General features: G+C 44.0%; 49 protein-coding genes. 34 read left to right on the top strand and 15 right to left on the bottom strand.

Features of this window, described 5'->3' with window-relative positions; genetic code table 11:
- Positions 1-34: 34 nt before the first annotated feature.
- The gene (locus ABYB02_RS01005) at positions 35-1,414 is read right to left on the bottom strand and encodes an NAD-dependent succinate-semialdehyde dehydrogenase (RefSeq protein ID WP_372760152.1); all 1,380 of its coding nucleotides are present in this window, start codon (positions 1,412-1,414) and stop codon (positions 35-37) included.
- Positions 1,415-1,610: 196 nt separating this feature from the next.
- On the opposite strand from ABYB02_RS01005, the gene ABYB02_RS01000 reads away from it, so the two are divergent.
- From ABYB02_RS01000 to ABYB02_RS00990, 3 genes are read left to right on the top strand one after another with little or no spacing between them, the layout of a single operon-like run.
- Positions 1,611-2,651: an NAD(P)H-dependent flavin oxidoreductase gene (locus tag ABYB02_RS01000; RefSeq protein WP_372760150.1), complete on the top strand. Its 1,041-nt coding sequence runs from the start codon at positions 1,611-1,613 to the stop codon at positions 2,649-2,651.
- Between the two features lie 6 nt (positions 2,652-2,657).
- A complete protein-coding gene (locus tag ABYB02_RS00995; protein ID WP_372760148.1) occupies positions 2,658-3,224 on the top strand; it encodes a Crp/Fnr family transcriptional regulator in 567 nt (188 codons plus the stop codon).
- A 48-nt stretch (positions 3,225-3,272) separates the two neighbouring features.
- Positions 3,273-3,773: a YgjV family protein gene (locus ABYB02_RS00990; protein WP_372760146.1), complete on the top strand. Its 501-nt coding sequence runs from the start codon at positions 3,273-3,275 to the stop codon at positions 3,771-3,773.
- Between the two features lie 13 nt (positions 3,774-3,786).
- Here ABYB02_RS00990 and ABYB02_RS00985 read toward each other — a convergent pair whose 3' ends face one another.
- Positions 3,787-4,308, bottom strand: a complete 522-nt coding sequence (locus ABYB02_RS00985) for an NUDIX hydrolase (RefSeq protein WP_372760144.1) — start codon at positions 4,306-4,308, stop codon at positions 3,787-3,789.
- Between the two features lie 210 nt (positions 4,309-4,518).
- Here ABYB02_RS00985 and ABYB02_RS00980 point away from each other — a divergent pair, with 210 nt between their 5' ends.
- The 5 genes from ABYB02_RS00980 to ABYB02_RS00960 all read left to right on the top strand — a co-directional run bounded on the left by ABYB02_RS00980 (position 4,519) and on the right by ABYB02_RS00960 (position 10,118).
- Positions 4,519-5,856 (top strand): sigma-54-dependent transcriptional regulator, encoded by a 1,338-nt coding sequence (locus tag ABYB02_RS00980; protein WP_372760142.1) that lies wholly within the window; start codon positions 4,519-4,521, stop codon positions 5,854-5,856.
- 95 nt (positions 5,857-5,951) lie between these two features.
- Entirely contained in the window at positions 5,952-6,161 is a 210-nt protein-coding gene (locus ABYB02_RS00975; protein WP_372760140.1) for a histidine kinase, read from the top strand.
- Positions 6,162-6,189: 28 nt separating this feature from the next.
- Positions 6,190-7,674: an ATP-binding protein gene (locus ABYB02_RS00970; RefSeq protein ID WP_372760138.1), complete on the top strand. Its 1,485-nt coding sequence runs from the start codon at positions 6,190-6,192 to the stop codon at positions 7,672-7,674.
- A complete protein-coding gene (locus ABYB02_RS00965) occupies positions 7,674-8,135 on the top strand; it encodes a response regulator (RefSeq protein WP_372760136.1) in 462 nt (153 codons plus the stop codon). Before ABYB02_RS00970 ends, ABYB02_RS00965 begins: the two co-directional genes overlap by 1 nt.
- Before the next feature lie 24 nt (positions 8,136-8,159).
- On the top strand, positions 8,160-10,118 hold the full coding sequence (locus ABYB02_RS00960) for a response regulator (RefSeq protein WP_372760134.1): 1,959 nt from the start codon (positions 8,160-8,162) through the stop codon (positions 10,116-10,118).
- 53 nt (positions 10,119-10,171) lie between these two features.
- On the opposite strand, the gene ABYB02_RS00955 is transcribed toward ABYB02_RS00960, so the two are convergent.
- The 3 genes from ABYB02_RS00955 to ABYB02_RS00945 are packed head-to-tail and all read right to left on the bottom strand — an operon-like array spanning position 10,172 to position 13,868.
- A complete protein-coding gene (locus ABYB02_RS00955; protein WP_372760132.1) occupies positions 10,172-11,176 on the bottom strand; it encodes a LacI family DNA-binding transcriptional regulator in 1,005 nt (334 codons plus the stop codon).
- The gene (locus ABYB02_RS00950) at positions 11,160-12,518 is read right to left on the bottom strand and encodes a glycoside-pentoside-hexuronide (GPH):cation symporter (RefSeq protein WP_372760130.1); all 1,359 of its coding nucleotides are present in this window, start codon (positions 12,516-12,518) and stop codon (positions 11,160-11,162) included. Before ABYB02_RS00950 ends, ABYB02_RS00955 begins: the two co-directional genes overlap by 17 nt.
- A gap of 15 nt (positions 12,519-12,533) precedes the next feature.
- Positions 12,534-13,868, bottom strand: a complete 1,335-nt coding sequence (locus ABYB02_RS00945; protein ID WP_372760128.1) for a GH1 family beta-glucosidase — start codon at positions 13,866-13,868, stop codon at positions 12,534-12,536.
- 246 nt (positions 13,869-14,114) lie between these two features.
- On the opposite strand from ABYB02_RS00945, the gene ABYB02_RS00940 reads away from it, so the two are divergent.
- On the top strand, positions 14,115-15,380 hold the full coding sequence (locus ABYB02_RS00940; protein ID WP_372760126.1) for a sugar MFS transporter: 1,266 nt from the start codon (positions 14,115-14,117) through the stop codon (positions 15,378-15,380).
- 16 nt (positions 15,381-15,396) lie between these two features.
- Positions 15,397-17,913 (top strand): exo 1,3/1,4-beta-D-glucan glucohydrolase, encoded by a 2,517-nt coding sequence (locus tag ABYB02_RS00935; protein ID WP_372760124.1) that lies wholly within the window; start codon positions 15,397-15,399, stop codon positions 17,911-17,913.
- On the opposite strand, the gene ABYB02_RS00930 is transcribed toward ABYB02_RS00935, so the two are convergent.
- Positions 17,899-18,177 carry a hypothetical protein gene (locus tag ABYB02_RS00930; protein ID WP_372760122.1) on the bottom strand — a complete coding sequence of 93 codons (279 nt, stop codon included), beginning with the start codon at positions 18,175-18,177 and terminating at the stop codon, positions 17,899-17,901. The two genes, ABYB02_RS00935 and ABYB02_RS00930, sit on opposite strands and share 15 nt — an antisense overlap.
- A 229-nt stretch (positions 18,178-18,406) precedes the next feature.
- Between ABYB02_RS00930 and ABYB02_RS00925 the strand changes: the two genes are divergently transcribed.
- The gene (locus ABYB02_RS00925; RefSeq protein ID WP_372760120.1) at positions 18,407-19,021 is read left to right on the top strand and encodes a fumarylacetoacetate hydrolase family protein; all 615 of its coding nucleotides are present in this window, start codon (positions 18,407-18,409) and stop codon (positions 19,019-19,021) included.
- 74 nt (positions 19,022-19,095) lie between these two features.
- On the opposite strand, the gene ABYB02_RS00920 is transcribed toward ABYB02_RS00925, so the two are convergent.
- Both ABYB02_RS00920 and ABYB02_RS00915 read right to left on the bottom strand, forming a co-directional pair.
- Positions 19,096-20,148, bottom strand: coding sequence for an aldo/keto reductase (locus ABYB02_RS00920; protein WP_372760118.1), 1,053 nt, complete (start codon positions 20,146-20,148; stop codon positions 19,096-19,098).
- 25 nt (positions 20,149-20,173) lie between these two features.
- Positions 20,174-20,599 carry an acyl-CoA thioesterase gene (locus tag ABYB02_RS00915; protein WP_372760116.1) on the bottom strand — a complete coding sequence of 142 codons (426 nt, stop codon included), beginning with the start codon at positions 20,597-20,599 and terminating at the stop codon, positions 20,174-20,176.
- 184 nt (positions 20,600-20,783) lie between these two features.
- Between ABYB02_RS00915 and dinB the strand changes: the two genes are divergently transcribed.
- On the top strand, positions 20,784-21,839 hold the full coding sequence (dinB, locus tag ABYB02_RS00910; protein WP_372760114.1) for a DNA polymerase IV: 1,056 nt from the start codon (positions 20,784-20,786) through the stop codon (positions 21,837-21,839).
- Positions 21,840-21,961: 122 nt separating this feature from the next.
- Entirely contained in the window at positions 21,962-23,497 is a 1,536-nt protein-coding gene (locus ABYB02_RS00905; protein ID WP_372760112.1) for a leucyl aminopeptidase family protein, read from the top strand.
- A 59-nt stretch (positions 23,498-23,556) separates the two neighbouring features.
- Here the strand turns inward: ABYB02_RS00905 and ABYB02_RS00900 are convergent, their stop codons facing one another.
- Positions 23,557-25,782 carry a DPP IV N-terminal domain-containing protein gene (locus ABYB02_RS00900; protein ID WP_372760110.1) on the bottom strand — a complete coding sequence of 742 codons (2,226 nt, stop codon included), beginning with the start codon at positions 25,780-25,782 and terminating at the stop codon, positions 23,557-23,559.
- Positions 25,783-25,893: 111 nt separating this feature from the next.
- Here ABYB02_RS00900 and ABYB02_RS00895 point away from each other — a divergent pair, with 111 nt between their 5' ends.
- Together ABYB02_RS00895 and ABYB02_RS00890 are read left to right on the top strand one after the other, a co-directional pair.
- On the top strand, positions 25,894-26,292 hold the full coding sequence (locus ABYB02_RS00895) for an HIT domain-containing protein (RefSeq protein WP_372760108.1): 399 nt from the start codon (positions 25,894-25,896) through the stop codon (positions 26,290-26,292).
- Positions 26,293-26,316: 24 nt separating this feature from the next.
- On the top strand, positions 26,317-26,853 hold the full coding sequence (locus tag ABYB02_RS00890) for a hypothetical protein (protein ID WP_372760106.1): 537 nt from the start codon (positions 26,317-26,319) through the stop codon (positions 26,851-26,853).
- 79 nt (positions 26,854-26,932) lie between these two features.
- On the opposite strand, the gene ABYB02_RS00885 is transcribed toward ABYB02_RS00890, so the two are convergent.
- Positions 26,933-28,627, bottom strand: a complete 1,695-nt coding sequence (locus ABYB02_RS00885; RefSeq protein WP_372760104.1) for a Zn-dependent hydrolase — start codon at positions 28,625-28,627, stop codon at positions 26,933-26,935.
- Between the two features lie 282 nt (positions 28,628-28,909).
- Between ABYB02_RS00885 and ABYB02_RS00880 the strand changes: the two genes are divergently transcribed.
- Entirely contained in the window at positions 28,910-29,749 is an 840-nt protein-coding gene (locus tag ABYB02_RS00880; protein WP_372760102.1) for an HDOD domain-containing protein, read from the top strand.
- A gap of 65 nt (positions 29,750-29,814) precedes the next feature.
- Here ABYB02_RS00880 and rdgC read toward each other — a convergent pair whose 3' ends face one another.
- Positions 29,815-30,726, bottom strand: coding sequence for a recombination-associated protein RdgC (rdgC, locus tag ABYB02_RS00875; RefSeq protein ID WP_372760100.1), 912 nt, complete (start codon positions 30,724-30,726; stop codon positions 29,815-29,817).
- A gap of 347 nt (positions 30,727-31,073) precedes the next feature.
- Between rdgC and ABYB02_RS00870 the strand changes: the two genes are divergently transcribed.
- From ABYB02_RS00870 to ABYB02_RS00805, 14 genes are all read left to right on the top strand, one after another.
- A complete protein-coding gene (locus ABYB02_RS00870) occupies positions 31,074-31,442 on the top strand; it encodes a response regulator (RefSeq protein WP_372760098.1) in 369 nt (122 codons plus the stop codon).
- A gap of 229 nt (positions 31,443-31,671) precedes the next feature.
- On the top strand, positions 31,672-34,089 hold the full coding sequence (gene thrA / locus ABYB02_RS00865) for a bifunctional aspartate kinase/homoserine dehydrogenase I (protein ID WP_372760096.1): 2,418 nt from the start codon (positions 31,672-31,674) through the stop codon (positions 34,087-34,089).
- A 9-nt stretch (positions 34,090-34,098) separates the two neighbouring features.
- Positions 34,099-35,034: a homoserine kinase gene (thrB, locus tag ABYB02_RS00860; RefSeq protein ID WP_372760094.1), complete on the top strand. Its 936-nt coding sequence runs from the start codon at positions 34,099-34,101 to the stop codon at positions 35,032-35,034.
- Between the two features lie 11 nt (positions 35,035-35,045).
- A complete protein-coding gene (gene thrC, locus ABYB02_RS00855) occupies positions 35,046-36,329 on the top strand; it encodes a threonine synthase (protein ID WP_372760092.1) in 1,284 nt (427 codons plus the stop codon).
- A gap of 263 nt (positions 36,330-36,592) precedes the next feature.
- Entirely contained in the window at positions 36,593-37,849 is a 1,257-nt protein-coding gene (gene glyA, locus ABYB02_RS00850; protein WP_372760090.1) for a serine hydroxymethyltransferase, read from the top strand.
- A gap of 103 nt (positions 37,850-37,952) precedes the next feature.
- Positions 37,953-38,402 (top strand): transcriptional regulator NrdR, encoded by a 450-nt coding sequence (nrdR, locus tag ABYB02_RS00845; RefSeq protein WP_011329025.1) that lies wholly within the window; start codon positions 37,953-37,955, stop codon positions 38,400-38,402.
- A 2-nt stretch (positions 38,403-38,404) separates the two neighbouring features.
- The gene (gene ribD / locus ABYB02_RS00840; protein ID WP_372760088.1) at positions 38,405-39,553 is read left to right on the top strand and encodes a bifunctional diaminohydroxyphosphoribosylaminopyrimidine deaminase/5-amino-6-(5-phosphoribosylamino)uracil reductase RibD; all 1,149 of its coding nucleotides are present in this window, start codon (positions 38,405-38,407) and stop codon (positions 39,551-39,553) included.
- Positions 39,554-39,557: 4 nt separating this feature from the next.
- A complete protein-coding gene (locus ABYB02_RS00835; protein ID WP_372760086.1) occupies positions 39,558-40,211 on the top strand; it encodes a riboflavin synthase in 654 nt (217 codons plus the stop codon).
- 28 nt (positions 40,212-40,239) lie between these two features.
- Positions 40,240-41,352: a bifunctional 3,4-dihydroxy-2-butanone-4-phosphate synthase/GTP cyclohydrolase II gene (gene ribBA, locus ABYB02_RS00830; protein ID WP_372760084.1), complete on the top strand. Its 1,113-nt coding sequence runs from the start codon at positions 40,240-40,242 to the stop codon at positions 41,350-41,352.
- 88 nt (positions 41,353-41,440) lie between these two features.
- Entirely contained in the window at positions 41,441-41,905 is a 465-nt protein-coding gene (ribE, locus tag ABYB02_RS00825) for a 6,7-dimethyl-8-ribityllumazine synthase (protein ID WP_008110216.1), read from the top strand.
- 18 nt (positions 41,906-41,923) lie between these two features.
- On the top strand, positions 41,924-42,334 hold the full coding sequence (gene nusB, locus ABYB02_RS00820) for a transcription antitermination factor NusB (RefSeq protein ID WP_372760081.1): 411 nt from the start codon (positions 41,924-41,926) through the stop codon (positions 42,332-42,334).
- Positions 42,335-42,410: 76 nt separating this feature from the next.
- Positions 42,411-43,385, top strand: a complete 975-nt coding sequence (thiL, locus tag ABYB02_RS00815) for a thiamine-phosphate kinase (protein WP_372760080.1) — start codon at positions 42,411-42,413, stop codon at positions 43,383-43,385.
- Positions 43,382-43,867 (top strand): phosphatidylglycerophosphatase A, encoded by a 486-nt coding sequence (locus tag ABYB02_RS00810; RefSeq protein ID WP_372760078.1) that lies wholly within the window; start codon positions 43,382-43,384, stop codon positions 43,865-43,867. The genes thiL and ABYB02_RS00810 overlap by 4 nt, the downstream gene beginning before the upstream one ends.
- 32 nt (positions 43,868-43,899) lie before the next feature.
- Positions 43,900-46,986, top strand: coding sequence for a diguanylate cyclase domain-containing protein (locus ABYB02_RS00805; RefSeq protein WP_372760076.1), 3,087 nt, complete (start codon positions 43,900-43,902; stop codon positions 46,984-46,986).
- A gap of 75 nt (positions 46,987-47,061) precedes the next feature.
- On the opposite strand, the gene dxs is transcribed toward ABYB02_RS00805, so the two are convergent.
- The 3 genes from dxs to xseB all read right to left on the bottom strand — a co-directional run bounded on the left by dxs (position 47,062) and on the right by xseB (position 50,161).
- Positions 47,062-48,924, bottom strand: coding sequence for a 1-deoxy-D-xylulose-5-phosphate synthase (gene dxs, locus ABYB02_RS00800; RefSeq protein WP_372760074.1), 1,863 nt, complete (start codon positions 48,922-48,924; stop codon positions 47,062-47,064).
- 104 nt (positions 48,925-49,028) lie between these two features.
- Positions 49,029-49,916, bottom strand: a complete 888-nt coding sequence (ispA, locus tag ABYB02_RS00795; RefSeq protein WP_372760072.1) for a (2E,6E)-farnesyl diphosphate synthase — start codon at positions 49,914-49,916, stop codon at positions 49,029-49,031.
- Positions 49,917-49,918: 2 nt separating this feature from the next.
- The gene (gene xseB, locus ABYB02_RS00790) at positions 49,919-50,161 is read right to left on the bottom strand and encodes an exodeoxyribonuclease VII small subunit (protein ID WP_372760070.1); all 243 of its coding nucleotides are present in this window, start codon (positions 50,159-50,161) and stop codon (positions 49,919-49,921) included.
- Between the two features lie 298 nt (positions 50,162-50,459).
- Between xseB and pomA the strand changes: the two genes are divergently transcribed.
- From pomA to ABYB02_RS00775, 3 genes are all read left to right on the top strand, one after another.
- Positions 50,460-51,227: a flagellar motor protein PomA gene (gene pomA / locus ABYB02_RS00785; protein ID WP_372760068.1), complete on the top strand. Its 768-nt coding sequence runs from the start codon at positions 50,460-50,462 to the stop codon at positions 51,225-51,227.
- A gap of 2 nt (positions 51,228-51,229) precedes the next feature.
- Positions 51,230-52,150 carry a flagellar motor protein MotB gene (locus ABYB02_RS00780; RefSeq protein ID WP_372760066.1) on the top strand — a complete coding sequence of 307 codons (921 nt, stop codon included), beginning with the start codon at positions 51,230-51,232 and terminating at the stop codon, positions 52,148-52,150.
- A 150-nt stretch (positions 52,151-52,300) separates the two neighbouring features.
- The gene (locus tag ABYB02_RS00775) at positions 52,301-54,241 is read left to right on the top strand and encodes a DNA topoisomerase III (protein ID WP_372760064.1); all 1,941 of its coding nucleotides are present in this window, start codon (positions 52,301-52,303) and stop codon (positions 54,239-54,241) included.
- Positions 54,242-54,268: 27 nt separating this feature from the next.
- Here ABYB02_RS00775 and ABYB02_RS00770 read toward each other — a convergent pair whose 3' ends face one another.
- Complete coding sequence (locus ABYB02_RS00770) at positions 54,269-55,579, bottom strand: M20 family metallopeptidase (protein WP_372760062.1); 1,311 nt, start codon at positions 55,577-55,579, stop codon at positions 54,269-54,271.
- A gap of 113 nt (positions 55,580-55,692) precedes the next feature.
- On the opposite strand from ABYB02_RS00770, the gene ABYB02_RS00765 reads away from it, so the two are divergent.
- Complete coding sequence (locus ABYB02_RS00765) at positions 55,693-56,550, top strand: tetratricopeptide repeat protein (protein ID WP_372760060.1); 858 nt, start codon at positions 55,693-55,695, stop codon at positions 56,548-56,550.
- The last annotated feature ends 347 nt before the right edge of the window (positions 56,551-56,897 follow it).

Genomic DNA, 56,897 nt, shown 5'->3' with positions numbered 1-56,897 from the left:
TACCTGATACCTGATACCTGATACCTGATACCTGTTATGAGTTATGGATCATAATGCATTTAACATTGACAAATTCTCGCATGCCAAAGCCACCGTGCTCTCGGCCATAGCCACTGTCTTTAACGCCCCCAAATGGCAGGTTGGGGGTGGCTAAACCGTAGCCGTTAATATTAACCATGCCAGTATTAAAATGTTTTTTAGCCAGCTCAATGGCTTTGTTTTCATTTTTAGAAAAGATCCCCCCGCCTAATCCGTAACGCGAAGCGTTGGCGATGTTCATGGCATCGTCGTTGTCTTTGGCTTTGATCAGTGAAGCGACTGGACCAAATAGTTCGTCGTCGTAAGCAGGCATGCCCGGGGCTAAGTTATCAAGTAGCGTCGGAGGGTAGTAAAATCCGGTTTGCTTAGGTATTTCACCGCCAGTCACTATGTTTGCTCCGGCTTTAACAGACTGGGTTACTTGCTGGTGTATGCCATCGCGCAAGTCTTCGCGAGCCATGGGCCCTAAATCGGTATCATCCGCGAGTGGGTCGCCCATTTTCATTGCTTCGAAATGCTGTTTAATGCCGGCTTTAAATTCGTCATACAGTGACTCCACCACAATAAAGCGTTTTGCCGACACACATGTTTCGCCATTGTTGACCATACGACCTTGCACACAAGTTTTAATTGCCAGCTCTAAATCAGCATCGTCAAGCACTAAGTAAGCGTCGTTGCTACCCAGCTCAAGGACGGTTTTTTTCACATACTTACCCGCCTGTTCAGCCACTTTTTTACCCGTAGCATCGCTACCAGTAAAGGTGACACCGCTAATCGCTTTGTGTGCTATCAGCGCACTGGCGGTTTTTCCATCAATCAGTAAATTACTAAAGCAATATTCAGGAAAGCCTGCCTGTATAAATAACGTCTCTATTTTTTCGGCCATGCCAAATACATTACCCGCGTGTTTTAATACCGTGGTATTACCGGCCATAATATTGGCTGCACTGTAACGAATGACTTGATACAGCGGGAAGTTCCAAGGCTGAATACCGAGTAATACTCCGGTGGGCTGATAACTGACAATAGCGCGTCCGCCGTCCATTTCCCGCTCTTCATCACCCAGAATGTCAGCACCATGCTCTGCGCTATAGCGACAAATTGCGGCGCACAGCGCGACTTCTTGTAACCCTTGCGAGTAGAGCTTGCCCATTTCCTCGCTCATCAGCTTAGCGATGGCTTCTTTTTGCTGTTCAAATAATGCGGCTAATTTATTCAAGTGTTTGGCGCGCTCGGTAAATGAGGTTAAGCGCCAATCTAAGTACGTTTGATGAGATTTTTCGATGATTTGCTCAGCTTGCTGTTGCGATAGCAAGGTGTAAGATTGAATGACTTGCTCAGTTGCGGGGTTAATGGTATTCACTGTATTACTCATTACGCTCTCCTTTAAATTGGTCTGCGCAGAAGGGTGCAAAGCTAACGCCAGTTATTACTCATCGCGTTTTTTTTATAACTTAATGTAATTAATGTGGTTTTTAATTGTTTATTATTTAAGGTTAATATTTTTATAGTGATTTATCTGCTATGTTCGGTAAATAATACATTGCGTCGTAAAAGTTACAGGCACTAAAATGATACAGTCATTGTTTGGTACAAGGTTAGCGCTTATTCAAGCCCCTATGGCAGGCGTACAAGATGCCAAGTTAGCAGCAAGCGTGAGTGAAGCCGGCGGGTTAGGCTCATTACCGTGTGCCATGTTATCGGCACAGCAATTACGTGAACAACTTGAGCTTTTAACCACGATCACAAACAAACCTTATAACCTTAACTTTTTCTGCCATACGGCAGGGCACTATACTCGCGTGCAACAACAAGCTTGGCAGCAATTACTGCAACCGTACTTTAATGAGTTTAATATTGACGCCGCTGCACTTACACAAAGCGCATCTCGCCAGCCTATTACTCAGCAAGTTGTTGATATTATTGCGCCGTATGCACCACCGGTAGTAAGTTTTCATTTTGGTTTACCGCACAACAGATTGCTGCAACAAATTAAAAACTGGGGAGCCACGGTGATTTCCACAGCGACCACAGTAAATGAAGCTAAATGGCTTGAGGCCCATGGCGCTGATGCCATTATTGCCCAAGGTTTAGAAGCGGGTGGCCACCGCGGGCATTTTTTATCAATGGATTTAACGCTGCACAGTAATACCGCCGAGCTTGTTAAAAACTGTGTCACGGCGGTGTCAGTTCCTGTGATTGCCGCAGGCGGTATTAACAGTGCCGATGCTGTAAGCCAAATGCAACGCTTAGGTGCCGCTGGGGTACAGGTCGGCAGCGCGTATTTATTATGTAACGAAGCGCAAACCTCGCCCTTACATCGTGAAGCAATATTAGCGCAGCCAAGCGGCAGCGATGCTACGGCGATCACTAATTTACTATCGGGGCGTGCAGCCCGAGGGATCCGCAACCGGATTATGACTGAATTAAATTATAACAGTGAACTAGCGGCGCCATTTCCGTACGCTAATATAGCGATTACGGCATTAAGGGCTAATGCAGAAGCACAAGGTAGAGATGATTTTACACCTTTATGGTGCGGACAAAATTATATTCCCAGAGCGGATGTGAGTGCGGCGTCGATAACGCAAAACTTAATGAGTAAATGGTGACAATAAATGAGTGAACTTTCAATTTTGCCATTAGGTGACAGCTATAAAGAGCTTGCCATTACCCTCAAAGAAAAACTGGCAGAGCAATATGCAATTAAGCATCTGGCGCGCGACACTGTGGTATTGCAACAAGGAGAATTCCAACGTTATGGCTACCTCATTTTAGACGGCGTGCTTGGTGCTATCCATGACGATGTAGCAGGCGGGCAAAAGTGCAAGGAGTTTTATTTTAAAGATGAATTTGCACTGCTTTATGGTAATTGGCTCACCAATACGGCGGCGTTTTATCAGTTAAAAGTGATCAATCGCGCAACCGTTATTAGCGTGCCACTCACGGTGTTTGCAACCCCCGAATGGCAAACAGTAAAGCAGCAGCTGATTGCTCAGCAGTTAATATTTAAAGAAGCCAAAGAAGCATTTTTGTTACTCAATACACCAGAGCAACGCTATCGTTATTTATTAGCTGAGAAACCCCACTGGCTGGCGCAGTTAAGTTTAACGCAAGTTGCAATGTATATAGGTATTTCAGCGATTTCGTTATCAAGAATTCGCAAACGACTTAACTTAAGTTAAGGGTAAAAATTATAAAGCTAGTTAGACTTCGTTTTTTAAGGAGTCACTATGTTTTTACTTGCTCAATCACTCGTTGCTATAGCGACATTACTGGATCTCGCGTCGTTTCAGTTTAAGTCGCGCGGGCTTATTTTAAGCTGTTTATTTATTTCAGTATTACTGACCGCAGTACACTTTTTTATGCTGGGCTATAATAGTGCGGGCTGTTTAATGTTTATTGCCGCACTGCGTTATTTATACTGTATTTATGCACGTAAAACCTGGGCAATGTACGGTTTTATGTTGCTTAGCTGTGCTGCGGTATATGTTACCTGGCAAGACTGGTTTAGCGTGCTGGCATTGATTGCCACGCTTATTCAAACATTTGCCTCGTTTCAAAAGCACGACCTGCACTTACGTTTGTGTATGGTGGTTGGTACTTCATTTTGGATAAGCCACAATGTTTTTGCCGGCTCACCGGTTGCCATCTTAATGGAAAGCCTGTTTTTAAACAGTAATCTGGTAGGCTTATACCGTTTTTATCGCGGTAAAAACGTGGCGTTGAGCTAAAGTAGCGGGCTATTTAGTTTAACTGTAATTGCTTAGCGATTTCTTTCAGCAAGTAGGTTTCACGAATAATAGATAGCCCTTGTTTATCACTGCTGGCAAGGGTGCGCTCATTATGTGCAATCGCGTCATGAATATTAACCCATTTAGCTACCATACCATTTTGTTGCTCATAGCGCTCTAATTGCGCTTGGCCCAATGTGACATCAATGCTGCAAATATAGCAATACGACTTAATATGAATAATATCAAAATCATCTTTATACCAAGGGCGATATTCTTGGTATAAACCAAATTCTTTTTTGAGCTTAATATTTTGCGCGCCAGTTTCTTCTTGCAGCTCTCGTATTAACCCTTGTTCAATCGTTTCACCTGCATCAACGCCACCACCGGGTAAGCTGTAATCATCATAACGGGCTGTGTACATTAGCAAAATTTGCTGCTGGTGTATGGCAATAGCACGGGCGGTAATACGGGTAAATTGACTGCCTTGATTAATGTTAATACTGGGATGAATAAGGGTTTTTAGTGGGCGCATTGACTCTCCTTGATTAAAGTTAAATTATATCAGTTGTTTATTTAAATTTAACGTTTAATGCTCACTTTTCTTCAGTGTGCCTATTAACAGCTTGTTTAGAATATTGTATTAGTAATATACTAAAAACTAATGATTTTACACGTAAAATTGCTTGTCTTTCATTTCGCAGCTAGGCCAAGTAGAATAATAAAAAATGCATAGGGATCAATCATGTTAAATATACTATTAGTGGACGACGATGTTGAATTTAGTGATGTGGTATGTCATATAGTCGAGTTTCTCGGTCATAATATTAGTACCGCAACGAGTTTAAAAGAAGCGCACCAGTGGTTGGAAAATAATAGCTTTGATCATGTGCTGCTTGATTTTATGCTCCCCGACGGCAGCGGATTACATTTACTCGATCATTTAAAATTGATTGGCCACTCCCCTAAAGTAACGCTTATTTCGGGGCATCCTTCGGTGAAAGGTATTTTAGCCGACATGTGCCAGCCCAACGTCGGTCACTTGTTAAAACCATTACAACGCGAAGATCTTGAGCGGGTACTAAATGGCTCACAAAAAGCAGTAAAAAAAGCTAAAAACACCACTACGCGTCACTTCGATACGCTCATCGGCGAGTCCGCCGCCATGCAAAAACTATATACTATGATAGAGCGGGTGGCGAAAACCTCTGCCAATGTCATGTTAATGGGCGAAAGCGGGGTAGGTAAAGAAGTGGTCGCGCAAGCGATTCATAACGCCAGCCAATGTGAAGGGCCGCTGGTGGCGAGTAACTGCGGTGGGTTTTCCAAAGAGCTGATTAGTAGTGAACTGTTTGGCCACGAAAAAGGCGCCTTTACCGGCGCCATTGCCCGTAAAGAAGGGGTGTTTGAGCAGGCTAATAACGGCACATTATTTTTAGACGAAGTAACCGAAATGCCAATTAGTATGCAACCTAACTTATTGCGGGTACTCGAAACTAAGCGGGTTACACGGGTTGGTGGGAATCGGGAGGTTCCCACCAATTGCCGGGTTATTTCAGCCACTAACCGTTCGCTTACCGAATTAGCGCAAAATAATGTGATCCGCGAAGATATTTATTTTAGGCTGGCGGTGTTTCCTATTGATATTCCTGCACTACGTGAACGCAAAGAGGATATACCGTTATTAGCGAATGCGTTTTTAGCGCAATTAAATGACGACAATGGGACCGATTTTAGCTGGCAAACAGAGCAACTCAAACAGCTGCAACGCTACGACTGGCCAGGTAATGTTCGCGAGCTACGTCATGCTATTCACCGCGCGTTTATTATGAGCGACCCACAAAGTAATGAGGTTTCCTTACCCGACAACTTAGAATCGCCATTTTCAAAAGTAAATAATCAAGCCAATGAAAAACAAGTAGTGGCAGGGCAAACCATTGAAGCTGTGGAAAAAGAGTTGATCCATGCCACGCTTGATAAAGTACAAGGCAATAAGACCCTGGCGGCACAAATGCTGGGTATTAGTACTAAAACGCTTTATAACCGTTTGAACGCCTATGGCGGTATCGGTGAATATAAATAAACGACATTTAACGGCAATAATGCAAGTGTTAAGCTTTAGCGCATTTTATTTATTGTTTTTTAACGCTACATTTAATAAAAAATAACAGGAAGGCTATGACAGTAAACAAATCGAGTAAGCCACTTAACCAATTAGTGCATGATGCGCGAGCCCCACTTAACCGTATTTCCATGAATGCTGAGCTAATAAAGTTGGTGTTAGAAAACGATCTGCCAAAAGAAAAAGCGCTTGAGGCGCTAAATAAAATTATTGCTAACTGTCAGCAATGCAGTGACAGCTTACAAATAATTACTGATTCGCAATAATTTAGACCTTTTATAAGTAGGATGCTTAATGAGCGCGCAAAAAAAATCCAGTAAAGCGAATGTAATGTGGGCCACCTTTATTGTTGTGCTACTGGTAATTATCGTTGGCAATGCCTTTTTAGCCGTTAACACCATTCAAGGGCTCACGAAAACGCAAAAAAGTTTAGACAACACCAATATGCTAACAACGGCTATTGAAAAGTTGCATTTGTCGGTGGTGCAAGCAGAATCGGGGCAGCGAGGTTATTTACTTACCGAGCAAAGTGGCTATTTAGCGCCTTACTACGATGCACTCGAGCAGCTTGAATCACAAACTGAGCATGTTAAATCGTTAAGCTCAGAAATAAATGGTCAAGCGGAGCGTATTGCCGAATTACTGCTATTAGTTGATAAAAAAATAGCCGAACTAAAAAAGACCGTTCACCTAGCGCTCAACAATAAAGAACGCCGTGCGCTTTATTTGGTGAATACCCATATGGGGCGCGAGCTGTATAAGGAAATTCTGCTTGCGGTAAACGAAATTCAACACCGTGAGCAGCTGTTTAAAGTGAGCCATTTTGCGAAATTAGCAAAAATAAAAAATGAAGCAAAAATTACTTTTGCGCTTACCGCCGTTACCAGTGGGCTGCTTATTTTAGGTATGTTTATCCTAGCGCGGTTAAACTTACGCAATGCGGAAATGTACCGCGCGGAGCTGGAAAAACAAAATGAAACGTTAGCCAATAAAGTGACTGAGCGCACGCAAGAGTTGACCTTATATTCAGATGAGTTGAGTCGCAGTAACCGTGAACTTGAAGAGTTTGCTTTTGTTGCAAGCCATGACTTACAAGAGCCACTGCGTAAAATTCAAGCGTTTAGTGATCGCCTTGAAACTATGTATAAAGATGAACTGGGTGACAAGGGGATCGACTACATTGCGCGGATGAAAAACGCAGCACAGCGTATGTCTAATTTAATTAACGATTTATTGGAATTTTCGCGGGTGACCACCCGCGGTAGAGATTTTGTCGATACCGATTTAAATAATGTATTGGCTGAGGTGTTAGGTGATTTAGAAATTGCCATAAAAGAGTCACATGCTCAAGTTAACCTAGCTGATATGCCAGTTATACAGGCCGATCCGAGTCAGATGCAGCAGCTATTTTTGAACTTGATATCTAATGCGGTTAAATTTAGACAAGCCGATCAAGCTCCGATAATCAACATAGATTTTTTTACCACCAACGAATTTAGTGAAGATCATAATACTGAGCTGCCTTGGCAAGTGATTACCATTAAAGATAATGGCATTGGCTTTTCGAGCGAATATGCAGATAAAATTTTTGTTCCCTTTCAGCGCTTACATGGGCGCTCACAATACAAAGGCACCGGCATTGGCTTGTCGGTTTGTCGACGTATTGTCGAGCGCCATGGCGGTACCATAACCGCACAGAGTCAACCCGGTGAAGGTGCAAGCTTCGTGATAAAACTACCCGTGGAAAGTGAGCTTTTCACATTACAAGGAGAGGCTTAATGCCACTGAGTAAAGTAAAACCGATTACCATTTTGATGGCAGACGACGATGAAGATGATCGCTTATTAACCCAAGATGCACTCGCAGAAAGTCGTGTACTTAACGAGTTGCACTTTGTCGAAGACGGGGTAGAGCTGCTAGAGTACTTGGAACGTAAAGGTAAATTTGCGCAAAAAGAGGCATCCCCGCGACCGGGTTTGATCTTGCTTGATTTAAATATGCCACGCATGGATGGGCGCGAAGCGTTGCAGGCGATTAAAGCCAATCCAAACTTAAAAGGTATCCCGGTGGTTATTTTAACCACCTCACAACAAGAAGAAGACATGGTTAAAGGCTATGACTTAGGGGCCGCGTCGTATATCACTAAACCTGTTACCTTTGATGGCTTAGTGGAGTTAATGAAAGCGCTGGGTAAATACTGGGTAGAGTTTGTAGAGTTACCTAGCAGCTATAACGATTAAACAGTGTCACACAGAGGAGACGGTATGTTAGCGAAGGCAACCAGACTGCTACTTGTTGAAGACGATGAAGATGATTACATTCTTACCCGTGATTACCTGGAGCAGCTGAGTTCGCATACTTTTGACGTAGAGTGGGTGAGTGATCCGAAGCGCGCAATTGACCTACTAAGTAACAACCAGCATGACATTTGCCTGCTCGATTACCGCTTAGGCGCCTCCGATGGCTTGAGCGTATTAAAACAAGCAATAGAAAAAGGCTTTAATGGCCCAATTATCATGCTCACTGGCCAGTCTAATGCCGCATTAGATTCTGCCGCGCTTGATGCCGGAGCGGTGGACTATTTAGTCAAAAGCGAAATGAATAGCAGCCGCTTTGCGCGAGCTATACGCTATGCATTAGCGCGACGCGATGTTGAAGACGAACGCCTAGAACGGTTAAAAGCCGAGGCTGAAAATCGCTCAAAAGATCGCTTTTTAGCACACTTAAGCCATGAGTTACGTACGCCGTTATCCTCTGTTTTAGGCTACACAGAACTGCTGATGCAAAGCGACTTTAGTAAGCATGCTGAGAATGAGCTGGGCGTGATTTATCGTAATGGTAAACACTTATTGAGCTTATTGAATGACGTGTTAGATTTATCAAAAATTGCCGCCGATAAGCTGGAACTCAATTGCAGTGATATCAACCTTGATAGCTTAATGGCCGACGTATTTACTTTAATGCGGGTGTCGGCGCTTGATAAAGGACTGTCATTACGGTTTGAGTCGCTGCAACCGCTGCCATTAATTGTGCATGTTGATGCCACTCGGCTGCGACAAATTTTAATCAACATCATTAACAACGCAATTAAATTTACCGAGCAAGGTGAAATAACCGTTGCTGCCTGGACCGAATTTGTTGATCAAGATGAGATGCTATTTTTTAGTATTCAAGATTCAGGCGTGGGCATTGCTCCCGATAAGCAAGCACTGATATTTCAGCCGTTTGAGCAAGTAGCCGAAGTAGAGTCGCGCGCTGTGGGTGGTGCGGGGCTAGGGTTGGCTATTTGTACCGAGCTGCTTAATAGAATGCAGGGCTCCATTAGTTTGGATTCAAAAGTGGGCCAGGGCTCTAAATTCACTATCTCGCTGCACCCTGGTAATATTAAACACGTAGCACGCAACGTGTTAAAGCTTGATTTAACCCCCAATATGCAACAAAAAAATGCCCCTTGTAAAGTAACTGGGCGGGTACTGGTGGTTGATGATTTACGTGATTTACGCATTTTAGTGGGCCATATGATCACCTCCGCGGGCGCGACAGTTGATTATGCCGAGCATGGTAAGCAAGCGCTCGAAAAAGTGCGCCTTGCTGAGCAGCAAAATGAGCAATACGACGCGATTTTTATGGATATACATATGCCAGTGATGGGCGGGAAAGAGGCCACCATCGAGCTGCGAAAATTTGGTTTTAGCGGCGCTATCATTGCCCTAACGGCCGCCACTATGAAAGGAATTCGTAATGAATTATCGGCGCTCGGCTTTAATAATATGATTGCTAAGCCGGTAAATTCAAACTTACTTTATCAGTGCTTACAACAAACTCTCAATAAAACTAATAAAGCCACAGATGAGCAACCTCACCAAGAAGTTGCGCAAAGTAATCGCCGTTTTTTACTGGTCGAAGATGATGCCGATGCGGCGCAAATTACGCAGTTACTGTTAGAGAGCTTAGGCGTAGAAACACAGTTGGCCTGTAGTTTTGAACACTGCGTTAGCGTACTTAAAAACGACAGTCATTACGACAAAGTCTTGTTAGATATGCATTTGCCTGACGGCTGTGGGTTAGAGTTGGCCCGTCACATTCAGCAGCATTATCCGCAAGTAAAGCGTGTTATAGTTAGCGGTATGGAGCCTGATCCCTGCAAAATTAAACAGCTCGACATTGAACAGGTACTGCTTAAACCGATTAACTTAGCGATATTGACTCAGCTGCTCGATTAGCCGCGTGTGTAACTTATTTCAGTTATGCGGCTCAATTGACTGTCGTGTCAGCGTTAGCTGCTGCGCTTAGTAATGGATTGACGTACCACGAGCTGTGGCTCAAATAATGTGTGCGTTGGTTGTTCACCCTTATTGTATACCTTACTCAAGATCCAATTTGCCGCCATTTGTCCCATTTCGTTGATGGGGTAATTGATGGTGGTTAGAGGTGGGTAAACATGACGAGTAAAAAAGACATTATCGTAGCCCATAATAGACAGTTGCTCGGGTAATTGTAAACCACACTCTCTGGCCGCTATCATAGCACCGGTGGCCATTTCGTCATTAGCACAAATCAATGCACTAAACTGCGTTGTAGAACGATGTAATTGTAAAAAGCCCTGATAACCACTGTCTTCCATAAAGTCACCTTGATATAACAGCGATTCATCAAAACGGCTCCCATACTCACTTAGCGCTAGTTTATGGCCGGCAAGGCGATCTTTGGCATCTGCTTTCCATAATGGTCCGCTAATATAAGCGATATCACGATGGCCTTGCTCAAGTACATGCTGAGTAGCTAAGTAGCCGCCTTTGCGGTTATTTAATATTATACAACGGTCTGCTAGTGCTGGGATCAGCCGATTGAGCAATACAAACGGGGTCGGGCCCTTACTCAGTGCAATCAGGTAGTCATCAGAAACGGCTTCAACATGCAAAATTAAGCCGTCACAGTTGCGACTAATTAAAAACTCGATGCCCTGTTGTTCACGCTCTGCATTACTGTGGCCAGCTGCAATAATGACGTGCTTACCTTGATTACGAAATGAGTTTTCGATGCCACTCATCATCGGGCCATAAAATGGACCATGCAGTTCAGACACTAATAGCCCTACACTGTTAGAGCAATTAGTGGCCAGCGACTGCGCAATGGAATTAGGACGATAACCGAGTTCTGTCATCGCTAAAGTGACTTTCTCACGGGTCGCATCACTGACATTTTTGTTGTTATTCATTACTCTTGACACGGTTGCCAGTGAAACCCCTGCAAGTTTTGACACCTCATAAATGGTGGCCATACTGTTCCTTTTTAATATTACTTCTGTTCGCTAAGTCAGAGGTGATTTGTTGCACCGCGTTATTATCGAGCAGATAGTGCCTCATGATCAAGGCGACTATTACGCTACCTATGGCGGGGTAAAGGGTAAACGAGGTTAAAATGCCATGTTGAGTAGCTTCGCTAAGCTCGGTATTGGCTTGATAACCGTAATAGGCGAGTAACCATCCCGCTATTGCGCCGCCTAATGCTAAGCCCATTTTAATGAAAAATACCACACTTGCGTAAACCAGTCCTGTTAAACGTTGACCATTTTGCCATTGCCCGTAATCAATTGCATCGGCCATTTTCGCCCACAGCAGTGGGGTGGCCATTTGCGTAAAGAAACACCATAAAAAATACACCATAAACGCCATTATCAGTTGCTCGCCAGTCAGCCAAAAGGCAATACAGCTAATAGCGGCAGAAATGTACTGTAAATAGATATAAGCGGTTTTTTTATCTATGCGTTTGCTTAGAGGTTGCGCGCAGGCGCAGCCTAAAATATTGCCTATCATGCCAAGCGTTATAAACTCAGTGACTAAGTGACCCACGCCAAGTACATCTTTTACGTAATAAATGGCTAATGTGGTCCGCAGTACCATGCTGGTTAGCAGCATTAGCGCGGCAGCACAGAGAATGCGAAACGGACCATTTTGCCATAAGGTAGCCATTTGTGCTTTCATATTGAGTGTGTGTTGCTGTGGGGCCACGACGCGCTCTTTGGTAAAACGAAAGCAGACTAAAAATAACCCTACGCCTAAACAGCTCATAGCAACCATAGTGAGCTGATAACCCAAGGCGTTATTACCGCCCCCTAACCACGCCACCAGTGGTAAAGTACAGCTAGTTACTAGTAGCCCACCCAGCATGCCAAATACAAAGCGGTAAGATTGAATTGATACACGTTCGTTAGGATCGCGGCTTAACACTCCCCCCAGTGCAGAGTAAGGAATATTTATCGCGGTATAAACCAGCATTAACAGTGTGTAAGTTGCAAACGCGTAAATAATTTTACCGTTGGGGCTTAAATCGGGAGTGGTAAAAGTAATCACACTAATGATGCCAAATGGTAAGGCTAACCACAGCAGATAGGGACGGTAACTGCCATATTGAGTGCGTGTAGCATCGGTGAGGGCCCCCATTAACGGATCGGTGATCGCGTCGATAATGCGTACCACTAAAAACAGCGTGCCAACCACTGCCGGCGATATCCCAAAAATATCGGTATAAAAAAACGTTAAAAACAACATCACAGTTTGAAAAATAATATTGCTGGCCGTATCGCCTAAGCCATAGGCTATTTTTTCTTTTTTAGTTAGCATGGTTGGCACTCATTATTATTTTTTACGTTGTTTGAGTAGCGCGCGATACTGCTTTGCGCTTTGCTTTAATATACGTTTTTGCGTTGCATACTCTACATAAACTAAACCAAAGCGTTTGTTATAGCCATAAGCCCACTCAAAGTTATCCATTAAACTCCATGCAAAATATCCCTGTACATTAACACCTTGCTCAACGGCTGCGTGCACGGCATTAAGGTGAGTATGGAAGTAATCTACCCGCTCGATATCTTCTACGCAGCCCTCTGTTAAGGTATCGGCCATCGCTGCGCCATTTTCAGTGATATACACCTTAGGCAATTGATACTGCCGATGCAGCGACAGCAACAACTCCGTTAGGCCCTGGGGGTAAACTTCCCAGCCCATATCGGTTACTGGCACATTTTTTAGCTCAGCTTCAGCAAACCAATTATCAGCAGTGCGGCTATAGTGAATTCGGGTGTAGTAATTGACGCCAATAAAATCAACTTTTTCACTGATGATTGCCATATCATTATCGCCAATAACAGGTTTTACGGTATCACTGAGTTGATTGAGCAGCGCGGGATAGGCACCGGTTAATATGGCCTTGATATACCATTGATTATGGTATTGCTCAGCCAACATAGCAGCGTGCTCATCCGCCTTCGTTAATGGATAGCTTGGGCTAAAGTTAAGTACAATACCGGCTTCTACGTCGGGGCAATTTTTGCGTAATACTTGCATGGCAAGACCATGAGCAAGTAATAAATGATGCGCTGCTTGACGGCCCGCTTGCTGGCTTTTTATGCCCGGCGCATGCACGCCAATTTCATAACCTAAATAGGCACTGCAAAAGGGTTCGTTGAGGGTGGCATAAGAATCGACTAGCCCATCGAGCTCACGGCTAACTACATCGGTGTAGTCAGCAAACGCCTGCGCTGTATCGCGGTTTAACCAGCCACCTTGATCTTCTAAATGCTGGGGCAAATCCCAATGGTATAAAGTAACAAAGGTTTTTATGTTTCGTGCCTTTAACGCCTTGAGTAAATTACGGTAAAAGTCGACTCCCTGCTGATTTATACTGCCATCTTGATGCAGCACCCGCGACCAAGCAATAGAAAGCCGATACGCGTCCACCGCTAGGTCGGCAATCATAGCTACATCCTGCTGCCAGTATTTCACGTGTTCACAGGCGTTATCGCCGTTAGAGTTATCTGCAATGCTATGCGGTTGCTGGCAAAAGGTATCCCAAATACAGGGTAGTCGAGTATCGCGCGCCCCTTCAATTTGAAAAGAGGCCGTTGCCACACCAAAAATAAACGGTTGTGCTAATAACGGTGAGGAGGCTGGAAGCGAAATGGTTTTAAACACAATGATTTCCTTAAGCTATTAGCAGTTATGCCGTTTACTGCAAAATGCAGGGTAGCAAAGAGTGAACCTGCCATTAATGTAAGCGGCTGCAATTATTATGTAAATAAATTGCTAATTTTTGTTTGTATGCTATAAATGTAAGCGCTTACATTTAATGTTGCAACTAATATTTAAATTTAACACCAGCAAAAAGCAGTTTAATAGCAGTATCAAAACTGAACATCAGCAAAAATTAGAGATTATATTATGGCAAATATTACAGAACCTTTAGCGGTAAACGAAAATGGCCAACAACCGATAGCGCGCAATACCTTTGCGCTCACTTCATTAACGACACTCTTTTTTATGTGGGGGTTTATTACCTGCTTAAACGATATTTTGATCCCCTATTTAAAGGGCATGTTTTCATTAAATTACACGCAAGCGATGTTAGTGCAGTTTTGTTTCTTTGGTGCGTATTTTGTGATGTCGATTCCGGCAGGCAAGCTGGTCAGTAAAATCGGTTATCAATTTGGTATTGTGGTGGGGCTGGTTGTGGCCGCGCTGGGTTGTGCGCTTTTTTATCCTGCCGCAGAAGCCCACCTGTATGAATTGTTTTTGCTCGCCTTATTTGTACTGGCTTCGGGTATTACTATTTTACAAGTGTCGGCGAACCCTTATGTGAGTGTGTTGGGGCCGGCTAAAACCGCTTCTTCACGATTAACCATGACCCAAGCATTTAACTCATTAGGCACCACAGTAGCGCCGCTGCTAGGGGGCTGGCTTATTCTCAGTGAAGTGAGCCAAGCAACCGCCGAGCAAGTTAAATTTCCATACTTAATGTTAAGCCTCAGCTTACTAGTATTAGCGGTTGTTTTTTCATTTTTAAAACTGCCAAAGCTGGGTAAAACCAGCGATACACCGGTTGAAAACCAACCGCTGGATGGCTTTGTTGACTTAGGCAGTGTATGGCAATACCGCCACCTTATTTTGGGCGCGGTGGGTATTTTTGTTTACGTCGGCGCTGAAGTGGCGATTGGCAGTTTCTTGGTAGGTTTCTTAACGCTAGATGATATCGCCGGCTTAAGTGAACAGCAAGCCGCGCATTATATTAGTTATTACTTTGCCGGCGCGATGATTGGTCGTTTTGCTGGAGCGGCGATAATGCAAAAGCTAAACGCTGCTAAAGTATTAGCCTGCCATGGCATATTAGCTATGGTACTGGTTTTTACCGCCATGACAGGGCAAGGCGCGTTGGCTATGTGGGCTATTTTATTGGTGGGGTTATGTAACTCAATTATGTTCCCGACCATTTTTAGTTTAGCGCTACAAGGCCTCGGCAAGTACACCTCACAAGGTTCAGGTATTTTATGTTTAGCCATTGTCGGTGGCGCGATTATTCCATTATTACAAGGCGTATTAGCCGATAATGTCGGTGTGCAGCTGGCACTCGTGTTGCCTATTGGCTGCTATTTATATATTACCTATTTTGCGCTTTTTGGTGCAAAAGCAACAACCCAAACTCGTCCATAAAATTAAGGTAGACATAATGAAAATTAACACCCCCTTCAGCGTTTCTGCATTATTACTCGCCGTCATGGCGAGTGTGGGTTGCTCACAGCAACCAGCAGACACCACGGTGAATACAGCGACAAAAAGCGCAATTTGGCCAACCATAACTACGGGCATTAAAGACGACGCTGAGATGGAGCAAAAAATTGCTACTATGCTCAGCGAAATGACCTTAGAGCAAAAAATTGCGCAAATGATCCAGCCAGAAATTCGTAATATTACGGTTGAAGATATGCGTAAATATGGCTTTGGCTCCTATCTTAATGGCGGCGGTGCGTTTCCTAATAATAATAAGCATGCGAGCGCCGCAGATTGGATTGATTTAGCCGAAAAGCTCTATCAGGCCTCGATAGATGACTCGCTTGATGGCAGCACCATTCCTACTATGTGGGGCACTGATGCGGTACACGGCCATAATAATGTGATTGGCGCGACGTTATTTCCGCATAACATTGGCTTAGGGGCGGCAAATAACCCGGCATTAATTGAAAAAATAGCGGCAGCGACTGCTAAAGAAGTCATGGTAACCGGTATTGATTGGGTATTTGCCCCTACGGTTGCGGTGGTGCGCGATGATCGCTGGGGACGCACCTATGAAGGCTACTCAGAAGATCCAGAAATAGTAAAAGCATACTCAGTAGCCATCGTGAAGGGCTTGCAAGGCGCAGTAGATAAAGACTTTTTATCGCAACAGCGAGTGATCAGCACCGTAAAACACTTTTTAGGTGATGGCGGTACGCAAGGTGGTGATGATCAAGGTAATAACATTGATACCGAGCAGCAGTTATTTGAGCTTCACGCGCAAGGTTATGTTGGCGGCTTAAGCGCCGGTGCACAAACCGTCATGGCGTCATTTAATAGCTGGCATGGTGAAAAAATTCATGGCAGCAAATATTTATTAACGGATGTATTAAAAGGCAAAATGGGCTTTGACGGTTTTGTTGTCGGTGATTGGAACGGTCACGGGCAGGTTGCAGGGTGCGACAATGGTAACTGTGCACACGCTGCAAACGCGGGCTTAGATGTATATATGGCGCCCGATGAATGGCAGCCGCTGTATTATAATTTAATTGCTCAAGTGAATAGCGGTGCAATCCCACAAAGCCGCATTGATGATGCGGTTACCCGTATTCTCAGAGTAAAAATGCGTGCCGGCTTGTTTGATAAGCCGAGCCCTGCAAATCGTCCTTTGTCGGGTAAAACCGAGGTGATAGGCAGTGCCGAGCATCGCGCGATTGCAAAACAAGCGGTGCGTGAGTCGTTAGTACTACTAAAAAACAAACAGCAACTACTGCCATTGTCAGCAAATACTAAGGTATTAGTGGCAGGGCAAGGTGCCGATAACATTGGTATGCAGTCGGGTGGTTGGAGTGTGACTTGGCAGGGCACGGGAAATAAAAACAGCGACTTTCCGGGAGCCACTTCAATTTATGCTGGTATTAAACACACCGTAGAGCAAGCGGGTGGACAGGTAAGCTATGATTTAAACGGTGAATTTACCAACCGCCCCGATGTCGCTATTGTGGTGTTTGGCGAGCAGCCTTATGCCGAAGGCAATGGCGATGTTGATAATCTTGAATACCAACGCGGTAATAAAACCGACTTGGCGTTATTACGTAAATTTAAAGACGCCGGTATTCCGGTGGTATCGTTATTTATTAGTGGTCGTCCGATGTGGGTCAATGCTGAGCTCAATGCCAGTGATGCCTTTGTTGCGGTGTGGTTACCGGGCACCGAAGGCGATGCGATTAGCGACGTATTATTTAAACAGCCCGATGGCTCTATCAACTATGACTTTAGTGGTAAGTTGTCATTTTCTTGGCCAAATAACCCGATTGATAACGAAAATCGCGGCGACGAAAACTACGCGCCATTACTCCCTTATGGCTTTGGTTTAAGTTACGGGCAAAGCAACGTGCTGGGTGATGACCTAACCGAAACAACGCAGCATAGCCAGCAGCTTGATGATTTAGTGTTATTTGAACGGGCTATAAAAGCCCCCTGGTCGCTGCTACTACAAAGTGGTGAACAGCAAAAAAACATGGATAGTAGCCGCGTAAATGTTGGGGCGATTAGCGTACATACGTTTGATAAAAATGTGCAAGAAGATGCCCGCGCGATTCGCTTTAGCGGGGCTGAATTAGCCGCACTGAATTTACAAGCTGCGTTTCCTGCTGATCTACGTGCGTATGTTGAGCAAGGTGGACAATTGCAAATGCAAATCAAAGTAGATAAAGCCGCCAGCGCTCCATTATGGCTCGCTATGCAATGTGGTGATAGCTGCCAAGGTCAGCTTGATATCACTGAGCAGCTACTACAAGGCGGTGAGTGGCACATGTTATCAGTTGATTTAAACTGTTTTGCACAGCAAGGTGTTGATTTAGCTAAGGTGTTTATACCGTGGCAGTTAAGCACACAAGGCGCTTGGCAGCTATCAATTGCAAAACTAGCAATTACCACAGAGCCCGCAGAAAACGCTTTAACCTGTCAGTAACGGTGTAATTAACTGGGTGCCAACGCCATGTTGCCACCCAGTTAATTTCCGCTTAATGAGTGGCAGGCAGGGGGGGGGGTAATAAGTAATGATTTTGCGCCATAAGCCAGAGCTTGCTTTGCCGCCGTGCTCTAAAAATACCGCTTCACCCTGTTGTTGCTTTACTCGTGGGTGATTCAAATCAATATGCTCTAGCAAGGATAGTGTGGGGATACCTTGATTGTATTGGCTTTGCAGGCCGCTTAAAAACGGTTGGCGCTGCATGCTTAATTTAACCGCTTACAAGGCAGTGCTATCAAGTTAATTTATGGTCAAGGTTAATAGAGTTTGGTCATTATTAACTTGGCCGAGGGCATACTAATAGGGGGAGTATATCACTGCTTTTTATTCTATATTGTTGTTTAATTGTCATATTATTAGGTAACAATCAATGTATGAAATGGCTACAATTAATAGTGTGTTGTCACCATGTAAAAGCGAAGGAGTAGGCTAAATGAATAGTATTAAGGTAGCAGCTGAGCAAATGGCTCCGTCAAAAGTGGTGTGTGTAGGGCGTAACTACACCGCGCATATTGCAGAGTTAAATAATGAGTTGCCAGAGCAAATGGTGCTATTTAATAAGCCTAACAGTGCAATAGGCACACAGCTGTTAGCAACGCATAACAATGATGTGCTGCATTACGAAACCGAACTATGCTTTGTAGTAAAAAACAAGCGCTTGGTCGGTATTGGGTTGGGGCTCGATTTAACGAAACGCGAAGTGCAGGCTAAGTTAAAAAACAAAGGCTTGCCGTGGGAGCGAGCAAAAGCGTTTGATGGTTCGGTGTTATTTACGCCGTTTGTTGAGCTTAGTGATGACATGCAGCACTTTAGCTTTGAGCTAACAATAAATCAGCAGCTTATACAGCAAGGCAATAGCGATTTTATGTTGCACACACCAGCACAGATACTAGCGGAAATAACTGACTTTATGCACTTAGAAGATGGTGATGTGATTATGACCGGCACCCCCGCCGGGGTTGGCGAAGTAACAGCGGGCAGTGTGTTTAGTGTGACGCTTTACGCCAATGAACAATGCATATTAACTCATCAGTGGCGAGCACAATAATCTGGCCAATAAAAGTGCAGCTAGGCAATAGCTGCACTGTAACTTTAAAGTTTTTTTAGCTAACGCGTAGTTGCTTAATATGGCATGGGGTGATCGCGAAAAATACTATTTATAGCAGCAAGGATTTCAGCGCTTAGGGTAATATTAAACGCGCCAATGTCTTCTTTTAGCTGCGCCATAGAGGTGGCACCAATAATGGTAGAGGTGACGCCATCGACTTGATTACACCACGCTAGGGCAAGCTCTGCGGGAGTTAAATTGTGGGCGTGAGCGAGCGCTACGTATTGCTTAATGGCTTGTTGCGCATGAGGAGTGTCGCGAAAAATACCGTTACGCTGCATAAAGGTCCAACGCGTTCCTGCAGGGCGTGCACCGTTTAAATACTTACCGGTTAATGAGCCTGCCGCCAGCGGTGACCAAGGTAAATAGGCGACGTCTTCATGCACACATTGCTCGACTAAATACGGCCAATCTTTGGCGTGCACTAGGCTAAACTCGTTTTGAACTGACACCATGCGCGGTAGATTATGCTGTTTCGCTAACGTTAAAAACTGGCTAATTCCCCAAGGCGTGTCGTCTGACAGGCCACAGTGTTTTATTTTTCCCGCATTTACACAGTCGTTTAAGCCTTCAAGAATGTCGAGCATATTGGCCGTTTGCTGTTGCGTATCTACCTCGGTAAATTTAAGCATGCCGGGCCATTGCTTGGCAAAGTGGGGAGTAGCGCGGTTAGGCCAATGTAACTGATACAAATCAATGTAGTCAGTTTGCAGCCGCTTTAGTGACTCATCCACAGCAGCAATCACGGTTTGTCGAGTGATATCACTGCCATCGCGGATCCACTCTAAACCATTGCCGGCAATTTTAGTGGCCAGCACAATATCGCTGCGTTTATCTTGATTACGGGCTAACCAGTTGCCAATAATTTGCTCGGTTTTACCATAGGTGTCGGGTGAGGGAGGCACCGCGTACATTTCAGCGGTATCAATAAAGTTTACACCGTGATCAAGTGCATAGGCTATTTGCTCATCGGCGTCACGTTGCGTATTTTGTAAACCCCATGTCATACTACCTAAGCAGACTCGAGAAACGTTTACACCACTGCTACCTAGTGGGTTGTATTGCATGAAAGCTCCTTAGTTTACTGGCTTATTATTGGGCGTATTGTTGTATCGCAGATAACAGCGGTTCGCTAATGGGCGCTTTTTTACCGCTTTGAAAATCAAACATCACGACTTGCGAGCTGCCGGTGGTGGTAATGGTATTTTGTGCGTGGCTAAACACGCTGTAGTTCATCATAAAGCGATCCGTTTTAATATCGCTGATGGTCACGCCTACCGTCAAGGTGTCGGGAAACGTTACTGGACGCTTATAGCGAATCGTATTTTCGCTGATCACCGGACCCACACCGTTACTGCTAATGGTATCAAACAAATTTATTTTAGTTAAAAAGTCGATGCGCGCTACTTCAAAGTAGCGTAAATAAACCACATTATTGACGTGCTGTAGGGCATCCATATCCCCCCACGCAACGGTAATATCGGTATGAATAGGGTGTTGATCTTTAAACGTTTGCATACACTTATCGTCCTTTGCTTTAAAGTCGTTAGGTTAGCAATATGCGCCAGCCACCTCAAGATAATTAAAATGCTTCAACCGCGCTGCACTAGGCGCTCAACGCTATTATTAACTTATATTAGGGTTGCTAATTAATAGCGATGCCATAATAATGGCTGTATAAATAAACAGTTGTTATGCGGTGATGAAAAAGTTTATTCATATAGACATGGACTGCTTTTATGCGGCGGTAGAAATGCGCGACAACCCTGCGTTGGCGAACGTACCCTTGGCGATAGGGGGCAATAGCCGTCGTGGGGTGCTGTCTACAGCCAATTACCTTGCCAGAGAATATGGTGTGCGCTCGGCGATGTCGAATTATCGGGCTAAACAACTGTGCCCGCATTTAGTAATAGTGCCGGGGCGCATGGCGGTTTATAAGCAGATATCACAGCAAATTCGCGCGGTATTTAGCCGTTATACCGATTTAATTGAGCCGTTATCCTTGGATGAAGCTTACCTTGATGTTACTCAAAGTACTGCTTGCAAGGGGAGCGCTACGCTTATTGCTGAGCAAATTCGTGCCGACATTTTTAATACCACCGGATTGACTGCTTCGGCGGGCATTGCGCCGATTAAATTTATTGCCAAAATTGCCAGCGATGAAAATAAACCCAATGGCCAGTTTGTGGTATTGCCCGAACAAGTAGATGCCTTTTTAGCGCAGTTACCGCTGGGTAAAATTCCCGGGGTGGGTAAAGTCACGCTTGAAAAGCTGAACTTAAAGGGATTGTATACCGGCCAAGATGTACGCGAAAAAGGCGTGACTTGGATGCAGCAGCATGTAGGTAATTTTGGCGTGTCGTTATATCAAAAGTGCGCGGGTGAACATATAGGCCGAGTGTCTACTGAGCGGGTGCGTAAATCGCTCAGCGTTGAGCATACCTACGAGTACAATAAAACCAGTTTACACGAGTGCCTCGCGCAATTGCCTTCGTTACTTGAAGAATTAACCACGCGGCTGCATAAGCAACAACTACAACAGCAAATCAATAAACTGAGTGTTAAAGTGAAGTTTGCCAATTTTGTGGTGACCTCGGCTGATCAGGCTTACCACCAACTAGACGCCGCAGTCTTTAGCCAATTACTCACTAAAGCGTATCAACGTGGGCTGCAACAACCGGTACGGTTGTTGGGCATTGGCGTGGGCATAAAAAATCAACCAGAGCATAATTTACAACTCAGCATACTGGATGTGTAAACGCTGTAGCCCCATGTTGCCAGTACCGGTAAGCAAAAGCGCCTCGCTTATCGCAGCTTGCTGGTTTTCAATAGGCAAATAATTGATAATAAGCACTGATGTTTTTAATAGGACCTTTATTTATGGCATACCCCAAAGCAGTAGTGGCTCAGCCAGTGAGCGCTAGCCTTGCATGCACCGCACATGACGCACTCATTATCATCAGTGATGACTTTTCGCAATTAGCTAATAACCCATTACGCGATGCGATTACAGCACACGCAAAAGTAGATTCTCGTATTGGTAACCAAGTAACATTATTAGTGATTGAAAATAAGCGGGTAATTTTGGCGCCAACCGGGCCATTAAATAGAGATTACGACGACGTACGCCGTTATTTTGATGCTGCAAAGCTTGCCATAAATGAAGCGAAAGCATCGGGCAGTGTTAACCCTGCAATTTACTTACCGAATATAAATGCCGACAGCCGGTATCAGCATGCGCTTGAAGTGGCTTTTTTAGGTGCCTGCCAAGCCTTGTGGCAACCACTTGAAGCGCGCGAGCACCACGGCGTAGCGATTGAGCCTATTACTCAAATTGGGGTAGTGGGAGCTACAGAGCAAACAGTGAAAGCCGTGAATGCATTGGCTGCAGGGCAATATGCCGCGCGTGACTTATGTGGTACTGAGCCTGAGCGTATGGCGCCCCCGCGTTTTGCTGACTACTGTGTTGATTTATTTAACGGCTCAAGCGTCGCGGTTGAAGTGATTGACGACTTAGCGGCGATTGATAAAAACTACCCAATGTTAAGCACGGTAGCGCGCGCCTCGTACGCGGTTGAGCGTCATCACCCACGGGTTGTAAAGCTGGAATATGTGCCACAAGGCGAGGTTACTCGTACCCTAATGTTTGTGGGTAAAGGTTTGGTTTACGATACCGGCGGTGCAGATTTAAAAGTGGGCGGCTATATGGCGGGCATGAGCCGCGATAAAGGCGGCGCGGCGTCGGTGGCAGGCTTTATGAAAGCGGTGGCTGACTATCAACCGAAAGGCGTTAAAGTGATTGCGTATTTAGCGGTAGTGCGTAACTCGATTGGCTCAGACTGTTTTGTTCCCGATGAAATTATTACTAGCCGCGAAGGTGTGCGAGTGCGCATTGGTAATACCGATGCCGAAGGGCGTTTAGCAATGGGCGACTTACTTAGCGAAATGAAAGACTTAGCTAAAAACGAAATAAACCCCACGCTGTTTACCGTGGCTACTTTAACCGGCCATGCCGCCCGTGCAATGGGGCCTTATGGAGCCTACGTTGAAAATGGCCCGGCACGCAGTGCGAATATATCGCGCCAGCTTGCCGATTGTGGTGATTTATGGGCCGATGGCGCCGAAGTGTCGCGCTCTCGCCGTGAAGATTACGACTTTGTAAAACCGCGCACCTTAGCCGACGATGTACTGTCAAGTAACAATGCTGCTTCAGCAGTAACGGCGCGCGGGCATCAATTCCCGATGGCGTTTTTAGCGATTGTGGGTGGCTTAGATAAACACGGCAACGATTCAAGCCTGCCGTTACCGTATGTGCATATGGATATTGCCGGCAGTGGCGTTGAAGGGGGCGATTGGCAACATGGTAAACCAACCGCCGCGTCAGTTAGCAGTTTATTCGCGCATTACTGTTTGTAAGTAATCGTAACTAATAAAAAAGCCCTGAATTATCAGGGCTTTTTTGTATTTATAGATTATTATTTAACTGCAAAATGACGGTTAAAGAAGTTAGTAATGGTTTGGTGTAAGTGCGTTTGCACTTGCTTACCGCGCAGACTGTGCTTAGAGCCTGGGTAGGTCATCATTTCAAACTCTTTATTGGTATCTTGTAATTGTTTAAATAACTTAGTGGCGTGGGTAAACAACACGTTATCGTCGGCCATACCATGGTAAATCATCAGCGGGCCTTTTAAGCCGTCACTATACGGGAATACCGCACTGTCGTGATAGCCTTTAGCATTGCTTGCCGGATGACCTAAATAACGCTCAGTATAATGGGTGTCGTACAATGCCCAATCGGTTACCGGAGCGCCCGACACACCCGCTTTAAAGTAGTCACCAGCTTTAAACATGGTCATTAATGCCATATAGCCGCCATAGCTGTGACCATAAATACCAATCCGTTCGGGATCAACATACTCTAAGGTGCGTAAAAACTCGACGCCCGTTATTTGGTCGGCCACTTCAACTACACCTAAGTGTTTGTAAATGGCATCTTCAAACTGTTTACCACGATTGTACGAGCCACGGTTATCGAGTTGAAAAATGACGTAGCCTTGTTGCGCCATGTACTGAAAGTATAGGTTTTTACTGCGCCAGCTGTTGGTTACGCGCTGTGCGTGTGGTCCGCCATACACGTTCACAATAACCGGGTGCTTTTTCCCATTAGCCATATTGCTTGGCTTAAATAAGCGGTAATGCATTACTTGGCCATCGTCAGCTTTTAGCGTGCCGTATTCAGGCTCGGCCAAATCGCTTAAATAAGGCGTTAATGGGTGGCTGTTATCGAGCTTGTTTTCTTCTAGCCAAGTAATAAACTCGCCGTTAATTTTACGCAGCGCCGCAGCATTAGGCTTATTCACCGCTGAGCTATTATCAATAAAGGTTTTATTATCTTTGGCAAGTACCACATCATGGTACTGGCCTAACTTGGTAATACGCTTTAGCTCGCCTTTTTTATAAAGGGGCGCACTGTATAAATGGCTTTCTAGTGGCGTGTCTTTGCGAGCAGAAAAATAAACCAGGCCTTTTTTCTCGTCTATCCCTTGTAACTCGTCAACCACCCAGTCGCCTTGGGTAATTTGCCGTACCAGTTGGCCGTTAGTGCGGTACAAGTATAAATGTTTAAAGCCATCGCGTTCAGAGGCCCACACAAAGTGCTTGTTGTCTTTTAAAAATTCCAGATCAAAATGCAGATTGATCCAGGTATCGCTGTTTTCAGTGAGTGCTACTTTTTGTGTTTTAGTTGCGCTGTTATAAAAGCGCAGCTCTAACGTTTGCTGTGAGCGATTTTGCCATTGATACGACAGCGTTTTGCTGTCTTTTAACCACTTAGCGCGCGCCAGGTAAATATCGTCATCGCTGCCTAAATCAACCCAATCAAGCTGTTGATCATTTAATGACACCACACCGAGTTGTATTTTCACGTTGTTCGTACCGGTAAACGGGTAGCGTTGGTTAAATAGTTTAACTTCGTCGGCGTAAATTTCGTTACGAATAGCTTCTTTTACTGGGCTTTCATCAACCCGTGTAAAGGCAATTTTTGACTCATCGTCAGCCCACCAGTAACCGGTCATGCGGCTCATTTCTTCTTGCGCGACAAATTCGGCCATGCCGTTTTTAATCACTCCGCCGCCATCCTTACTCAGCTGAAGCTCTTTCCCAGAATCAAGCGCTAACGCATATAAATTTTGTTCGCGAATAAACGAGACAAAATTTCCCTTAGGTGAAAAGCGGGCATCGGTTTCAAAGGCGTCGGTATTGGTGAGTTTTTTACTGCTATTGGTGGCTAACTCATAGTAGTAAAGGTCGCCATTGAGTGGAAATAACAACGCTTTACCGTCTTTAGACCATTTGTACTCAAGGATGCCTTTACCAAAAATACGTTGGCGCTCACGGCGCGCTTTTTCTTCATCAGAGAGGTTTTCTGGGCCCGAAAATAGCTTAGCCGAGTCGACTAACAAGCGGTTAGTATTATCTTTTAAGTTGTATTCCCACAGATCGTAGCGGTTGTAGTCATCGGTTTTACCTTGGAGGTAAGTAACGCGACTGCCGTCGGGTGAAAACTTTAATTGTATCGGAGACTTACCCGATAAACTGGGATCGTCAAAAATACGCTCTAAGGTTAAGGGTTTTGCTTGTACACTAACCGCACTGGCTACAAGTGGAATGGCCAACGACAGGTGTTTTATTGTTTTTAGCATAGTGGTGTCTTAGCTTGAATAAAATTGCTTTGATGGTAAAACACAAGCGTGTGCAACTGCAACTAAATGCTATAAAGTAACTTATATTATAGACTAATGAGGTGATGAGTAATGAGCACTCCCGGTTTTGAATTAGCCCCCGAGCTACAGCGCGATTGTATAGAGCTTGCAGATTGGCCACTGTGTAAAGTGCTGCTAATGAATGACAGCCAGTATCCATGGTTTATACTGGTGCCAAGGCAAGCTAATTTAACAGAAATTATCGACCTGTCTGATGAGCAACAAATTGTTTATTTAACAGAGTCTGCTAAGTTAAGTAAGCTGTTAATGAGTGTCTTTACTCCAGATAAACTCAATGTGGCGGCGTTGGGGAATATGGTGCCACAACTACATATTCATCATATTGTGCGCTACAAAACCGATGCAGCGTGGCCGGCGCCGGTATGGGGTAAATTCCCCGCAATCGCTTATACGGATGAACAAATAGCACAGCTAAAAAGTCACTTTTAAGTTAAAAAAGATAAGAGGCATATTATGAAATTAAAATTATCGAGCGTGTACTCTGCACTGTTATGTGTAGCCCTTGTTGCTACTAGTCGTGTTAGCACAGCAACTGAAATTAATGCCGACGCTGTATCACAAATGGCGATTAAAAATATCAGTCAACAGCCTAATCAGGTGTTTACCGGTGGCCAGCCAAGCGCTGAGCAGTTAGCGGTGCTCGCTAAGCTTGGCATTAAGCATGTGATTAATTTACGCCCCGCATCAGAGCAAAGTTTTGATGAGTCGGCAACAGTGCAGCAGTTGGAAATGCAATACCATAGCATACCCGTGGCCGGTGCTAATGATGTGAGCTACGAAAATGCCCAGCAGCTTGCTGAGTTACTTGCTAAATATAATAATGAACCGGTGTTTTTACATTGCGCCAGTAGCAATAGAGTGGGCGCGTTAATTGCTTTAGATGCGCATAAACAAGGCTTGAGCGCAGAGGCCGCAATAGAAAAAGGCCGTCGCTTTGGTTTAACCAGTTTAGCGCCTGTGGTGACACAGTTAATGGCCAGCGAGCAATAATAACTTAGCCAATAACAAAAACGCCGTGATCTAGCATCACGGCGTTTTTTTTCAGTTAACTTTAACTCACTAAGTGACGTTATTTAAGACCTAGTACCGCTTTACCTTGTTTAAAGGTGACATCAACCGGAATATTCGCTTGGCTTAGCTTTGCTAAGTCTTTAGCAAGTTCAGCTTTAATATCGCCGTGAGTGCGAATTAGCGCATCGACTTGTTGATAATCGCCATCACCTTGAATGGTTAAAATTAAGCGTGATAGTTTTTCCATTGCCGCGCTCATCTTTTCCATATTGACCCGGTATAAGCCCGCTTCATTTTTAGAAAACGCGCCTTGTTCAGCAAAGAAGTTAAAGCGGATCATATTGGCTTTGCCGTGAGCACTTGATGCGCCAAACCGCACCGAGCGGAAGATACCCGCCATAAAGGTGGTGTAGTAATCTTCAAGTGTTCCTTCGCTAATTTCGCCTTTTTTAAGCAGTTGCTCAATCATGTACAAGCCTAAAATGTCGGCTTTGCCTTCTTCAAGCGCACTGGCATGCTCTTGCAGTGACTGACGCACAGTGCCTTTACCGGTTAAGGTGTTTTTAATACCTAAGCCGTGCGCCACTTCATGAAACATGGTGTTGGCAAAAAACGCATCAAAGGTAATATGCTTACGTTGCTCAGGAACAATTAGCTGCTCGGCAATCGGCACTAAAATCTTATCAAACTTGGCACGCATGGCATTTTTTAGCTGTAAACGGCGGGTGCCTTTTTCAAGCTGCACTTGCTCGTCATTGGGTAAGTTAATTGCAATGGTTTTACTGCCCGCATTTGAATGACCAGCATAGTAAACAACGTCGTAGGCATTTAAGTCGGCGTCGGACCCCGGGACTTCTTGTTTGTATTTATCATCAACCGGTAGGCCTTTTTGTAGCTCAGGTAAAAAGGCAGCAAATTTAGCGAGGCGCTCGCTCCATGCTAAATCTTTAATTAATACATAAGACTCATAAGCAGCACGGTAGCCAAATAGTTGGTCTTCATAGGTTTCAATAGGACCAATAACCACATCAATAGGGTTATTTTTCATATCCATCCAAGCAAAGTCAGATGCTTGGAAATCATCGTTTTGTAGCGCGTCTGCGCGTAAATTTAAGTAGTTAGCAAACTCTTTATCTTCGGCAAGCTGACTGGCTTCACGTAGTAAATCGGCAGCAGCGGCAAGCTCAGTAGCATATTCTGTGGCATAAGGGACACTGTAAAGCTTGCCTTGCTCGTCACGTTTTATAATAGAATAAAGCCCCGTTTTGTCTGCTATATCGGCTTGGTTTAGCTCTTCTTTAGTGATGTCGGCGGGGTAAAATTGTGCGCCTAAGGCTTTTTCTTTGTAACCCGATAAAAACAGCTGATCACCGTTTAAACGATCCCATGGGCCATAGTTAATATCCGCAAATTTACGTACTTGGTCGTCAGTTAAGTTAGCTAAAAACTGCTGTTTACTGTCACCAAACGCTTGTTGCCAAAATAACTCATCCATAATTTTAGAAGCATCAATTAATTTCGCAACCATGGCCTTTTGATTGTCGGATAAATGCGATAAATCAGTTTCTAAGCTAAAGTCAGTGTAAATATCTAAACGCTGTCTATCGATATTCACTAGGGTAGGGCTTGCGGATTGCGCTGGCTCTGTTTTAACTTGCGGCGCGGCTGTTGATGAAGGAGCTTGCTCTGAGCAAGCGCTAAGGAAAACCACACCTGAGAGTAAAATAGCTTGGCTAATTTTATTTAAATTCATTATTTTGCCTATTAAAAGTAAGTTTTATAATTAAGCGAAGGCACTTATTATTATGACCGTGCTGCCTTTTTGTTGACTGCATTAAAGCAAAACACAGTAGTAAATAGCAAGCGTTAGCCGTTAGTGTGGTAATTTACAGTGAATAACTGGCAAATAAAAAAATAAATTTATATCGTTATGTTAACTTTAGCGATAAATTAGTTAATACTAAATAATTATAGTATTTAACGATTTAAGCTTGGTGTACATATATTTACAGGCCACAAATCAAAGGGATGTTTTATGTCTACAGAAAATGCTTTGCTAACCATCTTAGTTGATAGAATTAATAACGACACATTGGTGCTGCCTACCTTACCGGAAGTGGCCATTAAAGTGCGCCAAGCAGCCGACAGTGATGATGTAAATTTGATACAAATGTCGGATGTGATCTCGCAAGATACAGCGCTTTCAGCGCGCATGATTAAAGTTGCTAATAGCGCGCTAATTGGCCGCAGCGTCAAAGCCTCTAATTTACATCAAGCGGTAACGCGGATTGGTTTGCACCGCATAAAGATGATTGCCACCGCGATGGCAATGGAGCAATTATTTGTATCGAACAATGAGTTAATTAAAAGCTACATGGATAAAGCGTGGAAAAAAACTTTGATAGTTGCCAGCCACTCTATGGCGGTGATGGAGCTGTATTTAAAAAATAATAAGCAAAACTCGTTAAATCGTGATTCAAATATTTTGGCGTCACTAATTTATAATATTGGCGTGTTACCGATTTTAACTGAAGCTGAGCGTCATCATGAAGTATTTGCAAACCCAAGCTTTTTAGCCCATGCAATTCAAAAGCTCAGTGGTAAAGTTGGTGGGTCGATATTAGAAGCGTGGGAATTTCCCGATGAATTTGTTGAGGTGGCAAAAAACTGGGCTAACCCAAGCTACCGGCCAAAAGAAATTAGCTACATTGATTTTATTCGTATTGGCGCTATTTTAGAGGGCACGCTGCAAGTGTCTGATAAATCGGCCGCGCTACAGGTGTATATAAATAAAGGTATTATTCCGTCGCTGGAGCTATTTGGCAGCGATGAATACAACAATTTGGTTGATGACGTTAAAACCATGTTTGATTAGTTTATCGGTTAAATAACAAAAGCACGCTGTTAGCGTGCTTTTTTGTGACTAAACTAATGGCGCACTTACGCTAAATCGTCGGCGTCGCCTAAGCCTTGGGTTAACTCTTCAAGTAATTGCTTAATTTCTTCTGATGCTAAAATAAAGTCGGCATCGAGTTTAACTGCCATATCTTCTTTAGGGATATCGGCATTTTCTTCTTTAAGCGTGTCGGCATAGCTTAACCGTTTAATTGAGCCATCGTTTTGTAGCATAAACTTAACGCGCTCTTGCCAATCAAGGGCTAGTTTCGTGACACGCTTACCGCTTTCAAGGTGCGATTTAACTTCGTCACACGACAAGTCATGGCCTTTGAGTTTAACTTGCGCACCGCTATCATCAGCTTCTTCAAGTTCTGCATCTGAACCAATGGCAAAACCTTCAGGGGTAGTGAAGTTAGTTAGCCAATCAGTTAAAAATACGTCTAAATCGTAGTTTGCAAATGCAGGGACAACCGGTAGCGTACCTAATGATTTACGCAGCAATGCCAGTAATTCTTCGGCTTTATTAAAGCTGCCACTATTAACCACCACCCAGCCATTTTCTTGGTCGATAAACGCAAACTGTAAGCTCGATTTTTTAAATGCTTGCGGCAATAGGGTATGTAAAATATTTTCTTTTAATTCGTCTTTTTCTTTTTTCTTAACCGGGCGATTTTCTTCGGCTTCAATCTGCTCGACTTTTTCCGCAACAAGCTCATTAACAACCGCAGCAGGCAGTACTTTTTCTTCACGTTTTGCGCACACTAAAATACTTTTTTGTGAAAAGTGCGACATGGTTTCACCGTGCTTTCCAAACGCTTTAGTCCAGCCAAATGTAGCCAGTTCTTGGCCCGTACATGGGCGAAATACGTCTTGCTCTAATGCTTTATCGAAATCCTCTTGGGTGTACAAAACATCTTGTTTAAAGCGATAACAAATAAGGTTACTAAACCACATAGCAATACAGATCCATTTAAAAAATTTGCCCAATCATAGCAATAAAATCGTTATCTCGAAACGGCTGATTTAGCTGTGTATAGTTTTAAAGCAACGTGCTTATTGACTGTGGCTCATAACTAGCTATATCGCCGCTACAGATAAAAAGTAAGGCTGTTTCGTCGTGAGGTGAGTTACTTGGTATAGCCCATTGGTACGCAAGGTGATTGCTACCTTAGCATAATGAAATTTATTAATAGTGAGTGACTGTCATGGTGCGGCTATTTTTTCTGTCTGGCTGTGCTAAGGTGACTAGCAAACCTTATTTGACACACTGTAAATTAGCTTAACTAAACATGGCAAACTAGATGACAAAATTTTCTGTTTTAGTATGTGATGATTCCGCCGTAGCCCGTAAACAAGTGATTCGCTGTTTAAATGATTGCATTGCAGCCGATATCCGCCAAGCAGCGACGGGCGTAGAGGCGCTCGCGTTATTAGCTCAGCAGCATTTTGATTTAGTGTGCCTTGATTTAACCATGCCCGAACTAGATGGGGTGCAGGTGCTGGAGCATATCAAGGCAACAAAAAAAGAGTGCTTTGTGTTGATTATTTCGGCAGATGTTCAGCAGCAAATGCAGCAACGTGTGCTGCAATTAGGGGCCATTAACTTTATTGAAAAACCACTGAGCAAAATGAGTTTGCGTCATACATTGCATAAATTTGGCATTTATTAGGGTGTAAGATGAAAAAAAAGACTGTTTTATCTGCTGAGTGAGGGTTGACAGTATAGCTGTTGTTAAGGCAGTCTTAAGCTATGAAAACATTTAATCTTGCAGCGACCATTATTATTACAACCACCATCCTAACTGGATAGTGGCATGGGTCGGTGCAACAAATTTAAAGGCCTGTGTTCACTTCGAACTCAGGCCTTTTTTCGTTTTATGGAATGAGGAAACATAAAAAATGCGCGTTTTAAAATTTGGTGGATCATCGCTTGCCGATTTTGCCTGCTTAGAGCAGGTCGCTGCGCTTGCCAAAGCACAGTTAAAAGATGAAATGTTATTGGTATTGTCAGCGCCTGGTGGCATGACCGACTCGCTGGTTGCGTTGGCGAGTACAGCTGAGCAAGGGGAGAACTTTGAACAGCAATGGCAGGCACTGCTAAGCAGATGTAACGAACTTAAGTCAGCGGTAGAAAATAAAGCCGGCGCTGTGGCGCATTGGCCTAACTTTAACGAACTAAAAAATAAGCTAGATGGTGTGTCACTGATCAAGTGCTGTCCTGAGCAAATACGTGCTTATATTATTAGTTTTGGTGAGCGCGTCAGTGTGTCACTAATGCAGTGTTTACTCAAAGAGGCAAACGCGCAGTACCTTGAAGCGAGTGAGTGTATTGTCTCGACTGGGGGCTATATTGATGCTGAGGCCGAGTTAGCCTTAAGTAAAGGGCGCTTTCAAGCGGCATTAAAAGATAATCCCGCAACTATTTATATTATGCCAGGCTTTACTGCCAGTAATGAGCAAGGCGAACTGACTACGTTAGGGCGTAATGGCTCAGATTACTCCGCCGCTATTGCTGCTGCGTGCTTAGAAGCTGATGTCTGTCAAATATGGACCGATGTTGATGGCGTATACAGTGCCGATCCACGTTATATTAAAACCGCTACAAAAGTTGACTTTTTATCTTATAAAGAAGCAATGGAGTTATCTTACTTTGGTGCAAAAGTACTGCACCCAAAAACAATCTTACCTTGCGCTAAAGCCGGTGTACCGTGCGAAATTAAAAACACGCATAACCCCGATGCGCAAGGCTCATTGATAAGTAATGAAAGTGTTTCAGCAGAGCCGGTAAAAGCGCTTTCTAGTTTACAAAATTTAGCCATGCTCACGGTATCGGGCCCAGGTATGAAAGGTAAAGTGGGTATGGCATCGAGAGTGTTTAATGCGTTAGCACTTGATAATGTATCGATTGTTTTAATTACTCAGTCGTCGTGTGAATTTAGTATCAGCTTTTGTGTGCATGAAGCCGATTTAGCACTGGCACTTGAAGCGCTGCAAACGGCGTTTAAGTTAGAGTCGCAAGCAGGGTTAATTGAACCCGTTCAAGTAAAGCGTAATTTAGCTATTGTGACGTTAGTGGGCGATAACATGCGCGCACACAAAGGCTTAGCGGCTAAGTTTTTTGCTTCATTAGCGCAAGCCCAAGTAAACATAGTTGCCATTGCACAGGACTCTACCGAAAGTTCGATTTCGGCGGTGATCGATGGCGAGCGTTGTAATGGTGCGGTGAAAGTGTGCCATGAGAATTTCTTTACTCACATTCCTTCTATTGATGTGTTTTTACTTGGCTGTGGTTTAGTTGGGCAAGAACTTATTCAACAACTAGAGCGTCAACAAGCTTGGCTTAAGCAGCGCAATATTAAGCTTAATCTTTACGGGGTGGCTAACTCGCGTCAGTTGCACTTAGACAGTGAAGGTATTGCTTTTGATGAGTGGCAACAAAAATTGGCCGCCGCTGAGCAAGCGTTTGATTTAAAGCTGGTGGAGCAATTTGTCCAGCAAAACCATTTAATTAACCCAGTGCTGGTAGACTGTAGTTCGTCTGATGCGCTAGCGGCACAATATGTCGACTTTTTAAATGCTGGGTTCCATGTGGTGGCAGCAAACAAAAAAGCCAATACCAGTTCGTATGCTTACTATCAGCAACTGATCGCGGCAACACAAAAAAATGGCCGTAAATTTTTATACGAAACCAATGTGGGCGCCGGCTTACCAGTACTCGATAACTTAAAATCGTTATTTGGCGCAGGGGATGAACTGCTTGAATTTAGCGGTATTTTATCCGGTTCATTGTCATATATGTTCGGTGCGCTGCAAGATGGCTTATCGTTGTCTGAGGCGACGATTAAAGCGAAACAAAGTGGCTTTACCGAGCCCGATCCGCGCGATGACTTATCGGGAACCGATGTGGCGCGTAAATTGTTAATTATTGCTCGCGAATCTGGTTTAGCACTGGAGCTAAGCGACATAGAAGTGGAGTCGGTACTACCAGCAGGATTTGCTGAGGGTGATAATGTTGATGAGTTTATGGCAAAGCTACCAAGCTTAGATGCCGCGTTTAACGACCGTATCGCCAGTGCCGCAGCAGAAGGTAAAGTATTGCGCTATGTAGGCACCATTAAACAAGGTCACTGTAAGGTAGGCATAGAGGCAGTGGATGCAAAACATGCGCTTTATGATATTCGCGATGGCGAAAACGCCTTAGCTATTTTGAGCCAATATTATCAGCCACGGCCATTTGTAATACGTGGTTATGGCGCGGGGTCGGCAGTGACAGCCGCCGGCGTATTTGCTGATATTTTAAAAACGTTATCGCGCTAGGAGTTAATCATGATTGAAGTATATGCTCCAGCCTCTATTGGTAATTTTGCCGTTGGTTTTGACTCACTTGGCGCAGCTCTGGCGCCTATCGATGGTAGCTTATTGGGCGATGTTGCTGTGGTTAGCGCAGCAACACAAGATGAGTTTGTGTGTTCTGGCGCTTACGCCGACAAACTTCCCGCGGATGCCAGTGAAAACTTAGCTTATCAATGTTTAGTGCATTTTAGAGCGCAGGTTGCGCCTGAAATGCCAGCGGTAAAGTTAGAATTGAAAAAGAATTTACCAATCGGCTCGGGGCTTGGTTCAAGTGCCTGCTCAGTGGTGGCCACGTTTGCCGCGTTAGATAAGTTTGCGAAAACCAATTTGAGTCAAGTTGAACTGATTGAGCTGATGGCCGACTTTGAAGCGATTGTGAGTGGTGGTCGCCATTACGATAATATCACCCCTTGTTACTTAGGGGGGCTGCAATTGACCGGTGATTTAATACCCAATAAATCGATTACTTTACCCGTTGACGAGCACTGGTATTACGTTGCAGCTTTTCCTGGATTTTCGCTTAATACCGCCAAAGCGCGCTCAGTATTACCAAGCGAATTAAGTATGCATGCCAGTGTTGAATTTGCACAGCGTTTAGCGGCTTTTAGTAGCTTATTGTTAACGCAGCGTTTTGACGATGCACTTAGTATTATGCAAGACGCTATCGCTGAGCCGCATCGCGCAGCATTGATAAACGGTTTTAGTGAAGCAAAAGCGAGCTTGCCTGAGTTGGGCGCCGAAATCGTCAGTATATCTGGGGCCGGCCCAACATTATTTACCGTATGTAAAACCCTCGCCGCTGCAGAGCGCTGTGCACAGTGGTTGCAGGCAAATTATATTAACGAGCAAGGCTTTTGCCATATTTGTAAATTAGATAACGACGGCACACGTCAATTAACAGTTTTATAGGATAGCTAGTAATGCAATTACATAATTTAAAAGAGTGTTCGCAAAAAGTGTCGTTTATTGAAGCGGTAAAAACCGGCTTAGGCCGAAATCAAGGGGTGTTTTTTCCAGAATCCTTAGCTCCCCTTGCCAACCTTGATGCCCTGCTAGAAATGGACTTTGTCACCCGTAGTAGCAAAATACTGGCCCATTTAATTGGTGATGAACTGCCCGCTGATACCGTAGCGCAAATGGTTAAAAATGCTTTTAACTTTCCGGTAAAATTGGTGGAAGTCGCAGACAATACGTATTGTTTAGAGTTGTTTCATGGACCGACGTTGGCGTTTAAAGACTTTGGTGGACGCTTTATGGCGGAGTGTTTAGCGCAGTTTAATCAAGGTGAAAAGGTAACCATTTTAACGGCCACGTCGGGCGACACTGGGGCTGCGGTTGCCCATGCATTTTATAATAAGCCTAATATCGACGTGGTGATTTTATACCCGAAAGGGAAAATATCATTGGCACAGCAAAAGCTGTTTACAACGCTAGGTAATAATATTCATTGTTACGCTATCGACGGTAGCTTTGATGATTGCCAACAGTTAGTTAAAAACGCCTTTTTAGATGAAGAAGTGAAAACGAGCTTAGGGTTAAATTCAGCCAACTCTATCAACATCAGTCGTTTAGTAGCGCAAGTATGCTATTACTTTGAAGCAATTGCGCAACTGCCTAAAGAAAAGCGTGCCACGGCACACATTTCGGTGCCCAGTGGTAACTTTGGTAACGTGTGCGCGGCGATGATCGGCGCGGTGATTGGCTTGCCCATCGCCAAGCTAAGCGCAACAACCAATCAAAACGATACTGTGCCACGTTTTATGCGTGATAAAAACTGGGCACCTAATGCCACGCTTGAGTCACTGTCAAACGCTATGGATGTGAGTAAACCAAATAACTGGCCGCGCGTGCAAAGCATGTTAGATAATGACTGGTTTAGCTACGATAATTTTTATTCAACCAGCGTTAGTGAGCAAGATACGCAAACGGTGATGAAAAATATTCAACAAATGGGCTATGTCGCTGAGCCGCACACCGCTATTGCTTATCAAGGGCTCGTTGAAAATCGCAGCGCGGGGAGTGCGGGAATATTTTTAGCAACGGCGCACCCGGCAAAATTTAAAGATAGTGTCGAACAAATTTTAAACATTGAGTTGGACATGCCAAAGCCGCTGGCAGACGCCTTAGCTAAGCCGTGTTTAGCCACCGATATGAAAGCCGATTACGATGCGTTACGTACTGAAATACTTAGTAAATTAGCATAATTGTTAAGATTAAAAACAGCGTCTTAGGGCGCTGTTTTTAGCGGTCAGTTACGCGCTGCTGGTTTCATTAGTTATGCAAATATAAAAAATAAAATACATTTATTTTTATTATGTGATGATTAAAAAATATCATCTTAAAAAACCTGTGAAATAGATGTAAACCCTGTTTAAATATCCTCAACTTTACAGCATAGGCAAACAGTCGTTTTACGCGTACAATAAAGCCTCGAAAAAACACCATACACCATGCCCAGGAGACCCCAATGTTAGAACGTAGCATGAATATTTCAGATTTTGATCCCGAGTTATTTGACGCCATTACTAAAGAAACGGCGCGTCAAGAAGAGCATATTGAATTAATCGCTTCTGAAAACTACTGTAGCCCCCGCGTACTAGAAGCACAGGGTTCACAGTTAACGAATAAATACGCAGAAGGTTACCCTGGCAAACGTTACTATGGCGGGTGTGAGCATGTCGATGTTGTAGAACAATTAGCAATTGACCGTGCCAACGAATTATTTGGTTCAGACTACGCTAACGTTCAGCCTCACGCGGGTTCGCAAGCTAACTCAGCAGTATTTTTAGCGCTATTAGAAGCCGGTGATACGGTTTTAGGCATGAGCTTAGCGCACGGCGGTCACTTAACGCATGGTTCGCACGTAAACTTCTCGGGTAAACTTTACCATGCCATTCAATACGGACTAGACGAAGCAACCGGCGAAATTGATTACGCGCAGGTTGAAGCGTTAGCATTAGAGCATAAACCAAAAATGATCATTGGTGGTTTTTCTGCGTACTCTGGCATTGTTGATTGGGCTAAGTTCCGTGAAATTGCCGATAAAGTAGGTGCCTACTTGTTTGTTGATATGGCTCACGTTGCTGGTTTAGTGGCCGCGGGTATTTACCCTAACCCTGTACCTCATGCACATGTGGTAACTACCACGACCCATAAAACATTAGCTGGCCCACGTGGTGGTTTAATTATTTCTGGCTGTGGCGACGAAGCCATTTACAAAAAGCTAAACAGTGCTGTTTTCCCTGGTGGCCAAGGTGGCCCGTTATGTCACATCATTGCAGCAAAAGCCGTGGCATTTAAAGAAGCACTGCAACCAGAATTCAAAGCATATCAACAGCAAGTGGTTAAAAATGCGCAAGCTATGGTTTCTGTGATGCAGCAGCGCGGCTACAAAATTGTCTCTGACAAAACTGATAACCACTTATTCTTACTGGATCTAATCGATAAAGATATCACTGGTAAAGATGCAGATGCTGCACTGGGTAACGCGAACATCACGGTAAATAAAAACTCAGTACCGAACGATCCACGTTCACCGTTTGTTACATCGGGCCTACGTATTGGTTCACCGGCAATTACGCGTCGTGGTTTTAAAGAAGCAGAATCAAAAGAGCTTGCTGGCTGGATCTGTGATGTACTAGATGACATTAATGATGAGTCTGTACAGGCGCAAGTGAAAGAAAAAGTTAAAGCCATTTGTGCAAAACTGCCTGTTTACGCTTAATTGCATCAGGCGGAGTAATTTAGATCACAATCGCTTAGTTTTTTGCTAAGATAAAGGCCGCTTAAACGCGGCCTTTTTTGTTTTAAAACGGAAGTATATAGTTATGCATTGCCCATTTTGCACCGCAAAGGATACCAAAGTTATTGATTCACGCTTAGTTGGTGGGGGTCACCAAGTACGGCGTCGTCGCGAATGTAATGACTGTCATGAACGCTTTACTACTTTTGAAGGGGCTGAACTGGTGATGCCACGGGTTATTAAGCAAGATGGCAGCCGCGAGCCCTTTAACGAAGATAAACTCTTAAATGGCTTAAATCGAGCGCTCGAAAAACGCCCGGTTAGCACCGAGCAAGTAGAAGAAGTGGTGAATATAATAAAATCGCAACTACGTGCCACCGGCGAACGAGAAGTGTCGAGTCATTTAGTTGGGGAATGCATTATGGAAGCGCTGAAAAAGCTCGACAAAGTTGCTTATGTGCGGTTTGCCTCGGTGTATCGCTCGTTTGAAGATATTCGTGAATTTGGCGAAGAAATTGCCCGCTTAGGGGAGTAAACATGCACACTTCGAACGCGTTTAACGCCGCAGACGAAAAGTATATGGCACGTGCGATTGAGCTGGCTAAAAAAGGCCGCTTTACAACCACACCTAATCCAAATGTAGGGTGTGTACTCGTTAAAAACAATGTCATAGTAGGCGAGGGTTTTCATCAATTAGCGGGACAAGGTCATGCTGAGGTGAATGCGCTTGCGATGGCCGGTGAAAATGCCAACGGCGCAACGGCGTATGTCACGCTTGAGCCGTGTAGTCATTATGGCCGTACTCCCCCTTGCGCAGAGGGTTTAAAAGCGGCGGGAGTGAAAAAAGTGATTGCAGCCATGGTTGATCCCAATCCGCAAGTGGCCGGAAAAGGATTGAAAATTTTAGCCGATGCGGGTATTGAAGTTGCGCACGGCTTGCTAGAAGCATCAGCCCGAGCCCTTAATTTAGGTTTTTTTAAACGTATGGAGCAGGGGTTGCCGTACGTGATCTGTAAAATGGCCGCCAGTATAGATGGTAAAACCGCACTTAAAAATGGTCAAAGCAAGTGGATCACGGGGCCCGCAGCGCGCCAAGATGTGCAGTTATTTCGCGCGCAAAGTTGTGCCATACTCAGCGGTGCCGACACGGTTTTAATTGATAACGCTCAGCTTAATGTGCGTGAAAGCGAGTTACCGCAGCCGTTACCCACTGATTTACCTTTGCGCCAACCTACGCGAGTGATAATTGACTCGCAAAGTCGCTTAACACCGGAACTGGCGTTATTTAATACTCCCAGCGAAATAATAATTTTTACCACTAAGGTTGATAAATCACAGTGTTGGCCGCATTTTGTAAAGCATATTGTGGTGCCCGCGCGTGATAACAAAGTTGATTTACTCGCGCTATTGCAACAGTTAGCCCAGTTGCAATTTAATACTATTTGGTTAGAGGCGGGGGCGACGCTGGCCGGTAAAATGGTTGAGCTGGATTTAATTGATGAATTTATTTTTTATTTAGCGCCTAAGTTAATGGGGGGGGACGCTAAAAGTTTAGTGAATTTTCCTGAATTGATCAGTATGCAGAATACGATTGATTTAACCTTTAATGAGTGTGTATTGATTGGTGATGATTTACGCATTAGCGCCCGCAAACGCCCATTAAACTCACTTGATAACAAAGAGTAATGCTATGTTTACTGGAATTATAGAAGCCACCGGAAAAATTGCTTTATTAGATAAAAAACAAGGCGACTTAGCAATTCGTATTCAAAGCAAAAACCTTGATATGAGTGATGTTAAGTTAGGTGATAGTATCGCCACTAATGGCGTATGTTTAACGGTTGTTGCAAAACATGCCGATGGCTTTAGTGCCGACCTATCTAATGAGACAATCAGCCTGACAGGCTTTGCAAACTATACGCTTGGGCAAACCGTTAACCTAGAAAAAGCGATGCAGCCGGTATCGCGTTTAGGGGGGCATTTAGTGTCAGGGCATGTTGATGGCATAGCCACGATTACTGCGATAACGCCTAATGCCCGCGCCACGGAATATTGGTTAACCACCGATGAAAGTTTAATGAAGTATATTCCGTACAAGGGGTCTGTGTGTATTGATGGTATTAGCTTGACCGTCAATGCCGTGGCAGGAAATAAATTTAAATTAACCATAGTGCCGCATACCAGCGAGCAAACTACCATTGCCGACTTTAAAGTGGGCAGCCAAGTTAATTTGGAAGTCGACCAAATTGCACGTTATTTAGAGCGCCTAATAAAAGGTGCAGAGCAGCCAACGGGCTCTGATATTTCAATGAGCTTACTCGCTAAAGCGGGCTTTATTAAGTAACGCAACTAACAACTTATAAGAGTAAATTATGAACTTACACAGCGCAGAAGAAATTATTGCAGACATTAAAGCCGGTAAAATGGTTATTTTAATGGATGACGAAGACAGGGAAAACGAAGGCGATTTAATTATTGCTGCCGAGCATATTAGTGCTGAAGCGATTAACTTTATGGCCACCCATGGCCGAGGCCTAATTTGTTTAACTATGACGCAAGAGCGTTGTGAGCAACTTGACCTGCCTTTAATGGTGAAAAATAATGGCGCGGCATTTTCGACTAACTTTACGATGTCGATTGAAGCGGCAAAAGGCGTTACCACGGGCATTTCAGCAGCCGACCGAGCGCGCACTGTGCAAGCGGCTATCGCCAAAGGTGCGGTCCCCAGCGATATTGTACAACCTGGGCATATTTTTCCTATTATGGCGCAACCGGGTGGAGTGTTAACACGTGCCGGTCATACCGAAGCAGGCTGTGATTTAGCACGCTTAGCGGGGCTTGAGCCATCTTCTGTGATTGTTGAAATTCTTAATGCCGACGGCACCATGGCGCGTCGCCCTGATTTAGAAGTCTTTGCTAAGCAACACGATATTAAAATTGGCACCATTGCTGATTTAATCGAATACCGTAACCTAAATGAAACCACCATTGAGCAAGTAGCAAAATGTAAGTTACCTACCGAGCACGGTGAGTTTGACTTAGTGACTTACAAAGATACGATTGATGGACAACTACATTACGCGTTGGTAAAGGGCGAAATAAAGCAGCAACAGCCAACCTTAGTACGAGTACATTTACAAAACACCTTTAACGATATTTTACTGTCGGATAGAAACTCTGAGCGTAGCTGGGGAGTGTCTGACGCGATGGCTTATATTGCCGAACAAAATGGTGTACTGGTTATTTTAGGCAAGCAAGAAAGTACCGAAGAGTTAGAAGCTACAGTGAAAGCATTTGCTGCTGCCGATGCCGGTGAAGATGTTACACCACGTAAATTTAGCGGCACGTCTCGCACTGTGGGTGTGGGGTCGCAAATACTGGCTGATCTAGGTATTAAGCAAATGCGCTTAATGAGTCGTCCTAAAAAGTACCATGCACTTTCGGGCTTCCACTTAGAAGTGGTTGATTATGTTGAGCCGCAATAGGCGCTAGGCTATTTTTTTATTTTTATGGTATGATACGCAGCAATTTTTGCGCAATCGCAACCGCTTAAACTTATTTTAGGGTTATCAAATGAAAATTATTGAAGGTAATAAGTACGCTCCAGGTAAAAAGTTTGCCATTGTCATTTCACGCTTTAATGACTTTATTGGAAGCAGTCTCCTTGCGGGTGCTGTTGATGAACTAAAACGTACTGGTGGTGTATCTGAAGATGATATTACCGTTATTTATGTACCAGGTGCGGTAGAGTTACCTTTAGCGGCGAAACGCGTTGCGGCAAAAAAAGAGTATGATGCAATCATCGCACTAGGCGTGGTGATCAGAGGGGGGACACCCCACTTTGACCTCGTTGCTGGCGAATCAAACAAAGGTCTTGCGCAAGTATCACTTGAGTATGATATCCCGGTTGCATTTGGCGTATTAACCACAGAAAGCATTGAGCAAGCAATTGAGCGCGCGGGTACCAAAATGGGTAACAAAGGTGGCGAAGCTGCTTTAGGTGCGCTTGAAATGGTTAATGTGTTAGATAAAATTTAAGTTTTTTAAGGAATTTTTGTGAAACCAGCAGCAAGACGTAAAGCGCGTATATTAGCACTTCAGGCCATTTATTCATGGCAGCTAAGTGGTAATGCGATTGCCGATATCGAACAACAAATGTTGATCGAAAACGATGTGACTAAAATTGATGTGGAATACTTTAAAGATTTAGCCAGTGGTGTTGCCGTAAACTATAAGCAACTAGACGAGGCGGTAGGCCCACATTTAACACGTCCATTCGATGAGTTAGATATGGTTGAACGTGCAATATTACGTTTAAGTAGCTACGAGCTTAAGTTTCGTGAAGATGTTCCTTATAAAGTGGCAATCAACGAAAGTATTGAACTCGCTAAAATGTTTGGCGCAGAAGATAGCCATAAATTTGTAAACGGTGTACTTGATAAAGCTGTTAAGCATTTACGTAAGTAATATCAGCACTCTGATTAAGACTGCTTGATAAACAACCGTTAAAGAGGAGAGCCGGCATAGGTCGGCTTTTTTGTGTATGAAGGAATTTGAATTAATTAATCGTTATTTTAAAGGTCGTGGCATTACGCGTCGCGATGTTAATTTAGGGATAGGCGATGACTGCGCACTGGTAACCGTGCCACAAAACTGCCAACTTGCAATCACCACCGATACTTTGGTTGCGGGAATACACTTTTTTGCAGATATTGAGCCGCGTGCATTAGGTCATCGCGCACTGGCAGTAAACTTAAGTGATTTAGCCGCAATGGGCGCAGAGCCAACTTGGTTATCTATAGCGTTAACCTTGCCTAGTATTGATGAGCAATGGATTGAAGAGTTCACTGAAGGCATGCATGAAATTGCTGAATACTTTAATGTGCAAATTATTGGTGGCGACACCACGCAGGGCCCATTAAGTATAACTGTGTGTGCGAAAGGCACCGTGCCAGAAGGCACTGCATTGTGTCGCAATGGCGCTAAAGTAGGTGACTGGATTTTCGTCACCGGGCCACTAGGTGATGCCGGGCTGGCAATAGAAGCGCGCAAGCAAGGGTTAAAAATTGAACCTGAGCACCATAAGCAAATTAAACATCGTTTTAACTTTCCTACTCCACGCGTGGCGGCAGGGCAAGTATTACGTGGTCTAGCATCGTCTGCTATTGATGTTTCCGACGGCTTACTGGCTGATTTAGGACATATACTCGCGATGTCGCAAGTAAGCGCCACGGTGAATATTGAAAACATCCCCACTTCAGATGCAATGAAAGACACCCTTGATTTTGAGCAGCAATTGCCGTTTATCCTTAATTACGGTGATGACTATGAGCTGATTTATACCGTACCCGACAGCAATAAAAGCATGCTCGACATTAAGCTGCGCCAATATGGTGTAGAGGCAACCTGTATCGGGCAAATTAAAAGTGGCGATGGGCAAATAGAATTATTGCATCAGGGTGAAAAATTTACCTTTGCACACCCCGGGTTTGAGCACTTTTCTAAGGAATTAAGTTGAACAAGAAGCAATTATTTAATTTAAAACGCCCACATCAATTTTTTGGTTTAGGGTTTGGCACGGGGCTTGCTCCTAAAGCCCCAGGCACTTTTGGCACGTTGGCGGCATTACCGTTGATATTTATTACCATGCATTATCCATTATGGTTACAAATAGTGTTTGCTGTGGTGATCAGTGTATTTGGTATGTGGGCCTGTGGTAAAACCGCTGATGATTTAGGCGTGCATGACCACCCCGCGATTGTGTGGGATGAAGTAGCGGGCTTTTATATCACCATGATAGGCGCAGCATTAAGCTGGCAAACACTATTAGTTGGTTTTTTATTGTTTCGCTTTTTTGATATTGCTAAACCAGGTCCCATTCGTGTGCTTGATAAGCGTGCTCATGGTGGTTTTGGTATTATGATAGATGACATACTAGCAGGTGTTTTTTCCCTGATTTGTTTGCAAGCATTAATAAAAGTAGGTTTACTACCCTTTTAGTTTATTTTAATTGTTTAACTAGGTGCAGCAAGATGATGCGATTTTTACTGGTTTGTGTGCTACTCACATGTGCTATGCCAAGCTGGGCTTCTATTACTGATTACGTAGTTAAACAATGGAATATAAAAGATGGGCTGCCGTCACAATCACTTAAAAGCGTAGTGCAAGACCAACAAGGCTATATGTGGCTAGGCACCCAGTTTGGCTTAAGCCGTTTTGACGGCAATACCTTTACCAACTACAACACACAAAACAGTGTGTTTTTGCCTAGCAATGGCATTAATAAATTATTAATTGATGCGCAAGGCTACCTGTGGGTCGGCACTAAAAATGGCTTAGTTGTACTGGATCCTGAAACACTTGCTGCGCAAGAGTTTAATATTAAAGGCCCAGTACGCGATATTTTAGAAGACTCTAAAGGCGGTATATGGATAGCCGCGAACGGGCTTTACTATGTCGACCGTAGTTTGGTTGAATTACGCGATCAAAGCGTTGCGCCATCGCCGATTGTTAATCCTACCGTTATTACTCAAATAGTGGGCTCAGTGAGCCAAATGGCGTTGTCACCTGAAGGTATTTGGCTGGTGAATGACCGTCACTTGTTACGCTTAACGAAAAGCAGCTCTGACTTTGCCAAGTTACGCTTAGATTTGACCGCAAAGGTATCCTTACCCGATCGCTTAGCACAAACCATAGTGCACGATTTAGCATTTTTAAATGGTAACTTATATTTAGCCTCTGAACTGGGTGCCTACTTTTTAGATTTAGATGACGAGTTGCGCGCTTTTCCCTTGCCCAATGTGAATAACTCTGCGGTGTATAAGTTTATGAGCGATAGCAATGGTGGCTTGTGGGTATCGACCTATGGGCGACTATTGTTTCGCGGTAAAGCGGGAAATTGGCAATGGGTTGAGCCGAGTCAGTTAGATCAAAGTATTTGGTTTGCTGATATGTTTCGCGATGATCAAAATAATGTCTGGCTGGCCAGCTTTAGTGAGGGGTTATGGCTGGCGCACGAAGGCCGTATTGAGCGTCACTCGGCTATTTCACAAATGACCGAAACGGTGATGGCTATTAGCCGCTCGCCCGACGATAAATTGTGGATCGCAAATAAAAGCGGCGTGGGCTATTTTGATGCCGATAAAAGCTTTATTAATATTATAAATAGCAGCAAATATGGTTATGCCTCGGTGCATGATTTACAGTTCGACGGCGAACGCTTATACCTTGCTACAGGGCGAGGTTTATTCTTTTATGAAAACAACAAGCTATATAGTTTCCCTGGACGTGCCTTAAGTGATAACCCGATATTTGCCATTAGTCGCGCGTCGCGTGGCGGGTTTTGGATTGGCAGTGGCAGAGGCTTGTATCGACTCAACTATAATGGCTTAACCCCGTTTGCGTACAACTCATTTTTGGGCAGTAAGTTCATTACGTATGTGTTAGATGCGCCCAATTTTGGACTGATCGGCACCAGTAAAGGGGCATATTACTTTACCGATCGGGGTATAGAAAAAATAGGTGATCAAACCACCTTAGAAAGTGCGCATATTACCAGCATATTACATATTGATGGGGTGGGTATCTTAATTGGCTCGCTCAATGACGGCTTGTTTTATCGCAGCGGGCAAGGGCAATGGCGCCAACTCGATGCGGCTAATGGCTTACCCTATGGTTCTATTTTTAGCTTATATTACGACGAAAAATTAAAGCGCATCTGGGTAAGCACCATGAAAGGGGTTTACCGCATGCCGGCAGCCCAATTTAAAACGCAAATTCAGAGCTTAAAAGTAGAAGAAGTGATCTCTTCTTTCGACCGCCAACTCGATGGTAAAGCGAGCCAATGTTGTAACGGCTTAGGTCACGATGCGGTGGCTGATATGGATAATTCAATCTGGTACCCCAGCTTACAAGGGGTGGTCGAAATACCGAAAAATGTGCAGTTATTTGGCCTACGTAGTTTAAAGCCCAAAGTGGAAACTTTAACGACGCCATTGCGCAGCTTAACCACAGCCGCATTAGGCCCGAAACCCATTTTAAAAATAGATGAGCGTGACATAACTTTAAAGTACACCGCTATTGATTATTATGCGCCTAGTAGCATTGAATTTAGATATAAACTTAATGGCTTAGACAGTGATTGGCGTTATGCCAATACGCGTCGCGAAGCTATTTATACCAATTTGCCCGCGGGCTCATTTTTATTTCAGCTAGAAACAAAACGCCAAGGGGATGATTGGGGGCGAGCACAGGCGGTTGATTACGCGTTTGTGGTGCCGGAGCGCTTTGATGAAACGATTTATTTTCGGTTACTGATCACCAGCGGCTTTGTGTTGTTATTTTATTTAGTGTTTTGGGTATTTAGAGCTCAAGAGCGTAGAAAGCAGCAGGTACTAGAAGGGTTGATCACCGATCGTACGTTAGAGCTGCGCCAAGCAAATGATAAACTTAACAAGGTAAACTCACAGCTAAAATTAGTCAGCCATTCAGATGAATTAACTGGCTTGCGTAGCCGACGCTTTTTGTTTGATCAATTACCGAAAGACATCGAGCACTTTCAGCGCAACTCACAGTCGCTGCAAGCGCAAGGCAAGTCTCTGGTATTATTAATTATCAATTTAGATAATTTTAGCCGGATTAACGACGCCCATGGACCTATTGCCGGTGATAGTTGTTTGCAACAAATGGCTGTGTTATTAAATTCGCGCACTCAAGGCTCTGATTATGTGGCGCGTTGGAGTGGTGATGAGTTTTTGCTGTTGCTACGTGATTTCAAATGTAGCTTGATTGACAGTTATGCATCCGAGCTATGCCAAGCAATAGCCGAAAACGCATTTCAATTACCCAATGGTAAAAGTACCCATATTACCGCCTCACTAGGTTGGTCATTTTATCCATTACCGTTACTCGGCGGACAAGTGATCAGTTGGGAAACGTCAATTAACTTAGCCGATATCGCTCTGCATCAAGTTAAAAAGCGCGGCGGTGATGGTGTGGCTAATATTACCTTTGATGAGCAATTAGACGCGTTTGAGTTTGAGCAAAACCCCAATGTAGAGCAGCAACTCGGATTGCTACAAAGTAATGGCTTAGCCGATATAAAAGTGTGGATGCGCTAAAGGTAAAGCAAATTATTACAGCGATTAAAAAAGGAGCCTCAGGCTCCTTTTTTAATACTTAGTTAGCTGTATTTGCTAGCTAATAAAGCGCTTAATAGCGGTTAATATTCCTTGTTCACCTAAGCCCATTTCGTCATGCATCTCTTGTTGCGTGCCGTGCTTAATAAACTCATCAGGTATACCTAAGTTAAGTACTTTCAGCTGCGCTTTTTGCGTTGCTAAATACTCATTTACTGCAGAGCCTGCACCGCCAGCAATGGCGTTGTCTTCAAGCGTAACGATCACTTCGTGGCTGCTAATTAGCTCATCGAGCAAGGCGTTATCAAGGGGTTTGATAAAACGCATGTTCACTAAGGTAGCATCAAGCTCGCGGGCAGCTAATTGTGCGTTTTCTAGTAAGGTACCAAAGGATAAAATAGCCACTTTACTGCCTTGCTGTACGACCTCGGCTTTACCGATTTCTAGTAACTGCATGGTTGTTGCTATTTCGGCGGTGCCGGCACTGCCGCGCGGGTAACGCACTGCCACCGGGCAATTTGCTTGATAACCGCTATACAACATGTGACGACACTCGTTGGTGTCACTCGGTGCCATAATCACCATATTGGGAATACAGCGCATAAAGCTTAAGTCGTACGCACCTTGATGGGTTTCACCATCGGCACCCACAATACCCGCGCGATCAATAGCAAATAATACCGGTAAATTTTGCAGTGCAACGTCATGAATGAGCTGATCGTAGGCACGCTGTAAAAAGCTTGAGTAAATAGCCACTACCGGCTTTAAGCCTTCACATGCAAAACCGGCGGCGAGGGTTACCGCATGTTGCTCTGCAATCGCCACATCAAAATACTGCTTGGGGAACTGTTTCGAAAAACGGACCATGCCAGACCCTTCACGCATAGCCGGGGTGATGGCCATCAGTTTGTTGTCTTGCTCAGCCATATCGCATAACCAGTCACCAAATACCGCTGAAAAGGTCGCCGCACTGGGTTTAGATTTAGGTAAGCTTGAGGTGCTAGGATCGAACTTAGGCACACCGTGATAACCAATCGGATCGGCTTCGGCGGGTTTATAGCCCTTACCCTTTTGCGTTTTAATGTGTAACAGCTGTGGGCCTTTAAGGTTACGCATATTTCGCAGCGTATCGACCAACATGTTAACGTCGTGACCATCGATAGGGCCAATATAATTAAGCCCAAGTTCTTCAAAGAAAGTACCCGGGATCACCATACCTTTTAGATGTTCTTCCATCCGACTGGCGAGCTCTTTTACCGGCGGTACTCCCGATAATAACTTTTTGCCACCTTCGCGAATGTTAGTATAAAAGCTCCCTGACAAAATACGCGCAAAGTGATTGGTTAAGGCACCCACGTTTTCAGAAATAGACATTTCGTTATCATTTAAAATGATCAGCATATCTGATTTAACATCGCCGAGGTGATTCATCGCTTCAAATGCCATACCGGCAGTGATGGCACCATCGCCAATAACGGCGACTGTTTTACGTCCTTTGCCTTCTTTTTGTGCCGCGATAGACATGCCTAAAGCCGCAGAAATCGAGGTGCTAGAGTGGCCAACACTAAAGGTGTCGTATGGGCTTTCTTCGCGAAATGGAAACGGGTGTAAGCCATCTTTTTGGCGAATCGTATGCATTTGGTCGCGGCGACCCGTAAGTATTTTATGCGGATACGCTTGATGGCCCACATCCCACACTAAGCGGTCGTCAGGAGTGTTATATACATAATGTAATGCGACAGTAAGCTCTACAGTGCCTAAACCAGACGCTAAATGCCCGCTACTTTGTGAAACCGAATTAAGTAGGTAATCACGTAACTCATGGCTAAATGCGGGGAGCTTATGTTGTGCTAAGTCTCGCAACTGAGCTGGTTCGTTAACCATATTAAGTAATGGATACTTGCTGCTATCAAGTGTCATGGTTTTATATATGTCCTTCGCTCACATCAACAAAACACGGTAACTGTGCTCAGTGGATGTTCAGTAATAATTTCAGTGCTAAGTTTTAATACTTTTAGCCGTGTTTAATGGTCTCGTGCAATTAAATAGTCAGCCAGTGCCGCTAAAACAGTGGTATCTGCGTCTATATTAGCTAATGCTTGATGGGCTTGTTGTATTAAATGGTGCGCTTTTTCTTTAGCGCCTAGCATACCTAATAACGCCGGGTATGTCGCTTTATTCGCAGCAATATCTGATCCCTGTGGCTTGCCTAAGGTGCAGGTATCGCCCTCGATGTCTAAAATATCGTCATGGACTTGAAACGCCAGCCCAATCGCATAGCCAAAGGTCGTGAGGTTTGCTAAAAGCTGCTTATCAGTGTTGTTAGCCGCTAATGACCCTAAGGTAATTGCACAATTGATCAATGCCCCCGTTTTTAGCTTATGAATGCGCTCCAGTTCGCGCACGGTAATCACTTTATCGGTCGCGGCAATATCAAGTCCTTGCCCTGATACCATGCCTTGTAATCCTGCGGCATGTGCTAACTCAGCAATCATTTTTACCTGTGTGTGCGCACTGCATGTAAAGTTATGCTTAGCAATTAACTCAAAGGCCAATGTTTGCAGAGCATCACCGGCTAAAATAGCCTGTGCTTCGCCATAAACTATATGGCAAGTCGGGCGACCACGGCGTAATTCATCATCATCCATAGCGGGTAGATCATCGTGGACTAACGAGTAGCTATGAATACACTCTATAGCGGCGGCTAGTACGTCTAAGTCTTGTTTATCTGCGCCCAGCATGTGCCCCGTTGCATAAACTAAAAAAGGCCGTAATCGTTTGCCCCCATTCATGACACTATAATGTGTGGCGGCTTTTATCGCAGGGTCACTATTTAGCGGTTGCTCAAAATAACGATTAAGGGTGTTGGCTACATCAGTTTGCGCGCGTTGGATATGCTGTTTTATATTCACGGTTATTCCATATCATTGTCAAAATGGGTCAATGGCGATTTTTCGTCATTGCCCATTAAAATAGCCACTTTTTGTTCCGCTTGTTGCAGTTTACTAGATGACGCTCCTGCTAAAGCAATACCGCGCTCAAACTGCTTTAATGATTGCTCAAGCGATAAATCACCGTGTTCCATTTCACTCACAATTGTTGTTAATTCTTCTAGTGCTTGCTCGAAACTTAAGTTCTCAGGTTTTTTAGTCGCCATCTTTATTTCAACTTAGATAATAAATTTAGGCGTCAATTTTAGGGGGAATGCTAAACTAGGTCAAAGAATGAAATGGTTTTTTCATCGATAATCGAACTTAGTTAATTTTATTGTTGTTAAATACGCTGTTAAGCGCTAAAAAATTGACAATTAGGTTGCTATGGTAAGTTGAGCTAAAATAGTGCTTAATCACGCTTTTTATGTTTATCATATAAAATGACTTAAGCAATTCAGTATCTTGCCGATAAACAATTAATAAAAATGTTTGCCTATAAGAGCAAAAACCTTTGGAGGGAATGTGGATTTAGCAACCATAATTGGGATCATTGGCGCAATTGGCTTAATTGTCATGTCCATGTTTATGAGTAGCAGCGGTGAGTTGGCGATGTTTTACAACACGCCCTCAGTGGTCATAGTATTTGGTGGTTCACTGTTTATCGTGTTATCAAATTTCACCATGTCACAGTTTTTTGGCATCGGCAAAGTGGTTACAAAAGCATTTATGTTCAAGCTGGAATCACCAGATGAACTAATTGAAAAAGCAGTCGAGCTTGCCGATTCAGCCCGTAAGGGTGGGTTTTTAGCATTGGAAGAAGCGGAAATACCCAACTCATTTATGCGCAAAGGCGTTGACATGTTGGTTGATGGCCATGATGCGGATGTAGTGCGGGCTACGCTGCAAAAGGATATATCATTAACCACTGCACGGCACGAGTCAGGTGCTAGTTTATTTAAATCGCTAGGCGATATTGCACCGGCTATGGGAATGATAGGTACGCTAATAGGCTTAGTTGCTATGTTATCTAATATGGATGACCCAAAAGCGATTGGTCCTGCTATGGCGGTAGCACTTTTAACCACCTTGTATGGCGCTTTTTTAGCAAACGTCGTTGCTATCCCTATTCAAACAAAACTTGAGCTACGTAAAGACGAAGAGGCAATGAATCAACGTTTAATTTTAGATGCGGTATTAGGTATTCAAGATGGGCAAAATCCAAAAGTAATCGAAGGGATTTTGAAAAACTATCTTGCTGAATCAAAACGCGCAGTAAACACTGAGGATTAACCATGTCTGATCAAGAGTGCAAATGTCCACCTCCAGGATTACCTGCGTGGATGGGAACCTTTGCAGATTTAATGTCGCTATTAATGTGCTTTTTTGTACTGTTGCTGGCATTTTCTGAAATGGATGTGCTCAAGTTTAAACAAATTGCTGGTTCGATGAAGTTTGCATTTGGTGTACAAAATAAAATAGAAGTGAAAGACATTCCTAAGGGCACGTCGGTGATTGCCATGGAGTTTACCCCAGGAAAACCCGAGCCAACACCGATTGAAACGATTCAACAGCAAACCGTTGAAATGACCCAGCAAATGTTAGAGTTTCAAGCCGGTGATGAAAGCTCTGCTGGCGGTCGGCAAGAGCAACGCGGTGACAAGCGGGGAGGAGAGTCACGCAGTACTTCAAAAGAACGCGCTTCTGAACAAGCAATGGCCGCAGCCGATCAAGAAAAAACCAATGAGCTGGTGAAAAAAATAGCTCAACAGCTTGAAAAGCAAATCATTGATGGTGCTATTGAGTTAGAGTCGTTGGGCCAGCAAATCATTATTCGTATTCGCGAAAATGGCTCGTTTCCTTCGGGCAGCGCATTTTTACAGCCTAAATTTAAACCTATAATTCGAGATATTGGTGAGTTACTAAAAGATGTGCCTGGTGAAATTACGGTGTCGGGCCACACCGATGATTATCAAGTGTCGAACGAGCTGTATACCAATAATTGGGATCTGTCTTCTAAGCGTGCGGTTGCCGTGGCCAGTGAGCTACAAAAAGTAGCCGGCTTTGATAAAACTCGCATGATGGTTGTAGGGCGTGCAGAAACAAGACCTTTAGTACCTAACGAAACAAATGCAGATCGCCGACGCAATCGTCGCGTTGAAATATCTATCTTACAAGGTAAGGCGAAATTATCTGAGCCAATTGATGTGAGGTAAGCCTGCTACAGCGCTGACATATAAGCACGCATGCGCTTATACGTCAGCCGCGACAGAGCAACATGCGTTAGCATGAACAAATAAAAAGATCCCCCGGTTGATATTGATATGCTAAACTACTGTTTATATAAACAGTGGGTGAGCTGAATTATGAAACTCTATATTGCCGAAAAACCGTCATTAGGGCGTGCGATTGCTGATGCGCTGCCAAAACCACATAAAAAACACGATGGTTATATTGAAGTTGCCAATGGTGATTGCGTATCTTGGTGTATTGGGCATTTATTAGAGCAAGCCGAACCTGATGATTACGATGAGCGCTTTAAAAAATGGCAGTTTGAGCATCTCCCCATTGTGCCAGAGCAATGGCAACTAAAAGCAAAAACGAAAACACGCAAACAACTCAGTGTATTAAAAAAGTTAATTAAACAAGCAACGCAACTTGTGCATGCTGGCGATCCCGATCGTGAAGGTCAGCTACTAGTCGACCAAGTTATTGAACATGCAAATATAAGCAAAACCAAAAAGCAGCAAACCCAACGTTTATTGATCAGTGATTTAAACTTAGCGGCAGTAAAAAAGTCATTAACGGTGATGCGCGCTAACAGTGAGTTTATTCCACTGAGTGTATCGGCATTGGCGCGCTCGCGTGCCGATTGGTTATTTGGCATGAATTTAACCCGCGCTTACACTTTGGCAGGACAAAAGGCAGGGTTTGGTAATGTTTTGTCGGTAGGGCGCGTACAAACACCTATTTTAGGCTTAGTGGTAAATCGTGATAATGAAATTGCCAACTTCAGTTCAAAACCATTTTATGAGGTGTTGGCACACTTAGTAACGGCAGAGAATCAATCTTTTACTGCTAAATGGCACCCAAGTAAAGCGTGCGAACCTTATCAAGATGAAGAAGGGCGGGTATTAAATAAAGCGCTTGCAGAAAATGTTGCTTCGCGCATTCAGCAGCAACAAGCGCAACTAACCGCTATTCAACAAAAGCAAAAAAAGCAAAGCGCACCATTGCCGTATAACTTATCTGCGCTGCAAATAGATGCGGCAAAGGCATTTGCGATGCCCGCACAAAACGTATTAGATATTTGCCAAGTACTCTATGAACGCCATAAGCTAATTACCTACCCACGCTCAGATAATCGTTATTTACCAAAAGATCATCACGGTGATGCAGCATCCATTTTTAACGCTATTACCACTAATGGGGGGCAAAGTGCAGAGCTAGTAGCAGCTGCAGATGCTAAACAGCGCAGCAAGTGTTTTAACGATGCAAAAGTGGCAGCGCATCATGCCATTGTACCTACTGCCAAGCAGTTAAAGGCTGTTACGCTTGCCAGCGACGAGCTAAAAATATATCAATTAATATGTCGTCATTACTTAATACAATTTTATCCCGACTATATATATAACGAAACCAAGGCAGAAGTGACGATTGCTGGCGGTTTATTTAAAGCCCATGCCAAGCAAGATGTCAGCTTAGGCTTTAAGCTGTTAATGGGTAAGTCTGAGCTCAAGGATGACGCAACATTACCGCCGTTAACCAAAGGAATGCCACTTTTTTGCACGCAAGGCGAGGTTGTTGAAAAGCATACCTCACCGCCTGCACATTTTACCGATGCAACATTACTAGCGGCAATGACGGGAATTAGCCGTTATGTGCAAGATCCCGACATTAAAAAAATACTTAAAGATACCGATGGGCTTGGCACGGAGGCAACACGAGCAGGGATCTTAGAGTTGTTATTTAAACGGCGCTTTTTAACACGTGAAGGCAAATCAATTAAAGCCACTGAAACCGGAATGGCACTTATCAGTGTGTTACCGCAAGGCTTAGCGACCCCTGATTTAACCGCTAAGTGGGAGTCGAGTTTAGGGGGAATTGCCCAGCAACAAATGAGTTATCAGCAATTTTTGCAGCCCTTAATTGCTGACTTAAGTGGCTTTGTGCAACAAGCAGCCGCTTGCGATAGCCATGTATTCGCTAAACTACCAAAAACAGCGCCAAAAAAACGCTTTGCAAAACGTGGCCAAAAAACAGCGTTTAAAAAGTCGTATTACAAAAAAAGCTCTGTTAGCCATTAACGACAGAGCTTTTTTATTAACCTAAGCTTATTGATTAAATAACGCAACAGCAGCATTACTCATCGCTTTAATACCGGTGGGCAGTGCGACCTTGTAATCTGGCGCAAACTTACTTGAATGCAAAGAAGGTAATGTATTGCCTGTTTTTATCGCTTCAACATATTTTTGTTGGTTAACGCCTCCAAGCCAAAATAGCGTGATAGGGATATTTTCGTCGGTACGGCCATATAAACCAAAGTCTTCACCCGCCATCACCGCAGGAGTATCCAGTACATTTCCCGCACCAATGGCGTTGGCAATACTCTGGCGCACCAGGTTGGTTTGTGCAGGGGTATTGTAAGTTGACGGGATTGACTCATCTTCATGAACGTGCACTGTGGGGTAAAGCGCTTCATCTAGGCCTGCACTTTGTGCGATACCGGCAGTAATTCGTTTAATGGCGGCAATTTGTGCATTTCTAATATCGGGGTTGTAACTACGTAGCGTTAGCTGCAATTTCACCTCGTCAGAAATTACGTTGTGCTTAGCGCCACCATGAATAGATCCAACAGTAATAACCGACGGTTCTAAAGGAGACAGTTCACGGCTGGTGATAGTTTGTAGCGCGAGCACAGTGCGAGCAGCGATAACAATAGGATCGATTGTCGTATGTGGGTAAGCCCCATGGCCGCCTTTACCTTTGATACTAATATCAACAGAATCAACGCTTGCCATGGTGTATCCGTTCTTCAGCGCCACTTTACCAGCAGGCACACTGGCACTGACATGCAGTGCAATAATGTGATCCGGTTTTACGTATTGGGTAAATAGCCCTTCATATAGCATTGCTTTAGCACCCGCGCCCACTTCTTCCGCGGGTTGCGCCACCATCATTAAGGTTCCTTGCCACGCATCTTTATGTTTTACTAGCTGCTGTGCGGTGCCAACAAATGAGCTCATATGAATATCGTGGCCACAGCCATGCATGACACCTACTGTTGCACCTTGTGCATCTGTGACGGTTACTTTGGAAGCATAAGCTTTACCCGTTTGCTCGGTAATAGGGAGGCCATCAGTATCGGTGCGGATCATTACTGTTGGGCCATTGCCATTTTTTAATAAGCCAACAACACCATAGCCGCCTACATTTTCAGTAACTTCAAAACCAAGTTTAGTAAGCTGTGCAGCTATTTTTTTGCCAGTTTGCTGTTCATGATAAGAGAGCTCAGGAGACTGATGTAAATCGAGATAGAGCTTTTCAATTGCAGGCATGCTGTTTGTTAAATTTAAATCTAATGATTGTGCTTGCAGTAGTGGGCTTGCTAACAGCAGTGCTGCGCTTAGATAGGTCAACTTCATATTTTCCCTCATGACTAAATGATGTATAGCTAAGTGATTTTGCTATATGACTTGTATTTATTATCTTCACCACCATATAAAAACCTAAATAGATAAATATGGCAATCAATTCAATGAGCAATATAGTTAGTATCAACGCACAAAACTTACAGCAGGTGCTCGGTGAAACATCACAGCAAAAGTTGGTGTTGCTTAATTTCTTTTCACCACAAAGCCCAGAGTGCATCAGCCAAGCCGTTATTTTAGATAAGCTCGCTGCAGAATATAAAGACTATATCGTAGTGGCCAACCTAGATTGCGACGCAGAGCAAGCATTGGCCTCGCAACTTGCACAACAAGTAGGTTTACAAACATTACCCACCTTAGTGTTATTAAAAGACTCGGCACCGGTTGATTTACTCGGTGGTGCGCAAACAGAAGCGGTGATTCGCGAAGCGTTAGGCAAACACTTACCCGCGCAGCAAGACTTATTGCTTGAGCAAGCAAAACAAGCATTATTAAATTCAGATCTCAATGCTGCATTTAGCTTTGCTAAGCAAGCGTATGAAATAGATAGTAGTAATGTACGTATTAAATTGGTGCTTGCAGATATATGCACCCAAATTCATAAGCTCGATGAAGCACAGGCGCTGTTAGATAGTGTAGATGAACAACATCAAGATGCTTACTTTAATAATATACAAGCAAAATGCGCCGCGGCACTTGAAGCAAAAGATTCGCCTGAAATAAAGCAGAAACAAGCAGAAGTTGAAAAGTACCCAAATGACTTAGCGCTTAAATTAGAGTTAAGTCAGTTGTTAAATGAAGCTGGGCAAAAAGAACAAGCTTTAGCAGTGCTATTTACCGTATTGCAAAAGGATTTAAACTTTGACGAAGCAAAGCCAAGCTTTTTAGCTATTATTGCTTCCTTACCTGATGGTGATGCGCTGGCAGCTAAATACCGTCGTAAGTTATACAGTATTTTGTACTAACACTGAGCTGACACTTTAAAAAGCACCTTTATTGAGGTGCTTTTTAGTTTTTCTCCCACAAGTAATAAAACTGAGCGTGTATACGAGATATAAAAAGGGTGGGTTATCCACAGGGTTTTGTGAGTAACTTGTGTGCCTAGCTTGTGTATCTTTGGGGTAAAAATAAACTGTCAAAAAGCTGAAATAAAACATTGACCCCTGCTCGAATCTCCCTATAATGCGACCCCACTGAGACGGCAGACAGCAACGCATAGCGAGGCAAGAGCAACTCAGAGTGTTAAGTAAAACTTAGTGTTGAAAACTTTCAAGTTTATCAAAATTAAGTGTTGACAAAAAAATAGGAAAGC

Source organism: Pseudoalteromonas sp. (genome assembly GCF_041613455.1).
GTDB lineage: Bacteria > Pseudomonadota > Gammaproteobacteria > Enterobacterales > Alteromonadaceae > Pseudoalteromonas.
This window is presented reverse-complemented; position numbering and strand designations above follow the sequence as displayed.

Bases quoted from the DNA above. Each gene is read 5' to 3' on its own strand.
- ABYB02_RS01005 (WP_372760152.1), bottom strand. From the start codon at position 1,414: ATGAGTAATACAGTGAATACCATTAACCCCGCAACTGAGCAAGTCATT.
- ABYB02_RS01000 (WP_372760150.1), top strand. From the start codon at position 1,611: ATGATACAGTCATTGTTTGGTACAAGGTTAGCGCTTATTCAAGCCCCT.
- ABYB02_RS00995 (WP_372760148.1), top strand. From the start codon at position 2,658: ATGAGTGAACTTTCAATTTTGCCATTAGGTGACAGCTATAAAGAGCTT.
- ABYB02_RS00990 (WP_372760146.1), top strand. From the start codon at position 3,273: ATGTTTTTACTTGCTCAATCACTCGTTGCTATAGCGACATTACTGGAT.
- ABYB02_RS00985 (WP_372760144.1), bottom strand. From the start codon at position 4,308: ATGCGCCCACTAAAAACCCTTATTCATCCCAGTATTAACATTAATCAA.
- ABYB02_RS00980 (WP_372760142.1), top strand. From the start codon at position 4,519: ATGTTAAATATACTATTAGTGGACGACGATGTTGAATTTAGTGATGTG.
- ABYB02_RS00975 (WP_372760140.1), top strand. From the start codon at position 5,952: ATGACAGTAAACAAATCGAGTAAGCCACTTAACCAATTAGTGCATGAT.
- ABYB02_RS00970 (WP_372760138.1), top strand. From the start codon at position 6,190: ATGAGCGCGCAAAAAAAATCCAGTAAAGCGAATGTAATGTGGGCCACC.
- ABYB02_RS00965 (WP_372760136.1), top strand. From the start codon at position 7,674: ATGCCACTGAGTAAAGTAAAACCGATTACCATTTTGATGGCAGACGAC.
- ABYB02_RS00960 (WP_372760134.1), top strand. From the start codon at position 8,160: ATGTTAGCGAAGGCAACCAGACTGCTACTTGTTGAAGACGATGAAGAT.
- ABYB02_RS00955 (WP_372760132.1), bottom strand. From the start codon at position 11,176: ATGGCCACCATTTATGAGGTGTCAAAACTTGCAGGGGTTTCACTGGCA.
- ABYB02_RS00950 (WP_372760130.1), bottom strand. From the start codon at position 12,518: ATGCTAACTAAAAAAGAAAAAATAGCCTATGGCTTAGGCGATACGGCC.
- ABYB02_RS00940 (WP_372760126.1), top strand. From the start codon at position 14,115: ATGGCAAATATTACAGAACCTTTAGCGGTAAACGAAAATGGCCAACAA.
- ABYB02_RS00935 (WP_372760124.1), top strand. From the start codon at position 15,397: ATGAAAATTAACACCCCCTTCAGCGTTTCTGCATTATTACTCGCCGTC.
- ABYB02_RS00930 (WP_372760122.1), bottom strand. From the start codon at position 18,177: ATGCAGCGCCAACCGTTTTTAAGCGGCCTGCAAAGCCAATACAATCAA.
- ABYB02_RS00925 (WP_372760120.1), top strand. From the start codon at position 18,407: ATGAATAGTATTAAGGTAGCAGCTGAGCAAATGGCTCCGTCAAAAGTG.
- ABYB02_RS00920 (WP_372760118.1), bottom strand. From the start codon at position 20,148: ATGCAATACAACCCACTAGGTAGCAGTGGTGTAAACGTTTCTCGAGTC.
- ABYB02_RS00915 (WP_372760116.1), bottom strand. From the start codon at position 20,599: ATGCAAACGTTTAAAGATCAACACCCTATTCATACCGATATTACCGTT.
- dinB (WP_372760114.1), top strand. From the start codon at position 20,784: ATGAAAAAGTTTATTCATATAGACATGGACTGCTTTTATGCGGCGGTA.
- ABYB02_RS00905 (WP_372760112.1), top strand. From the start codon at position 21,962: ATGGCATACCCCAAAGCAGTAGTGGCTCAGCCAGTGAGCGCTAGCCTT.
- ABYB02_RS00900 (WP_372760110.1), bottom strand. From the start codon at position 25,782: ATGCTAAAAACAATAAAACACCTGTCGTTGGCCATTCCACTTGTAGCC.
- ABYB02_RS00895 (WP_372760108.1), top strand. From the start codon at position 25,894: ATGAGCACTCCCGGTTTTGAATTAGCCCCCGAGCTACAGCGCGATTGT.
- ABYB02_RS00890 (WP_372760106.1), top strand. From the start codon at position 26,317: ATGAAATTAAAATTATCGAGCGTGTACTCTGCACTGTTATGTGTAGCC.
- ABYB02_RS00885 (WP_372760104.1), bottom strand. From the start codon at position 28,627: ATGAATTTAAATAAAATTAGCCAAGCTATTTTACTCTCAGGTGTGGTT.
- ABYB02_RS00880 (WP_372760102.1), top strand. From the start codon at position 28,910: ATGTCTACAGAAAATGCTTTGCTAACCATCTTAGTTGATAGAATTAAT.
- rdgC (WP_372760100.1), bottom strand. From the start codon at position 30,726: ATGTGGTTTAGTAACCTTATTTGTTATCGCTTTAAACAAGATGTTTTG.
- ABYB02_RS00870 (WP_372760098.1), top strand. From the start codon at position 31,074: ATGACAAAATTTTCTGTTTTAGTATGTGATGATTCCGCCGTAGCCCGT.
- thrA (WP_372760096.1), top strand. From the start codon at position 31,672: ATGCGCGTTTTAAAATTTGGTGGATCATCGCTTGCCGATTTTGCCTGC.
- thrB (WP_372760094.1), top strand. From the start codon at position 34,099: ATGATTGAAGTATATGCTCCAGCCTCTATTGGTAATTTTGCCGTTGGT.
- thrC (WP_372760092.1), top strand. From the start codon at position 35,046: ATGCAATTACATAATTTAAAAGAGTGTTCGCAAAAAGTGTCGTTTATT.
- glyA (WP_372760090.1), top strand. From the start codon at position 36,593: ATGTTAGAACGTAGCATGAATATTTCAGATTTTGATCCCGAGTTATTT.
- nrdR (WP_011329025.1), top strand. From the start codon at position 37,953: ATGCATTGCCCATTTTGCACCGCAAAGGATACCAAAGTTATTGATTCA.
- ribD (WP_372760088.1), top strand. From the start codon at position 38,405: ATGCACACTTCGAACGCGTTTAACGCCGCAGACGAAAAGTATATGGCA.
- ABYB02_RS00835 (WP_372760086.1), top strand. From the start codon at position 39,558: ATGTTTACTGGAATTATAGAAGCCACCGGAAAAATTGCTTTATTAGAT.
- ribBA (WP_372760084.1), top strand. From the start codon at position 40,240: ATGAACTTACACAGCGCAGAAGAAATTATTGCAGACATTAAAGCCGGT.
- ribE (WP_008110216.1), top strand. From the start codon at position 41,441: ATGAAAATTATTGAAGGTAATAAGTACGCTCCAGGTAAAAAGTTTGCC.
- thiL (WP_372760080.1), top strand. From the start codon at position 42,411: ATGAAGGAATTTGAATTAATTAATCGTTATTTTAAAGGTCGTGGCATT.
- ABYB02_RS00805 (WP_372760076.1), top strand. From the start codon at position 43,900: ATGATGCGATTTTTACTGGTTTGTGTGCTACTCACATGTGCTATGCCA.
- dxs (WP_372760074.1), bottom strand. From the start codon at position 48,924: ATGACACTTGATAGCAGCAAGTATCCATTACTTAATATGGTTAACGAA.
- xseB (WP_372760070.1), bottom strand. From the start codon at position 50,161: ATGGCGACTAAAAAACCTGAGAACTTAAGTTTCGAGCAAGCACTAGAA.
- ABYB02_RS00780 (WP_372760066.1), top strand. From the start codon at position 51,230: ATGTCTGATCAAGAGTGCAAATGTCCACCTCCAGGATTACCTGCGTGG.
- ABYB02_RS00775 (WP_372760064.1), top strand. From the start codon at position 52,301: ATGAAACTCTATATTGCCGAAAAACCGTCATTAGGGCGTGCGATTGCT.
- ABYB02_RS00770 (WP_372760062.1), bottom strand. From the start codon at position 55,579: ATGAAGTTGACCTATCTAAGCGCAGCACTGCTGTTAGCAAGCCCACTA.
- ABYB02_RS00765 (WP_372760060.1), top strand. From the start codon at position 55,693: ATGAGCAATATAGTTAGTATCAACGCACAAAACTTACAGCAGGTGCTC.